This window comes from Bacillus sp. FSL R9-9530, assembly GCF_038008145.1.
Classification (GTDB): domain Bacteria; phylum Bacillota; class Bacilli; order Bacillales; family Bacillaceae_G; genus Bacillus_A; species Bacillus_A mycoides.
Genome location: NZ_JBBOYO010000002.1, coordinates 115,343 through 173,013, shown reverse-complemented (window position 1 = coordinate 173,013; position 57,671 = coordinate 115,343). Strand labels below are relative to the sequence as shown.

Annotated in this window: 52 protein-coding genes and 6 pseudogenes (2 of these 58 running past the window's edge); 44 read left to right on the top strand and 14 right to left on the bottom strand. The window is 34.2% G+C overall.

Annotation, left to right across the window (positions count from 1 at the left end; genetic code table 11):
• The 6 genes from MKX66_RS28650 to MKX66_RS28625 all read left to right on the top strand — a co-directional run.
• Positions 1 to 948, top strand: partial view of a DUF6094 domain-containing protein gene (locus MKX66_RS28650; protein ID WP_341087884.1) — the 3' portion only. The gene continues 144 nt to the left of window position 1, outside the view; 948 of the gene's 1,092 nt are visible here — the last part of the coding sequence; its start codon lies beyond the left edge, outside the window; its stop codon occupies positions 946 to 948.
• Positions 949 to 963: 15 nt separating this feature from the next.
• Positions 964 to 1,191, top strand: coding sequence for a hypothetical protein (locus MKX66_RS28645; RefSeq protein WP_326996645.1), 228 nt, complete (start codon positions 964 to 966; stop codon positions 1,189 to 1,191).
• Between the two features lie 76 nt (positions 1,192 to 1,267).
• Complete coding sequence (locus MKX66_RS28640) at positions 1,268 to 4,558, top strand: helicase-related protein (protein ID WP_341087881.1); 3,291 nt, start codon at positions 1,268 to 1,270, stop codon at positions 4,556 to 4,558.
• Between the two features lie 16 nt (positions 4,559 to 4,574).
• On the top strand, positions 4,575 to 5,318 hold the full coding sequence (locus tag MKX66_RS28635) for a transposase (RefSeq protein ID WP_341087879.1): 744 nt from the start codon (positions 4,575 to 4,577) through the stop codon (positions 5,316 to 5,318).
• A 308-nt stretch (positions 5,319 to 5,626) separates the two neighbouring features.
• Entirely contained in the window at positions 5,627 to 6,256 is a 630-nt protein-coding gene (locus tag MKX66_RS28630; protein ID WP_341087877.1) for a hypothetical protein, read from the top strand.
• Positions 6,256 to 6,891, top strand: coding sequence for a hypothetical protein (locus MKX66_RS28625; RefSeq protein WP_341087876.1), 636 nt, complete (start codon positions 6,256 to 6,258; stop codon positions 6,889 to 6,891). The genes MKX66_RS28630 and MKX66_RS28625 overlap by 1 nt, the downstream gene beginning before the upstream one ends.
• Before the next feature lie 53 nt (positions 6,892 to 6,944).
• Here MKX66_RS28625 and MKX66_RS28620 read toward each other — a convergent pair whose 3' ends face one another.
• Both MKX66_RS28620 and MKX66_RS28615 read right to left on the bottom strand, forming a co-directional pair.
• Entirely contained in the window at positions 6,945 to 7,559 is a 615-nt protein-coding gene (locus tag MKX66_RS28620; RefSeq protein ID WP_341087875.1) for a hypothetical protein, read from the bottom strand.
• Positions 7,543 to 8,127, bottom strand: coding sequence for a hypothetical protein (locus MKX66_RS28615; RefSeq protein ID WP_341087873.1), 585 nt, complete (start codon positions 8,125 to 8,127; stop codon positions 7,543 to 7,545). Before MKX66_RS28615 ends, MKX66_RS28620 begins: the two co-directional genes overlap by 17 nt.
• A 125-nt stretch (positions 8,128 to 8,252) precedes the next feature.
• Here MKX66_RS28615 and MKX66_RS28610 point away from each other — a divergent pair, with 125 nt between their 5' ends.
• The 11 genes and pseudogenes from MKX66_RS28610 (at position 8,253) to MKX66_RS28560 (ending at position 21,079) form a co-directional block, all read left to right on the top strand.
• Positions 8,253 to 8,636 (top strand): hypothetical protein, encoded by a 384-nt coding sequence (locus MKX66_RS28610; protein WP_341087872.1) that lies wholly within the window; start codon positions 8,253 to 8,255, stop codon positions 8,634 to 8,636.
• A 16-nt stretch (positions 8,637 to 8,652) separates the two neighbouring features.
• The gene (locus MKX66_RS28605; protein WP_341087871.1) at positions 8,653 to 9,291 is read left to right on the top strand and encodes a nuclease-related domain-containing protein; all 639 of its coding nucleotides are present in this window, start codon (positions 8,653 to 8,655) and stop codon (positions 9,289 to 9,291) included.
• Between the two features lie 962 nt (positions 9,292 to 10,253).
• Positions 10,254 to 12,455, top strand: a complete 2,202-nt coding sequence (locus tag MKX66_RS28600; protein ID WP_341087869.1) for a phosphatidylinositol-specific phospholipase C domain-containing protein — start codon at positions 10,254 to 10,256, stop codon at positions 12,453 to 12,455.
• 284 nt (positions 12,456 to 12,739) lie between these two features.
• On the top strand, positions 12,740 to 15,574 hold the full coding sequence (locus MKX66_RS28595; RefSeq protein ID WP_341087868.1) for a binary toxin-like calcium binding domain-containing protein: 2,835 nt from the start codon (positions 12,740 to 12,742) through the stop codon (positions 15,572 to 15,574).
• Between the two features lie 261 nt (positions 15,575 to 15,835).
• Positions 15,836 to 17,050 (top strand): flagellin lysine-N-methylase, encoded by a 1,215-nt coding sequence (gene fliB, locus MKX66_RS28590; protein WP_341087867.1) that lies wholly within the window; start codon positions 15,836 to 15,838, stop codon positions 17,048 to 17,050.
• Between the two features lie 1,032 nt (positions 17,051 to 18,082).
• Positions 18,083 to 18,553, top strand: a pseudogene (locus MKX66_RS28585) (topoisomerase C-terminal repeat-containing protein); the annotation flags it as partial.
• Positions 18,554 to 18,971: 418 nt separating this feature from the next.
• Complete coding sequence (locus MKX66_RS28580) at positions 18,972 to 19,613, top strand: thermonuclease family protein (protein ID WP_341087865.1); 642 nt, start codon at positions 18,972 to 18,974, stop codon at positions 19,611 to 19,613.
• Positions 19,614 to 19,678: 65 nt separating this feature from the next.
• The gene (locus tag MKX66_RS28575) at positions 19,679 to 19,879 is read left to right on the top strand and encodes a hypothetical protein (RefSeq protein ID WP_341087863.1); all 201 of its coding nucleotides are present in this window, start codon (positions 19,679 to 19,681) and stop codon (positions 19,877 to 19,879) included.
• A 95-nt stretch (positions 19,880 to 19,974) separates the two neighbouring features.
• A pseudogene (locus MKX66_RS28570) lies at positions 19,975 to 20,248 on the top strand (hypothetical protein).
• Between the two features lie 33 nt (positions 20,249 to 20,281).
• The gene (locus MKX66_RS28565) at positions 20,282 to 20,692 is read left to right on the top strand and encodes a disulfide bond formation protein B (protein ID WP_341087862.1); all 411 of its coding nucleotides are present in this window, start codon (positions 20,282 to 20,284) and stop codon (positions 20,690 to 20,692) included.
• 93 nt (positions 20,693 to 20,785) lie between these two features.
• Complete coding sequence (locus MKX66_RS28560; RefSeq protein ID WP_341087860.1) at positions 20,786 to 21,079, top strand: ArsR/SmtB family transcription factor; 294 nt, start codon at positions 20,786 to 20,788, stop codon at positions 21,077 to 21,079.
• Between the two features lie 600 nt (positions 21,080 to 21,679).
• On the opposite strand, the gene MKX66_RS28555 is transcribed toward MKX66_RS28560, so the two are convergent.
• Together MKX66_RS28555 and MKX66_RS28550 are read right to left on the bottom strand one after the other, a co-directional pair.
• Positions 21,680 to 22,987, bottom strand: a complete 1,308-nt coding sequence (locus tag MKX66_RS28555; protein WP_341087859.1) for an APC family permease — start codon at positions 22,985 to 22,987, stop codon at positions 21,680 to 21,682.
• 280 nt (positions 22,988 to 23,267) lie between these two features.
• On the bottom strand, positions 23,268 to 23,714 hold the full coding sequence (locus tag MKX66_RS28550) for an Lrp/AsnC family transcriptional regulator (RefSeq protein ID WP_098190300.1): 447 nt from the start codon (positions 23,712 to 23,714) through the stop codon (positions 23,268 to 23,270).
• 136 nt (positions 23,715 to 23,850) lie between these two features.
• On the opposite strand from MKX66_RS28550, the gene MKX66_RS28545 reads away from it, so the two are divergent.
• From MKX66_RS28545 to MKX66_RS28485, 13 genes are all read left to right on the top strand, one after another.
• Complete coding sequence (locus MKX66_RS28545) at positions 23,851 to 24,531, top strand: winged helix-turn-helix domain-containing protein (protein WP_076855486.1); 681 nt, start codon at positions 23,851 to 23,853, stop codon at positions 24,529 to 24,531.
• A gap of 148 nt (positions 24,532 to 24,679) precedes the next feature.
• A complete protein-coding gene (locus tag MKX66_RS28540; protein ID WP_341087856.1) occupies positions 24,680 to 25,045 on the top strand; it encodes a cupin domain-containing protein in 366 nt (121 codons plus the stop codon).
• Positions 25,046 to 25,064: 19 nt separating this feature from the next.
• On the top strand, positions 25,065 to 26,729 hold the full coding sequence (locus MKX66_RS28535; protein WP_341087855.1) for a methionine--tRNA ligase: 1,665 nt from the start codon (positions 25,065 to 25,067) through the stop codon (positions 26,727 to 26,729).
• Positions 26,729 to 27,754: a branched-chain amino acid ABC transporter substrate-binding protein gene (locus tag MKX66_RS28530; RefSeq protein WP_341087854.1), complete on the top strand. Its 1,026-nt coding sequence runs from the start codon at positions 26,729 to 26,731 to the stop codon at positions 27,752 to 27,754. The genes MKX66_RS28535 and MKX66_RS28530 overlap by 1 nt, the downstream gene beginning before the upstream one ends.
• 24 nt (positions 27,755 to 27,778) lie before the next feature.
• On the top strand, positions 27,779 to 29,107 hold the full coding sequence (locus MKX66_RS28525; RefSeq protein ID WP_341087851.1) for a SidA/IucD/PvdA family monooxygenase: 1,329 nt from the start codon (positions 27,779 to 27,781) through the stop codon (positions 29,105 to 29,107).
• Between the two features lie 27 nt (positions 29,108 to 29,134).
• Complete coding sequence (locus tag MKX66_RS28520; RefSeq protein WP_341087849.1) at positions 29,135 to 30,301, top strand: NAD(P)/FAD-dependent oxidoreductase; 1,167 nt, start codon at positions 29,135 to 29,137, stop codon at positions 30,299 to 30,301.
• A 17-nt stretch (positions 30,302 to 30,318) separates the two neighbouring features.
• Positions 30,319 to 30,816 carry a GNAT family N-acetyltransferase gene (locus MKX66_RS28515; protein ID WP_341087847.1) on the top strand — a complete coding sequence of 166 codons (498 nt, stop codon included), beginning with the start codon at positions 30,319 to 30,321 and terminating at the stop codon, positions 30,814 to 30,816.
• An 8-nt stretch (positions 30,817 to 30,824) separates the two neighbouring features.
• On the top strand, positions 30,825 to 31,304 hold the full coding sequence (locus tag MKX66_RS28510; RefSeq protein ID WP_341087845.1) for a hypothetical protein: 480 nt from the start codon (positions 30,825 to 30,827) through the stop codon (positions 31,302 to 31,304).
• A 32-nt stretch (positions 31,305 to 31,336) separates the two neighbouring features.
• Positions 31,337 to 32,617, top strand: a complete 1,281-nt coding sequence (ectB, locus tag MKX66_RS28505) for a diaminobutyrate--2-oxoglutarate transaminase (RefSeq protein ID WP_341087842.1) — start codon at positions 31,337 to 31,339, stop codon at positions 32,615 to 32,617.
• A 121-nt stretch (positions 32,618 to 32,738) separates the two neighbouring features.
• Entirely contained in the window at positions 32,739 to 33,983 is a 1,245-nt protein-coding gene (locus tag MKX66_RS28500) for an ATP-grasp domain-containing protein (RefSeq protein WP_240587761.1), read from the top strand.
• Between the two features lies 1 nt (position 33,984).
• Complete coding sequence (locus tag MKX66_RS28495; RefSeq protein WP_341087837.1) at positions 33,985 to 35,139, top strand: MFS transporter; 1,155 nt, start codon at positions 33,985 to 33,987, stop codon at positions 35,137 to 35,139.
• 175 nt (positions 35,140 to 35,314) lie between these two features.
• Positions 35,315 to 35,983 carry a serine O-acetyltransferase gene (gene cysE, locus MKX66_RS28490; RefSeq protein ID WP_341087834.1) on the top strand — a complete coding sequence of 223 codons (669 nt, stop codon included), beginning with the start codon at positions 35,315 to 35,317 and terminating at the stop codon, positions 35,981 to 35,983.
• Between the two features lie 12 nt (positions 35,984 to 35,995).
• A complete protein-coding gene (locus MKX66_RS28485; protein ID WP_341087832.1) occupies positions 35,996 to 36,646 on the top strand; it encodes a hypothetical protein in 651 nt (216 codons plus the stop codon).
• 243 nt (positions 36,647 to 36,889) lie between these two features.
• Here MKX66_RS28485 and MKX66_RS28480 read toward each other — a convergent pair whose 3' ends face one another.
• Positions 36,890 to 37,087: a response regulator gene (locus MKX66_RS28480; RefSeq protein WP_341087831.1), complete on the bottom strand. Its 198-nt coding sequence runs from the start codon at positions 37,085 to 37,087 to the stop codon at positions 36,890 to 36,892.
• Positions 37,088 to 37,177: 90 nt separating this feature from the next.
• Between MKX66_RS28480 and MKX66_RS28475 the strand changes: the two are divergent.
• Positions 37,178 to 37,333: pseudogene (locus MKX66_RS28475) on the top strand (ArsR/SmtB family transcription factor); the annotation flags it as partial.
• Positions 37,334 to 37,392: 59 nt separating this feature from the next.
• Here the strand turns inward: MKX66_RS28475 and MKX66_RS28470 are convergent.
• Both MKX66_RS28470 and MKX66_RS28465 read right to left on the bottom strand, forming a co-directional pair.
• The gene (locus tag MKX66_RS28470; protein ID WP_016095068.1) at positions 37,393 to 37,554 is read right to left on the bottom strand and encodes a hypothetical protein; all 162 of its coding nucleotides are present in this window, start codon (positions 37,552 to 37,554) and stop codon (positions 37,393 to 37,395) included.
• A complete protein-coding gene (locus MKX66_RS28465; RefSeq protein WP_341087828.1) occupies positions 37,554 to 38,669 on the bottom strand; it encodes a response regulator aspartate phosphatase in 1,116 nt (371 codons plus the stop codon). Before MKX66_RS28465 ends, MKX66_RS28470 begins: the two co-directional genes overlap by 1 nt.
• A 231-nt stretch (positions 38,670 to 38,900) precedes the next feature.
• Here MKX66_RS28465 and MKX66_RS28460 point away from each other — a divergent pair, with 231 nt between their 5' ends.
• The 3 genes from MKX66_RS28460 to MKX66_RS28450 are packed head-to-tail and all read left to right on the top strand — an operon-like array spanning position 38,901 to position 40,009.
• Positions 38,901 to 39,350: a helix-turn-helix domain-containing protein gene (locus MKX66_RS28460; RefSeq protein WP_326996668.1), complete on the top strand. Its 450-nt coding sequence runs from the start codon at positions 38,901 to 38,903 to the stop codon at positions 39,348 to 39,350.
• 30 nt (positions 39,351 to 39,380) lie between these two features.
• Positions 39,381 to 39,698 (top strand): transposase, encoded by a 318-nt coding sequence (locus tag MKX66_RS28455; protein WP_341087827.1) that lies wholly within the window; start codon positions 39,381 to 39,383, stop codon positions 39,696 to 39,698.
• Entirely contained in the window at positions 39,695 to 40,009 is a 315-nt protein-coding gene (locus MKX66_RS28450) for a hypothetical protein (protein WP_326996670.1), read from the top strand. Before MKX66_RS28455 ends, MKX66_RS28450 begins: the two co-directional genes overlap by 4 nt.
• Positions 40,010 to 40,091: 82 nt before the next feature.
• On the opposite strand, the gene map is transcribed toward MKX66_RS28450, so the two are convergent.
• Positions 40,092 to 40,832 (bottom strand): type I methionyl aminopeptidase, encoded by a 741-nt coding sequence (gene map / locus MKX66_RS28445; RefSeq protein ID WP_341087825.1) that lies wholly within the window; start codon positions 40,830 to 40,832, stop codon positions 40,092 to 40,094.
• Between the two features lie 382 nt (positions 40,833 to 41,214).
• Between map and MKX66_RS28440 the strand changes: the two genes are divergently transcribed.
• Together MKX66_RS28440 and MKX66_RS28435 are read left to right on the top strand one after the other, a co-directional pair.
• On the top strand, positions 41,215 to 41,745 hold the full coding sequence (locus MKX66_RS28440; protein WP_326996672.1) for a hypothetical protein: 531 nt from the start codon (positions 41,215 to 41,217) through the stop codon (positions 41,743 to 41,745).
• Between the two features lie 153 nt (positions 41,746 to 41,898).
• Positions 41,899 to 42,354 carry a hypothetical protein gene (locus tag MKX66_RS28435; protein WP_326996673.1) on the top strand — a complete coding sequence of 152 codons (456 nt, stop codon included), beginning with the start codon at positions 41,899 to 41,901 and terminating at the stop codon, positions 42,352 to 42,354.
• Between the two features lie 295 nt (positions 42,355 to 42,649).
• Here MKX66_RS28435 and MKX66_RS28430 read toward each other — a convergent pair whose 3' ends face one another.
• Positions 42,650 to 44,077 carry a serine hydrolase domain-containing protein gene (locus tag MKX66_RS28430; RefSeq protein WP_341087821.1) on the bottom strand — a complete coding sequence of 476 codons (1,428 nt, stop codon included), beginning with the start codon at positions 44,075 to 44,077 and terminating at the stop codon, positions 42,650 to 42,652.
• A gap of 617 nt (positions 44,078 to 44,694) precedes the next feature.
• Here MKX66_RS28430 and MKX66_RS28425 point away from each other — a divergent pair.
• Positions 44,695 to 45,108, top strand: coding sequence for a hypothetical protein (locus tag MKX66_RS28425; RefSeq protein ID WP_341087818.1), 414 nt, complete (start codon positions 44,695 to 44,697; stop codon positions 45,106 to 45,108).
• Positions 45,109 to 45,528: 420 nt separating this feature from the next.
• On the opposite strand, the gene hfq is transcribed toward MKX66_RS28425, so the two are convergent.
• The 3 genes from hfq to MKX66_RS28410 form a co-directional block, all read right to left on the bottom strand.
• On the bottom strand, positions 45,529 to 45,714 hold the full coding sequence (gene hfq, locus MKX66_RS28420) for an RNA chaperone Hfq (RefSeq protein ID WP_341087816.1): 186 nt from the start codon (positions 45,712 to 45,714) through the stop codon (positions 45,529 to 45,531).
• 228 nt (positions 45,715 to 45,942) lie between these two features.
• Positions 45,943 to 46,074 carry a Phr family secreted Rap phosphatase inhibitor gene (locus tag MKX66_RS28415; RefSeq protein ID WP_341087814.1) on the bottom strand — a complete coding sequence of 44 codons (132 nt, stop codon included), beginning with the start codon at positions 46,072 to 46,074 and terminating at the stop codon, positions 45,943 to 45,945.
• Positions 46,071 to 47,165 (bottom strand): Rap family tetratricopeptide repeat protein, encoded by a 1,095-nt coding sequence (locus MKX66_RS28410; RefSeq protein WP_341087813.1) that lies wholly within the window; start codon positions 47,163 to 47,165, stop codon positions 46,071 to 46,073. Before MKX66_RS28410 ends, MKX66_RS28415 begins: the two co-directional genes overlap by 4 nt.
• A gap of 460 nt (positions 47,166 to 47,625) precedes the next feature.
• Here MKX66_RS28410 and MKX66_RS28405 point away from each other — a divergent pair, with 460 nt between their 5' ends.
• From MKX66_RS28405 to MKX66_RS28395, 3 genes and pseudogenes are all read left to right on the top strand, one after another.
• Positions 47,626 to 48,333 carry an IS6 family transposase gene (locus MKX66_RS28405; RefSeq protein ID WP_341087812.1) on the top strand — a complete coding sequence of 236 codons (708 nt, stop codon included), beginning with the start codon at positions 47,626 to 47,628 and terminating at the stop codon, positions 48,331 to 48,333.
• Positions 48,334 to 48,396: 63 nt separating this feature from the next.
• Positions 48,397 to 49,635, top strand: a pseudogene (locus MKX66_RS28400) (methyl-accepting chemotaxis protein); the annotation flags it as partial.
• A 159-nt stretch (positions 49,636 to 49,794) separates the two neighbouring features.
• Complete coding sequence (locus tag MKX66_RS28395) at positions 49,795 to 49,995, top strand: alpha/beta-type small acid-soluble spore protein (protein ID WP_341088154.1); 201 nt, start codon at positions 49,795 to 49,797, stop codon at positions 49,993 to 49,995.
• Here MKX66_RS28395 and MKX66_RS28390 read toward each other — a convergent pair.
• Both MKX66_RS28390 and MKX66_RS28385 read right to left on the bottom strand, forming a co-directional pair.
• Positions 49,953 to 50,255 (bottom strand): annotated as a pseudogene (locus tag MKX66_RS28390) (helix-turn-helix domain-containing protein); the annotation flags it as partial. The gene MKX66_RS28395 and the pseudogene MKX66_RS28390 overlap by 43 nt on opposite strands.
• Before the next feature lie 348 nt (positions 50,256 to 50,603).
• A complete protein-coding gene (locus tag MKX66_RS28385) occupies positions 50,604 to 50,996 on the bottom strand; it encodes a hypothetical protein (protein ID WP_002090499.1) in 393 nt (130 codons plus the stop codon).
• Positions 50,997 to 52,009: 1,013 nt separating this feature from the next.
• Here MKX66_RS28385 and MKX66_RS28380 point away from each other — a divergent pair.
• From MKX66_RS28380 to MKX66_RS30955, 4 genes and pseudogenes are all read left to right on the top strand, one after another.
• A complete protein-coding gene (locus MKX66_RS28380; protein WP_341087811.1) occupies positions 52,010 to 53,179 on the top strand; it encodes a serine hydrolase domain-containing protein in 1,170 nt (389 codons plus the stop codon).
• Positions 53,180 to 53,945: 766 nt separating this feature from the next.
• Positions 53,946 to 55,112, top strand: coding sequence for a serine hydrolase domain-containing protein (locus MKX66_RS28375; protein WP_341087809.1), 1,167 nt, complete (start codon positions 53,946 to 53,948; stop codon positions 55,110 to 55,112).
• A 93-nt stretch (positions 55,113 to 55,205) separates the two neighbouring features.
• Positions 55,206 to 57,290, top strand: coding sequence for a serine hydrolase domain-containing protein (locus MKX66_RS28370; protein ID WP_341087808.1), 2,085 nt, complete (start codon positions 55,206 to 55,208; stop codon positions 57,288 to 57,290).
• Between the two features lie 222 nt (positions 57,291 to 57,512).
• A pseudogene (locus tag MKX66_RS30955) lies at positions 57,513 to 57,671 on the top strand (hypothetical protein) (its annotated part continues 51 nt past the right edge of the window); the annotation flags it as partial.

Genomic DNA, 57,671 nt, shown 5'->3' with positions numbered 1-57,671 from the left:
AGTTTTGCAGACGAGGTAAAGCAAGTTGGAATACAACTTGATACATATGGCGTGGAACTAGATGCAAATCGATATGGCAAAGCAAAAGAGCAATTAGATGTAGTGGTACGCTCGGGCTTTGAAAGTATGATGATTAGTCATGACTATTTTCCGCTTATTTTTTTAAATCCTCCTTATAATACGGAGCTTCGTACAGAAAATACAAAATCAGAGAAAATGGAGTACAACTTCCTAAAGCGTGCTCACCATTATTTACAAGAAGGTGGCGTTATGGTGTATGTCATTCCATACGATCGTTTTGCTCGAGATGAAATTAGCTACTTCTTAGCTAAGAATTACGAGGAGATCGGATTAATGCGTTTTGGTGATGAAAATAAAGAATTTGAGCAATTCAAGCAATGTGTTTTTATCGGCCGTAAACGTGCAAATACGAAAAATGATATATACTTTAACGATCGGTTCACTAATTTCTGTGAGAATATGTCAGAGTTGACTTTTGTTAAAGAACATGTGAGCACATTAGCTCAAATGGTCAATGCAAAAAGTTGGGAAATACCTGAATTGTGTCATCAAAATAAACTTATTTTTACATCACGAGTGGATTATAAAAGTGCTTACGAAGGTGTTGGGAAATCAGAGGGTATCACAACATTTAAGAAGCGTTTAAATAGAGGAACTGGGTACTCGCTTCAATGTGAGAAGACAGCTGCTGAAAGCGCAAAGATGCCAATTGCTTCCGGACAATTAGGACTATTGCTGATAACAGGTGTGGCAGACGGTTTGCTTGGTGAAGGAAATACACTCCATGCTGTTCGTGGATCTGAAAATGTGTTTTTTGAAACTTCATTCGAGCAATTGGAAAAAACAACGAAAGAAGTTGTTTTACAAAAACGTCGCGCTAAATTTATCATCGCAACGCCAAATGGTGAAGTCAAAGAACTTGTCTAGGAAAGGAAGAAGGCTATGTCTGTACTATTAGGAATAGGAGCATTATATATTGCTTGGGAGTTTAGTAATCGTGTGCTCCGAATCGCTATTGTTCTAACGGTAGTTTGCCTTTGTGCATCTCAGATCAGTACAGGTACGCATTTGGGAGTGTTAGAACAGTTTTCACTATTCCAAGGTGTAGACGATATTTTACATGCGGCTGAGCAGTCATTACCAGAGTGGAAACAGTTTGTAGATTTTTAAACAACAAATTAAATGAGTAGGACATGAAACGTATCGAATATGATGCGTTTTTTATTTTTAGGAGGGAACAAATATTATGATAAACGAAATGATTCAACAACATACATTTGACCAGGAACAAACACCAGCAATGTTGCAATTGGAGACAGCCACTGCTTCACATTCGGCTTTCTGTTTTGCTATGGCAGTAAATCGTCATCACCAAATCCAATTTGCAGTATTAGGTGCGAATGACAGTACATTAAAGTCATTCCGAGCAGCCATATCAATTGGGACTCGTCGCTTGTATTTTGGAGAGGGACAAAAAGAAGAATTACATTATGTGTTAGGTAAAAAAATGAATGTGATCTCGACAGGAAAATTTGAGTTTATAAATACACAAACAGCAAATAGAAAAAAGGCAATTATTGCGTTTTCTAAAGAATTAGAAGAAAAGTATATTGTTGCAATTGACGAAGCACCAGAAATGCAAGTAAGAGACTTCTTAATGGATCCTCCGTACGGCTTGCCGATTTTAGAAGAGTGGGCGAAGCCAATTTATGAGGAGATGCTAACAAGGAATCTATTACAACCATTAGAGGTGTATTTCGATAAGAATGAATTTTCTTCTCTATCTATTGCACAAGTCGTACTAAAAGAAGAGGATTGTAAAGAGTTTTTATCAGAAATGATCCGGTCTGGAAAATGTCAATTCCCGCAAGAGGGTACAGGTGAAAAAATCAATGAAGTAAATGATTTAAATGAATACCTATTGGAATATTCGCCTGTCATGCTCGATAAGGTAACAAAATTAGATGAGCCTTTACATCAACCGATGAAAGATCAGGCATTATCTCATTTTGATACATACCAAAGACCGTTATTCCCTGTACAAGCACATGTAGCAACAGGTGCAGCAAAAGCATTACAAGTACAAAAAGGAATTATTATACAGGGTGAAATGTCCGTGGGCAAAAGCGCGATCATGACAGCTGCAGTAGACGGATATTTTCATTTAAAAGGACAAAAAGGGTACCGTACATGCGTTTTTGTTCCACCAACTCTTACGGAGAAGTGGGCAAAAGAAGAAATACGACACTTAATACCAGACGCAGAGATACATCTTATTAAACGCACAGAGGATCTGATTCGAATTCATCAATCTTGGATTCAGGCTGGAAGACCAAAACCAGAAAAACCAACCTTCTTTGTTATTAGTTTTACAACAATGCGAGGGGACTCTATTAAACAGATGCCATTACCTTATAAGCAAATACCACTTTCCAAGAAATCAGAGGAAGAGGTGCAAAGATATTATAAGAATGGATACTACTGTCCAGATTGTGGTGCTAAGTTACGTAAAAAAACTTCTTCTATTATGGTTCAACAAGCTAATGGCGATCAGAAAGAAGTTTGCCAGTATAAAGATTTTACAGGAAGTGACTTAGATTCGAAAACAAATAAAAACAGTGCCTGTGCTGATTGCAATTCGAATATTTGGAGTCCAAAAGTAAAAATGAAATATTCAAGTTTTAAAGACTGGACGAAATATGAAAATAAATTAGTACAAGCAATAAAAGAAGGAAATAAATCTTTGCAAAAACAACTAGAGTTAGAGAATCGTGTGAAACCATATGATGCGAAACAAACAGGGCGAGCATATCGAAAGGTAGCAACTGTTGAGTATATTCGTAGGAAAATGAAACACTTCTTTGATGCTCTTATCGCTGATGAGATACATGAGCTGAAAAGTGAAACTGCACAAGGAACTGCCCTGGGAAGTTTAGTTAAAGTTTGTAAGAAATTTGTAGGTGGAACAGGAACTCTTTTCGGAGGAAAAGCGAGTGATGTGTTCTATACGTTATGGCGCTTATATCCTTCCAAGATGGTGAAGAGTGGGTTTGAATATAGTTCTTTAATGGATTGGAATGAGACTTACGGAAACATCGAGAGAACATATTACCATGATGGTGAAGTTGTATCCAATGTAGCTTCGCGTGGTGCACAAGGAATGCTAGATAAAACTAAAGTAGTACCTGGTATTTCACCGTATGTGTTTACCCAATTTTTAATGGATACAACAATAAATGTACGTTTAAAAGATGTATGGCCAAATCCAGTTGAGCTAATCAATGTACCTACGATTCTTGTTGATATGTCTGAAGAGCAAAAACAAGCCTATGAGCATATGAAAGAGTTATTTGAAAAAGCAATTGAGGCAGCGAAAGGTACACCAGATGTCGGCAAATTGTGGCTTTCTTATATTCGTACAGGAAATGCATACCCAGATAACATGAATCGTTATCCTAACTATTACTTAGATGGGAATGAAAAAAATATTGTTTGGTCTAATGCAGAATATAGATTCGATGAGGATTGTATGCAGCCGAAGGAGAAGAAATTGCAAGAAATATTGCATACTGAAATCTCTGAAGGTCGTCCAACTATCATTTATGTATCTGATACAGGATCTACAGTGAAAGAGCGAGACATTCAGCCTCGTTTACAGAAGGTTGCAGAGCAAGTACCTGGTGCGAAAGTAGCTATTCTCCGTACCAATACAGTTACTCCGCCAAAACGTAGTGAATGGCTAAAAGAGCAAGTTAATAACGGTGTAAATGTTATCATCTGTTCACAAGAACTTGTGAAAGTTGGCCTCGATTTGCTTGCAACACCGACGCTAATTTTCTATCAATTATCATTCAGCTTATTTACGTTAAACCAGGCTGCAAGAAGACATTGGCGCATTGGTCAAACAAAGCAATGTAGAACGTTCTATCTTGCTTACAGAGAAACCTTCCAACAGCAGATGGCACAATTAATTGCTCAAAAGAACAAGGCTGCTGAAGCAATGAATGGTGATGCGACAAGTGATGGTTTAAATGCAATGCTTGGTGATACAGGGGATCTACAGACTCTATTAATTCAAAACATTAAGAGTGGAAATCAATTAAAAGGTTCAACAGAAGAATGGACAAAAGCAGCATCAGAAGAATCGAAACGAGTTCTTGCAAATATCGGTAATGTGATTACACCTGTGTTTGAATCGATTGAAATTCAATTTACGAACTGGGTGGAAAAATTACCAGGAACAATGGATGTTGCATTTATGAAAGATGCCCAATTTGTACAAAAGGCTGTTGAATGTATTCAACAAGGGAAAGTACCTGGTGTTCAAGTGAAGAAACGTGAACTTGAAATAGATGGGGAAGTAGAAGGTATCATTCGTACATTAACAACGCTGAATACAGATAAGCGTATGCTGGTTCAAAAACAAGATATTGCATTCTGGGATGAAGTGATTGTTGAAGTAGATACTGCTAAAAAGAATGGGAAGCGAAAAAGCAAAGTGATCGAGGGTCAGTTTGAGTTCGATTTATTTGCATAACTGAGAGGGGAAAATCATGTTTACAACGATTTTTATCGCTTTATTTTGTTATATGTTTTTTGTGGTTCGAAAAGTCAGAAAAAACATGCTAATAGAAGAAGCAAAGAAAAAAGAAATAGAACAGGCACCGGTGGAACGTCCCGTTTATTGGTGCCCGAGAGAAAACAGACCAATTGGTAGAGAACAAGAGCGTGTTACTGCTCCTACGAAGGAAATCACCTTAGAAAAAGATGTAGCAAGTATTTACGATTTAGTTGCTACATCGGTTCAAAAGAATCTGTGTGAAGAAGCGAGTAACAAATTAGAACAGGAAATTGAAGCTGTAGAAGAAGTGGAGTATGTTGAAGATTTTCACCATACTCCTGCTTCTGAAGCAGTATATGATATCCCATTCCCGAGTGATGAGGACATACCGTTTCCAAGTGATATGGATACACCAGAGGGATTTGTAGGGTATGAAGATACATTTCCAGAACTAGAACAGTTGCCGGTTCCACCAGAAACAGAACATATACTTCCTGTTCAACAAGGAGTATCAGAAGCGCAGGATGGGAATGTGGTAAAGTGGACCGCAAAAGTGATAGAACGAGAACAAGGACTGACACGTGTGATGAATATGTCTAATAGGAAGCGCTATTGGATACATACAGAGGGAGAGATATTACCAGAAAATAAACTATTGTATATAGAATTAGAGGTCGATTCAACTTATTCCTATACATTAGTTGGGTGGAGTGATAGACAACTAGGGAGTATATAAATCTATTTCCTAGTTGGTATTTTCTTAGTTATATAGCATTAAACACACTAGGTTCTCACTCATTTGTACAAGGACAAAATATTTTTTTGTTTTTGTACAAATGAGTGGGACGGAATGATTCACCATATAAGGATATTCGACTATAATGAGACATTGTAAGTCATTGCAATATCAAAATATTTTAAGGTTAAAATGATTATTGATCTTAGAATAGGAGCTTCGAGAACTCTATTTAACATTACAATGCTTCATATACATGAGATTGTATTTAAGACTATTATATTAAAATTATTGGAGGCTGATGATATATGACTATAGATCATATGAGTAACAATGTAGTAAAAAAATTAGAACAGACGGTGCGCTACGAAAAGAAACAAGTAAAGGTATTGCGTGTAAGTAAAAGTAGTTCAAATATACACGCTTACATGATTTTCCCGGAATTCTCAGAGGTTAAAATTTCAAATACCGAACTGGATGAATATATAGAAAACCTATCAACAAGCGTGAAGTATGTCATTGATCGCAAGTTGAGTCAACAAAAAATTGAAAAACAAAATCACTCTTTCATTATGACGTGTGCAGTCGAGGAAGATGGTGTGTTAGATGATGAAACCATTCATTTTAATACGACGTATGTCAAGCCACCAACGATTGCGAATAAGGTATTTAAGCTAGTGTGTGGCTTAGGAAATCGTCTAAATAGCTTAAAAGAGCTACATATCACAGTATTAAATAATAATATTAATCGAATTGAAATTGAATTTTACAATGAAAATGAAACATATGTGGTAGTAGAGAAAGAAGAAATTGCGAATGCAATTATGGGGGCATATACAAAAGCGAACATTTATTATTCAGCAGACCTCTATTATGTTGCGGAAGGAACTGAAATCAAATTAAAGAGCATTAAACCGAAATTAGCGGGGGATATGTAATGAAACAAGAAAAAGGGATGATTGGTGTCTTATGTACACTCCTCTTAACGGTCTTATTACTTATACCATTACAAGCAGCACATGCATCTGTAAAAATGGACTTTAATGAATTAAAAGGGAATGATGTTTCGTCATCCTTTAAAGAGGGATTAAACAATCGAACCAAAACACCAGAGAAGGATGATTCATTCGGTTCATCATTAATACAAAAAATTGAGGGTATGTATGCACCGGCCTTTAAAGTAGGGGTAAACATCTTTTCTATCTCTTTCGTATTAGGCGTTATTGTCATGGTTATGGCATTAATTACGAAGAATGGTCAATGGATGAAGTGGGCGACAGGGAGTATGATCTTTTCATTCGTTAGTATGATGGCGATGAGACTAAGTGTGTACTTTTTATTCAGTTCCGATGTAGTTTCGTTTATGAACATCTTTACGGATTTTTTAGACCTGTTTAAATCAACAGCACTTATTTTTACACCATTTATGTTAATTGCAGGTATTCGTTTACGAAAAATCCATGAGAGTACGAAACAACCTGAGTATTATCGTTGGTCCAATCGTGTCATAACGGGATCTTGTTTACTTTGTATGTTAGCCGTACTCGCTCCATGGCTATTTGCGAATATGTAAAGAAACACATATAAGAGGAATGAAAAAGGTACTGAATCTATATTCAGTACCTTTTATCTACCCATATGATTTCTTCGTTCGTATTCTTCAAATACTTCCGGTGATATAGGGGATAATAAGCCACTTAGATATACAGCTGTATATAAAAAGTATTGTTCATCTTTTGTTTGAACTGTAAGAGTGCCGTGTTCCTCGTTATTGGGGATAATTCGTTCAATTTTCAGTTGTTTTTTGTCGCAAATAATTGCCTTGATTTTATAGACGTTATGTATTGGTAATCTTTCGATATACAGACAACTACGCTCTAATAGATAGAAAATGAGTGCCATTTGTAGAATGAACACAAATTGTAGTAGAGCTGGTATGCCTGCAAAACAGACAAGGAAAATAGAAACTAAAATAATATTTAACTTCGAAAACCATTTCTCGAATTGCTTCATAGAAAGAATACTTTTTTTCGTTTGAAAGACTTGGAATCTTGTTATGAGGAACAGGATCGTAAAGATTCCTTCATAAATAAGCCAAGTATGCCATTCCGACTTAGAAAGATCTAGTACTAAGTATATGATGCCGGTAAAGATAAGGATTGGTACCAGATGTACCAGGCTAAATAATATCGTATGTTCTAACATTCTTTTCTTGTAGATGTGATTAGTAATTGAATCCAAGTTTCTTAACTCCTTCTGCAATTTTCATGATGACACCACCAATAAGTAGATGGTATTCGCCTATTCCTTTTTCGTTTACATACCAGCACATATAGTGCCTAATACCTTCTTTTGCTCCATGATCATGTAAAGGGAAAGGAGATGCGTATTTTTCAGATGACATATTATTATCACCGAAAGGAACCTGTCCTGCAAGAGCAAAACGTTTCTTTGCATCATTTACAATCCAACAACCATAATCTGCTGTTCCATACCATAATGCTTCTTTATGAATAGGATCAATAGAAGGTTGTGCTGGATAATTTTCAGCCAGTATTTGTGCTTTTTCTTCACGAAGTCGTTGATGAATATGTGAATTCAATGGATCTTCCGTTCCGATTTCATAGGTTTCCTCAAAATTCCCACACTCATAAGGGATGAGAGGATTATTTGAATCAGATGCTAATAATAGACTGCAAGAATTCGATTTTGAAAGATAGTATACACAGTCTTTGCAGGTGAAAAGGTTTGAAAAAGCTGAATCTGTTTCTTGTTCTGTTACCGTATTATCTACTACAAGTTTTAACATGTCTATCACAATCCTTTTTAGGCTAGTTCGTAAATTAATATAGACGTATCATATCATGCTTATAATTAAATGTAAATATTTTCCAAATAAAAATAACCTTATTTATTTTGAAAGGACTGTTTGTTTTGAAAAGAAATCGAGAATATATCGCTTTGCGAAATTCCATTTTGGTAGGTTGGTTGCTCACAATTATCGTTATGGGCCTGTCAGTCTATTTTTCTTCCATTGTGTATTTATTAATCGGATGTTTCATTTTGTCGCTTAAATATGGATTAATGGGCACCATAAAGAATGTGGAAAAACGTTTACCAACCTGGGCTAACTTTGGTGTCATTGAAAAGCCAGTGAATCGAAGGGTGACAAGACCCTTTCAATTTCGGGGTGGGCTCATTGTTTCTTTAGCATTAGGATTTGTAGAGATGGTGATAAAAGGCTTATGTATCTCATATTTTATTTTAGGATTAGAAACGTATGTATATCGTTTGATACGCAAAAACGCAAGAGTGTGAAAAGGAGGTTTTTATTATGAAAATATTGATATTCGAATTAATTCTCATTGCGATTCTGATTCCATTGAATATTGTTGTAAAAAAACATGTACCTAAATGGAAAGGGAAAGCTGGAGAAAAACTGGTGAAACGTATATTAAGTAAATTAGATCCTGAAAGTTATTATGAGCTACATGATGTGACGGTTCATACGGAGTATGGTGATACAACGCAAATTGACCATATTGTTATCGCGGAAACAGGTGTATTTGTCATAGAGACGAAGAACTACGAGGGCTGGATCTATGGGAATGAGAAAGCAGCAAGATGGACACAAGGTATTTTTAGAAAAAAACACTCCTTCCAAAATCCGTTTAGACAAAACTATAAACATACGAAAGCAATTGAATGGGTGATGGAAAAACAGCTGCCATGTATCTCTATTGTAGCGTTTCATCCGAAATGCAATCTAAAAAAAGTTAATGTACATTCAAAAGATAAACATATCTTATATTATAACGATCTAAAAAAAAGTATTGAGTCATATACCGACGTGCAACTAACAAAAGACGAGGCCCTGCATATCTATCAAACTATCTTGCAAACAAACATTACGGATAAGGATATTGAAAAGAAACATGTGAAGTATTTACAGAATAAGTTCGCTAAACAATAAGAAATGGAGTAGGTTACATGATTCCTTATATCATTGGATTTCTTATAATTTCTGTAGTTGCTATTCGTCTTAACATGAAGTATTACAAGCTTAGAGGGAATCCGAGAGATTTTGTAATGAAAAAAAAAGAGTAGAAGATTTCTGATAAAATGTTTTAAAGTCCATTTCAATTGAAATGGACTTTAGTATTCGCATAAGGGGATACCACCACATCGCTATCAAGCTAAGAAATGTAAATACGCCCAAAACGAGAAAATTTACATTTTATTGTATTGGGAAATTTTTCGACAAAATAACATCAAAAACCTCTGATATTTGATTGTCCCCAAAATAATCGGTTTTGGGATACTAATTTACAATGATTCAAAAGGTCTATGTGTTTATGAAGTACTGCAAAATGTTATCTCGAACTTTTTGACACATTGTTTTTCATAGAAATCACACCACAACAAAAGGTGTACCTTTATAAACACTTTTAAAGTATTGCGATCTCAACTCTCTTCGGACTACACATATTTGTAATAAATCATAAAACGAGCAACGATTAGAAGAATAAGGTGCCACTCTGAGATTCACTTGTAAACAATGGGAATCAATAATTTTTAGATAGATTTATGAATGACTTAAATATTTTTCTCAATAAATATTATGGATGAATCTGTTAAAATTCGGATTATCAATGATTGGAGAGTAATAAACATAACTGGTAGGGATGTTGCGTTTGATGATGCATTAAAAGATACGAGGTTTCAAGGATTTGTACTATTAGCTGCAAAGGTAGCGGGAACCTATTACGAGATGTATTTAATAGAATTCGATTTAAAAACAGGAACAAACATAACACTACACCCGCTAAGTTGTATCATCTTTCGTATTTGTAAAAATACAAGTGTATTCTCAGGCTATTTTGTACTAATGTATCTTATTACAAATGTGCATGAGAAGCAAAAATGGAGGATAAAATGGAAAAAAAACCTAAAGCTCTTATTCCAAATGCTTCAGATGCTGAAAGAGAAAATACTCCTGATAATTTTGGAGACAGAACCGGTTACAGTTATGAAGTAAGTTTGAATTATCAAAATACAGGTTGGATGAGTACGTTGAAAGGTGATACACCTTTAAGTCGATTATCTATCCCTGGTACACATAACTCAATGTCACGACATGGTGGTGGTGGTCTTTATCCGGATGATTATATCAAAACGCAAAGAATGGATTTACAGATACAATTGAATTCGGGCGCTCGTTATCTAGATATTCGTTTGCGAAAAGAATCCAATACCCTTTTTACAGCGTACCACGGATCGGTGAATCAACATGCAGCTTTTGGAGGAGATATTTTAAATACCGTCAAAGCATTCTTACAAGCCCATCCTGGAGAAACAGTATTGATGCGAGTCAAAAATGAGTGTAATGGACCAGGTACAGGAAGATGTACGGATGTAGAAACTAGCAAAACGTGGGCACAAATTTTTGAAGATAATTATTATAATAATCCTGATTATCGTGATTATTTTTGGAAAGGTGCCTCAAATAATCCGACACTAAATGAAGTAAGAGGTAAGATTGTAGTACTGTCACAGTTCCCTACAGGTGGAAAACGTTTAGGAATCCCTTACGGTACATTGGATATACAAGATCATTATGAAGTTGATGATGATCACTATCCAATGTATGACAAATGGAATAGAGTAAAAGCTCATCTTGAGAAAGCAAGTGCAAATTCCGGCAATTCTATTTTTCTAAATCATTTAAGCGGTAACGGTGCGTGGAAATTTATCACACAAGGAGCATCACCTTATTTTGTAGCAAGTGGACAAGCAAGTACACAAACTGGAATATCTCCCAAACGACTCACCCCTATCATAGAAGGTGTACCGGTCGATTTTGGGAACGCCTATCCGGATTATCCAAGAGTGTACTATGCAGAGTATGGTAAAAATCTTATTCATTATGAAGGAACAAATAATCTTACTGTGCAACGGATAAAAAAAGGAGGCATTCAGCATACAGGAATTATAGCTGCAGATTTCCCTGGCGGTGGATTAATGGATAGTGTTATTCAACTCAATAACAAACATCGTTCTAGTGATATTCACCACATTGGTTTGAATGCACAAAAAAAGGTGGAAGTTGGCTTTACTGGTAATTACTTATCCAACATATATGTCATCACTAAAAATGGAGAATACATTGCACACTACGATAAAGGAACCGCTTACTATTCCTATCTAAGTAAGACAGACTATGGCCATCTATTAACACATGATGATGGATATAGTCTTTTCACAGGAGATAAAATAGCTGTTTGGTTAGACATTAACGGAAATAGAACCTTACTACGGGAATTTACAGTGAATATTGATGAAAATAATCTAGAAGAAGTAAGAATACATGATGGTAAATATAGTATTGTATCTGCTTTAAATAATAGTAGCGAAGTGGCTATGGAAAAAACAACGCCAAATGATATGTACAATGTAGTTTTATGGGGTCATTCAAACGGAGAACTGAATGGTCAATGGAATTTTGTATATGACTCCCATAAAAAAGCATATCTAATTAAAAATAATTGGAAAACAAATGCAGTGCTAGCTTCTTGGTCTGCGCACGGGATCAACGTGTATGCTATACCTTGGAGTGGGAGTTTCGGTAATGAGGTATACTGGATTCTAAAACGAGCAGGGAGTGGATATCTGTATCTAGAAAATAAAGCAAGTGGAACGGTATTAGACGTAACTGGTGGAGGAACTGGAAATGGCACTAATGTTAATGTATGGGGACGCGTTCCAGGTGCAATGAATCAAAAATTCAAGATAAAACAACCATCTGCAAGAGAGACCCATATTGCAACGATTGTATCAGAACCAAGACCCCAATCAGGACAAAAAAATCGATCAAGTGGAAATTTCAGAATTCAGAATCTACCAGCGGGTACAAGGGGAATCAAATGGGTTGTAGAAACAGACGGATTCGATCAACCTACAAATGTTTCGATTAACGTAATGCGAGATGTAACCGCGGGTTCAGATCCTGTAATTTGGAGTAATGTAAAACATGGCACGATTCATATACAACATATCGCTACAGGTTTTAACTATTATATTGCAAATCCAAGCGGTGCTACGAAAAACTTCACTGTAAAAGTATATGCGATTTTGTAAGATGAATTTTCATATCGAACATTTATAGAGCTATAATCCCAATCACATAGTGAAAGTGTGGGTTGTACGAATGGTTATGTTAACCGCTGTATATTCTATGTAAGATATACAGCGGTTTTTTACATTTCTACTTTTCATTTACGAAATTGATTGTGGGATTAGGTCTCTTAATCCATAAGCTCCTTTTAAATTTCTCAATACATATTAACAGAAATATTAATTCCAAAAAATACAAAAATAGTATGATATGTATGTAATTCATTTCGATTAAAAGGGGATGTAAAATGCAAAATACCGTTTCTTCAAAAGTCGATCAGATGACTGTCATTGGATTAGTTGGTTTTTACTTTAAAGACACTGCTTTTAAAGATTTAATGTTCATCCAGGTGGGTGAAAAAAATAATTTGATGGATAAATCGAGAATAAACACAGTTTCCCAACAGACTCATTCCGTACGTTGGATGGGAAACTTGATACCACCTGAAACAGGTAAATATAAACTTTCTACATCACTTAATACTAATGTAATTATGCAAATTAATGGCGAAACGGTCATTAATCAATCTAGTATAGAAAGATCTCTCCAACTAGAAAAAGATAAAGTATATGAAATCAAAATCGAGTATCGTGATACATCAGATACATTAGATACATTACCAGATTTGCAACTTTTTTGGTCAGTGGGTGATGCAAAACAAGAACAAATTCCAGAGCAATATATACTTTCTCCAAACTTCTCTGAAAAATTAAATTTACGTGCTGAAAAAGAAACTCAGTCTTTCTTCCCAGATTATAATTTGTTTGATAGACAACAAGAAAATGGACAAAAACAAGAGGTATCTGTACCTGTAGACTCAGATAAAGATGGTATTCCAGATGAATGGGAAGAAAAAGGATATACATTTAAGGACAACCAAATCGTAGCATGGAATGACTCTTTTAGTGCACTAGGTTATAAAAAGTACGTATCCAATTCCAGGAAAGCAAGAACAGCTGCAGATCCGTATACCGACTTTGAAAAAGTAACAGGACATATGCCAGAAGCAACGAAAGACGAAGCGCGAGACCCATTAGTAGCTGCCTATCCATCTGTTGGCGTCGGTATGGAAAAGCTTCATTTTTCTAGAAATGAGACGGTGACGGAGGGACAGGCTGATACAATATCCAAAACTGTCACAAAAACCGATTCAACCACAAACAGTGTCGAGTTTGGTGGATCACTCGGTTTTACAGAGAAAGGATTTTCTTTTTCATTTTCACCGAAGTACAGTCATTCATGGACCAGCAGTACAGCCGTTGCAGACACAGAAGGTACAACATGGTCTTCACAAATTGCATATAACCCATCAGAAAGAGCGTATTTAAATGCGAATGTTCGCTATCATAATAGTGGGACAGCACCGATTTATGATTTAAAACCGACAACAAATTTTGTGTTCCAAAATTCAGGCGATTCCATCGCCACGATAACAGCTGGATCGAATCAAATTGGAAATAGCTTAGGGCCAGGCGCTACCTATCCGCAAAAAGGACAGGCCCCGATTTCATTAGATAGAGCAAATGAAACGGGTATAGTGAAAATTGGAATTTCCGATACACAATTAAATCAATTGCAAGATGGATCAGAAGTATTAGGCTTAGAAACCACACAAAATAGAGGGCAATTTGGAAAATTAGATGAAAATGGTACTCCAGTATTTGGTGGAGAATGGGATCCAATTCGAACAAATGTTGATGCAGTCTCAGGATCCTTAGTATTAAACCTTGGTACAGGGAAAGATAGTTTGGAACGAAGAGTAACTGCCAAAAATATGAATGATCCTGAAGATAAAACACCTGAAATCACAATTAAAGAAGCGATTAAAAAAGCGTTTAATGCCAATGAAAAAGATGGCAGATTATACTATACTGATGCAGATAAAAAGGATATATTCATTGATGAACCTGCGATTAATTTAATTACGGACGAAAATACAAAAAAAGAACTTGAAAGTCAATTAAGTCAAATGCCAGGTAAAACAATCTATGATGCAAAATGGAAACGCGGAATGAAGATTACACTCCATGTACCGACAGCGTATTATGATTTTGAAAATGGTTCACAAGGTTGGTATCACATAGCAACAGCATCAGATGGCGGACATTCAGGTAAGAGTTATGGAAGAATGGAAACCAGAGGTTGGGTAAGCTTACCTGCATTAAAACCCTATACAAGCTATACGGCACGTGCCTATGTCAGAACAGCATCCGCAACGGGTAGCAATGATGTGAACTTCTTTGTAGGTAATGAAGCTGGTGGTGGACAAGGTATAAGTGTCAAGGGAAAGGTGAACGGAAACCAATGGAAACTAGTAGAAGCTTCTTTCAATACAGGTCCAAATCCCGAATATTTTAGATCGATAGGTTTTCTAAACACCGGAAATGCCAATCTTCATTTTGACGATGTATCTGTAACAGAATGGAAACCAACTGAAAACATTGAAAAGGCTCATAGAGTGAAAGAGTGGACTGCGTATTATGATAGCTCTACAGGAAAACAGAGAGTAAGTGATGTGAAGTTCTCTAAATTCCCAAAGAAAAAAGTTCGATACCAACTACTATTTAATGATAACACTTGGGGACCTATATTACCTGATTCAAGTGTGGTAGACAAAGATGGCGTAAGAACCGTAAACTTTGGATCGGGTAGTGCAGCGCCAGGGGCAGATCAGAAAATTTCAATATTTGCAGTTGACGAAAAAAATGAACATCTTAAAGTGAAAGTTGCTGAGCGTGAACCGAGTGAAGACGAAGATCAAATCATTAAGAACGCACATCAATTTAATTCATGGACAAGTGTACAAATACCAACTCAACCCCAACCAACAGTAGTGGGTAGTGGTATGTATATAAATATACTAGATCCAAGTATATTGGGTAAAATTAAATCTTATAAATTTAATGGAGGCCTGTTGGATGGACTAACATTCGATAAGCCGCCAGGGAGCGGTGCTTTTTATTTTAAATGGTACAACAAACACACTGATCCGTATATATACCGCCTTAAGACTGTTTCAGTGTCCGCCATTTTGCATAACGGAAAAGAAATTCGTCTGTTTTCTAAACAATATATAAATTGACCTAATTTCGATAAACAATCCAAAAATATACAACTGTATTCGGGATGTATATAACACCTGCCCAGGCACTCACATTGTAGTGCCTGGGTAGTGTAATTTGAAACCGTTTATTTCTTGTGTGAAATAATTTTTCAATGAGATGAATATATTTTTTTCTAAAGTGAATAAAATGAACTGATGGTCACATGAACAAACGGCGTACGCACAGGTTATATCATACTACCATTCATATATACGTTTATGAAGGAAGGAGCTTCCATTATGAAACAAAAAGTCTGGGTTGCTAATTATTTAACAACATTTTCTTGTATTGGTTCTGCATGTGAAGATACTTGCTGTAAGGGGAATTGGAATGTTTCTGTTGACAAAGAGCAGTATGAATACTATAAACAGTTAGATGCCAAAAATCAGTCGCAATTTTTCCAATCTGGGATTAAAAAGAACGCACAACCTAGTTCAGAAAAAAACTATGCAACAATTCCATTGCATGCACAAAGTGGTTGCTCATTTTTGACAACGGAGAGTTTATGTTCTATTCATCAACAATATGGACCAGAGTTACTTAGTCATACATGTAGAAATTACCCTCGTCAAACAGAAAAAATAAATGAGCAATTTTATCAAACTGGACACTTATCGTGTCCTGAAATTGCGAGATTATCGTTACTATCAAATAAAACGATTCATTGGAAAATGTCTACTAATCAAATACATAATGGCCCCCTATTTAGGGAATCCCAATCGAATGAAAAGTATTATAAAAGAGTTCATGATATACTAACTACTCTTATACAGCAACGTTCTTTTTCTTTGCAGGAACGTCTTTGGTTAATCGGGGCATTTCTTATCGAACTATCGAATATGTCTGATATATATGGAAAATCAAAAGCGATTTCACTTGCTTTCAAGCGCACACAAAAAGCACAAAAGCATGCATCGAATCACATCCAAGATGCTCCAAATTCATTCCTAATGCAGATGATCATACAGACGATTTACAAAATGAAACAAGATTCTCGCTGTTCGGTCCGGTTCAAAGAATGCTTAGATTGGTGTATACAGGGATTCGAGCTGTATGAAAATGTACAGGTTCATGACAATATAATCAGAACGTATCAAAAGAAATATGAGACATATTACCAGCTGTTTTTCAAAAACTATGCACACATATTAGAAAATTATTGTCTCTATTCGTTTCAACGTCAGCTATTCCCATATGAGCTAAAAGATGTACCTTCTCAATATATTTTATACCTTGTTGAGTTTGCACTTTTAAAGTATATATTAATTGGAATTTCCGCTTCCCCATCAGGTTTAACAGAAAATACAGCAATTCAAGTATTTCAATCGTATTCAAAAATTTTTCATCACAATGAGTCTTGTTATGATGACTATATTGGGACAATGTATGAACAATTCTATTCCATGTATCCAGGAAGATTTACGGAGTGTACATCAATTTTATTGAGTGAATAACGTGTATGTCTTATATTTAAAACAATCTCGCCATGATGATTTTTACAAAAAACTTATATCCAGGATGTACATGGGGTACAGCCGAGATACGTGTAAAAATAGGTTATAGTGATACATTTTTTACCAAACTCTATTTTCCCGTGATATTTGCAACATAAATGTTCCCTCGTGTTACAGTTTAGTCTCTTACCGATGTGGTATAATATGGTTAATTTTGTTTGTAAAAAGGGGAGATGTTTAATGGGAGTTTTTACAGCATTGTTAGCAACTAGCTCTATTTTATTATTAGCTTGGGTTGTAGGTGAAAGAGAAAAACAAAATCAACAATGATATTTTATATTTATGGATAATTATAATTGTTAAAAAAGCTAGTATTGATCTAGCTTTTTCTTTTTTTTGTTTACAGTTTTTTTATCTCTTTATTTATCATCTTTTGAATGTATACTTTTCTAGTTATTTTTGAGAAAAACGGGTGAATTATGATAAAGTCGATAAAATCAGAGATTTGAAAGGAAACTAATATTCAAAAGTTTACTTTCATGAAAAAAGTGAAAAATAAGTTAAACTCCCAAGTTTCATATTAATCTTGGGAGTTTAACTTATTTTTGAATAAATCGAGGTTTACTAAAAAATATAGCAAGTACAAAAAATAAACTTGCAAATAAAATTGCTAATGATGTTTTATTTAGCAAAGGTAATATTATTACTGAGAGAGCTGATAAAATAAAGAAAAATTTCATCAAGTGTATCAACCTCCTAAAGTATTTTAATTATTTCATTAAAAATCAGTAATGTAAATATTCGAATGTAAATTATTATCTATTAGTTTACTTTCGTAGTAATAGAGGCATTATCCAATACAGCAACCAACATTGTTAATCAGCATCAACAATCAATACTTACTATCGTTCATTTACTTTTACATCAATCATGTGGGACGACTACACCTAGGTATGAGCATACAACATAGTTATCCTATACTTCTAAGCCATCTACACAAGTATGTAAGCATCGTCACTCTCCCACTAATAAAACGGATGTAATTTTATGTTTCCAGCTAAAATTAAAGGTAAGAAATTATCGGATAGTCAGATTAAGAAGCTATTAAATAGTAATGTAACAGACTTCATTAATGGTTTTAGTGGGGAAAAAAGAGAATTCACAGCTGCCATTCGATTAAAGCCAGACTTTAGTATTTGTTTTGAATTTCCAACTGCAGAGGATCGTACGGTAGGTAAATGTCCATTATGCCAGGGGAGAGTTATTATAGGGAAAACAAACTATCTATGCGAACAATACAAAAAGGGTTGTGATTTCATCGTTTCAGGTATGATACTTGAAAAAAGAATCACAACAAGTCAGATCAAGAAGTTATTAGAAAAGAATATGACGGATATAATCCAAGGCTTTATATCGAAAAAAACGGGGAAATCGTTTGGTGCAAAATTAACATATGACTCTGCACAGAAGAGAATAACCTTTGTATATGAGAAGAAGAAATAATATTATAAAATCCTAAATTTCATATATAAAATTAATAAGAATTATGATATGATGAAAGTAACAAAATACTTCTAAATCTACCTGCAAAAGGACACACCTACGCATACATATGCCATAGGTGTGTCCTTTTTTCGTTGTCTATAAATTCCTAAAAAAAGAGAGGGGGAAGGTATATTGTGTACGAGTGAAATACCAACTACAAATGTATCTTTTGAGAATGTGGAGAGTCATAAGCGTAATAAGGGGAATGAAATATCAGTATGTCCCAAATGTAAAAAGCAATCATTCAGGGCTACGTTTAACGAACATCCAAAGTGGGTTCGTTTTTGCTTGTGTTGTGATTATAAAGAAGTTAATCCAGCATATAGTCCATTTGTATATTAAGTAGAGTGATACTAATAGGAAAGGATACTACGGTATGAAACCATGGATTAAGATTGCTTGTATAACATCATTAGTCTTTCAAATTACAGCATGTAGCAGTTCAACACAAACAAATGATTCGAGACCTGCACAAACGGCCCAGAAAGCAATCCAGCAGAATGTAGAAGGAAAGAGTAATGTTGATATTCCGGAAGCATACAGGGACAAATTAAAAGGATTAGAAACGGGTAAAGGAAAAGTAATACATGTAAAAGACAGAGATACAGTAGATGTAAAAGTAAACGGGAAGAAGCAGACGGTAAGGTTACTATTATTAGACACCCCTGAATCTGTTTCTCGAAAGATTCCGCCACAAAAGATGGGTAAAGAAGCATCTTCTTTTCTAAAGAAACAAATAAAAGGAAAAGATGTAACCCTGGTATATGATCATGGACAAAAAGAAGACAAGTATGGCAGAAAATTAGCGTATTTATTTTGCGAGGGAATACATGTAAATGAATTAATGGTCAAATCAGGATACGGAATTGTAGCTTATATTACTAAACCGAACACTACGCTGCTTCCACAAATGTTAGATGCAGAAAAGAAAGCAAAATCATCTAAAAGTGGAGTGTGGAGTATCAAAGGTTTTGTGGATGAAAAGAAACGTCATTATAACAGAAATGATGCAACTTAACGCATATTACTCACGCAAAGGAAGAATACTAATACTTTGAAATTTAAATACGGAGGTTTTTAGGTGTGAAAGAGAATAAAAGAAACATGATCTTATCGCTTGTTATTTCGATTATCTTTATATTTTCAAGCGTGATGCGTTTCAGTAGTAACGAATACATCTATGTGATTTCAAAAATTGGTGCTGCAGCAGGTGTAATAAATATTGTATTGATGAGTATTTTTCTGTATTTTCAAAGCAAAAAAATGAGGTATTCATTGAATTAAACTGTAAATGAGAAAGTTTTCCTTACTCATACAAAAAGAGAGTAGTAAGGAAAACTGCGAAGGAGCTGGAATAGATGAGTTAGGTAACGGGATTCTTGAAATTCGTTTTAGCGAAAGAAAAACGATACGTATATTTGGCTGTATCAGAAAAAAGAAACAAACGTGTAAACACGCACATTTTATATAAATTTGGTCCAATGGAAAAAGCATTGGAAACCATGTACGAAATGCGGGATGATTTCGAGAATAGTTTCCCGGTAGAGTTAAAAGAAAAAAGGATATGACTGGGGAGATATTAACGATTGGATACTTTCCATCGAGACAGGATTCTCAAAACATGGAAATAAGCTAATAACATACGAACGCTAAGTAGAGCAGAACATTAAATGAGGTGAATGAAGAATGGCGTTAATTCGAAAGTATCACATTGCAATTGCTTGGACGATAGCTACTAGTGCAATGCTTATAAGCTTGGTTTTTAGTGAATGGATGAAACTTCCCCCATGTGATTTGTGCTGGTATCAAAGGATGGCCATGTATCCCTTAGTGTTGATATTAGGTGTTGGTATGTATAGAAAAGACCCACTGGTAAGTACATATGCATTCCCATTTGCACTTTGTGGTTTATTGCTAGCTGTTTATCAAATAACGATTCAAACCTTCCCTGCGAGTGAGATGAAAATATGTTCTGTAGGAGTTTCTTGTACGGAAGATCGCTTAAATTTATTTGGTTTCATCTCAATACCTATGCTATCATTTGTTGGATTTTTAGCTATTATAGTATTTTTATATATAAAACCGGATAGTAAGTAGTAGTCAAACAGAACGATACGTATGAACTCAATAAATTTAAATACAAACAAGTTTATTCAAAATAAAATAAAAAACATTAAGGAGATAACAAAAATGACAACAATGCAACTAAATAAAGAAATGAACAGAATTCCAGAGGCGGATGTAGAATTACTAAAGATCATGGCTCACCCAGTTAGGCTACAAATTGTAAAAGAGTTAGAGCATCATAAGGTTTGCAATGTAACACAATTAACGGAGCTATTAGACGTACCACAATCTACCGTATCTCAGCATTTATCTAAAATGCGTGGAAGGATTCTTCGTTCGGAAAGAAGAGGGTTGGAGATGTATTACCATATTGTGAATTCTAAAGCATGCAAAATTGTTAGTGTGCTAGGTCTATAGAATAAGAGATAAAAGAAATAATAGGTCATTAATTAGATTAAAAGTATGAAAAATTAGGGTTTCATAAAATTTGTAATGTAATACAATTAACAAAATTACTAGATATTATTTATCATAAAAACCAAATTATTGAGTTAAGGAAAGTGTAGGAGGATAGACAGCAAATCGTTGACTTGACTTCCATTCAAAGATGCCATTTTAAATGAAGTTTAGAGTTTTACACGATTTTATTGTTATATTTTTTAGGGGAATGAAGAATGTCTTTTTCTGAAATTGAACAACTGCAATTTTAAACCCGTTCTAAATTTAGAACGGGTTTAGGCTTGTTTACACTTTTGAAATTAAGTAACTTTTCTTTTTTTAATATATATTAAATTATTTTTTTAGATTATTAATTTTATTGAAATGGAGCAATATTCAAAAAAAGAACTTACACGATACATTAATTAAAATCATGAAACTTATAAGGCTATAGTGGTAGTACTCATTTATAAAAAATTATTGCTCTAACTATTTCGTGGAAGTAATATTTCCATGTTTTATGAGATTTAATTACTGAATTTTTCCTGTTATTCATAAATGTCCCTCCATTAAAATAATTTAAAAATCATATTTTTCTGCTGAAATTTGCATTTCTTTTTTATCTCTCCAGGATATATAAATAATGCATGTAATCAATAATAAAATAGGTAGTGTAATTGAAGTGCCGATAAAAGGATATGCGATCATGCATAAGAAGCAAGAGATAGCTGCTGAGATTTTCCCTAGTTTTGATGAAATTAATTTGATACCAGAAGCAGTTCCTATAACATAAGTTGCAATTGCTAATGAATTAGGAATGAACACCAATTTTTCTAAACTTATATTGAAAAGATAACTAAAAGCTAATCCTGCAATCGCAATCCCTCCAACAAGTATTACAGCACGTTTTGGAGTTGAGCGCTCTTCATCATAGTTATCTAACCATTGTGGAGCAGTTTTGTTATGAGCTAAAGAGTACCCTAAGCGGCTTATACTCGCTATAAAAGCGTTAATGGTGCCTAGACAGATAGTAAAGGCTAAAATTCCTATGATCCATGCCCCATTAGTACCCATTACCTTTTTTATAACTGCAGCTAAAGATGCATTATTGATAGATTGAGCAGCTTCACTTGTTCCGAGAATATAAGACTGAGTACCAATTACTGATAAAGCAATCCCAATGTAAATAATTCCAGTTATAATAATAGCTCCCCATGTTGACATTAATATATTTCTTTTTTGAGGGCTTTTAAACTCCGGAGCAAGACTAGATATTGCCTCCCAGCCAAAAAATGACCAAAATATTAACATCATAGATTTACCAATAGGAACAATGCTTTCTTTACTTAAAGACCAGGTTAACGACTCAAGCTTAATATAAGGAATGGAAAGTATGATTGTACTTACTAATATAAAAAATGTGAGACTTGCAATTATCAGTTGAAGTTTACTACTAGTATGTAATCCGAAATAATTTCCTAAAATAGCGATAATTAATAATAACAGCGCGATTAAGTAGGAGGAAAAATAGGGTAAATTAAAGGCGTAAGATATATAAACTCCACCAGTTAATGAAACTATAATCTGCCCGAAACTTCCGGCAACAAAGAAAAACCAACCAGAAATTACACCGACGTATCGACCGAAAGCGTTTGTCGCAAAGGTTGAAATCCCTCCAGCACTTGGGTATTGAATGGATAAAAAGGCGAAAGTACAAGCAAGGGGGATACTCAGTATCACCATAATAATCCAAGGTATAATCGCATTCGGTCCTGCTATTCCTCCCGTAATACCAGGTAATATTAATATGCCAGATCCTAGCACAGCTCCGACATACAATGAAATGCCTTTTGAAGTTGATATTGTTTGATTCCCTTCATTTTTCATATTATTCCCTCCTCTTTGTTACATTATAGTATGTGTTTGTTAAAAAATCTATTCATTATTGAAAGTATATAAGTTATATTGTATTATTTTAGTAGGTGAAACGTAAAAAATAACTGCTTTAGTTTATTTTCAGAAAAGACAGATTAATGTTTTTCAACTTTTAATTACCAAAAATACACAGTCGTAAAGAAGGTTATTCAGTTTAAAATGGTACAATATGTAATGTAAATATGGAAAAAGGACTTCATTTTTATATGAAATCCTTTTAGAATTGAAATATTTAGTTTGTTGTTTCATCGGGGAGCAATAATCTATCTTGAATTGGGGAGGATAAAACAACTGAAGTATTTAGTTGAGCGAAAGGTATTAGACGATCAATTAATTCTCTGACACGTTTCATATTAGGGACAATAGCTTTCATGATATAACTACTTTGACCTGTTATTCTATGACACTCAACAATGTCGTATTCATCTTGTATCAATTCTTCAAATTTATGGCATTCTACTTTAACATTATTTACCTCAATCATCACGATAATTTCTTTACCTATTGCTTCCGGTGATATTTTTGTAGTAAAACCCTGAATTACATTGTTTTCTTGTAATTTTTTGATTCTTTCATTTATTGCTGGTCTACTTAAATTTAATTCTTTAGAAAGCTGTAGTACGGTCATACGACCATCAATTTGTAAAAATTCAATTATTTTTCTGTCTATTTTATCCAATTTGAACCAACCCCTCATTAAAATATGCTGAGTAATAATTTAAAACCCAATTTCGTTCAATTATCATAACACATAAAAAAAAATATCCAAATCTATTAATAATAATTTAATTTTATAACTGGAAAGGATTTTAAAAATGAACCTATTAATAATCAGTAAAAATAATGAGAATTTCAAAAGTGCACACAAATTACTTAATGTTCATGAAAATGAGATTTTATATGGAAGAGAAGCAAGAGATGCTGAATTATATTGTGGGAGAAAATTTTTAGATGGTGTAATCTTTGATCTACCTTATCCTACAAATGAGGAAATGGATTTTTGTGTAAAGTATAAAAGTAAAACACCTAAGACTAAAATAATGATTTTGGTGCTAGAAATATCACAAAATATGAAAGCTTCTCTTATAAAATCTGGCTGTGATGTTTTCGTGGTAGACCCTCCATCAGTATATATAGAAAAGTTATCGACTTTTAGTGAATTAATAGGAACCTCTAAAGAAATGAAACATGAAAAAATTATTATTGATAATGGAATTATTTTTGATGTGAAAGGGTGGAAAATTATAAAAAATGGAAAGTCGATTTCTCTTCCAGAAAAAGAATATAGATTATTTTCTCTATTTGCAGAGAACAAAGAAAGGATTTTTACAACTGAAGAGTTATTAAATAATGTTTGGGATGAAAGAACAGAAAAAGAACGGGTTAGACAGTATATAAGTAAAATCAGAAAAAAAATTGGGGATGATGGAAAAAATCCTAAGTTATTAATACATGAAAATGGTGCTGGATATTATTTGAAAACTAATAAAAGTTAATGAGGTTAATTTTTTTAAAAGAAGAACTTCTACTAAAAATACACGCACAATACACGATGATTACATAGTTTTTATAGTTTTGCAGTGATAAATTAAAAATGAAAGATATGTTAATAAATAGAATATAAGTAAAAAGGAGGTAATTATTATGCATGTAAAAACATTAGATAGAGAAAATCTAAAGTTTGAGTACGATCTTTATGCACAAAGAAATTTTCCATGGAAAGATGTTGTAGATCCACCTTTTGGCGGAGCATGGTGTGTATTGCAACCAGGACAAACTTCAGCCCCACATAATCATGACGAAAAAGAAGTTTTTATTATTGTAAAAGGAAAAGGGTTAGCGCGAGGAGATGAAAAAACTAGAGAAGTAATTACGGGAGATGTTATATATTTCACTCCATTTACAGAACACTGTATTACGAATATTGGTGAAGAACCGTTAGAGTTTGTCAGTCTTTGGTGGGATGGGCAACCGCAAAATAATGAAAATGAAATGGAATATCAAATTTGAATAATGAGGAGAGAAGTAAATGGATAAAAAAAAATATTTAGTAACAGCAGCCCCTCCAACTTCAAATGGTAACTTGCATATTGGCCATTTAGCTGGTCCATTTTTAGGGGCAGATGTTTTCTCAAGAATTCAACGCATGTTAGAAAATGATGTTCTTTATATATCCTACGGTGATGATTATCAAGATTATGTTGAAAGAAAGGCTTTAGAAACTAATAAAACACCAGAAGATATTTCTACATTTTATACGAACGAGATGAAAGAAACGCTTAGGATAGCTCATATGTTACCAGATCATTTTCCAGGATCAAAAGATATCCCAATGCATCCTCAAGTAATGCAAGAAATCTTTTTAGATTTATATAAAAATAATCAAATTCAATTTATGAATGTCACTACTTTTTATTGCAAAAAGTGCGAAAAATTCGAATACGAGGCTTATGCAAGAGGAAATTGTCATTATTGTGGTAGTCCTTCGGACGCAAACTATTGCGAAAGTTGCGGACAACCTCAAGAGGCAGGTATGTTATTGGATGCGAAATGTCACACTTGTAAAAATGAATTGAACTTATACATAGAAGATAGAGCATATTTTCCTCTATCACAACATAAAGAGGCCTTAGAAAAATATTATGAACACAAAAATTGGCGCCCTGACGCAAAAGAACTTTGCGAAAAGATTTTAGATAACAAAATTGATGCACCTGTTACTCGAAAATCAAAATGGGGTATAAAAGTACCTTTAGAAAATAGAGAAGACCATATATTAGACACTTGGTATGGCGGTCCTGCTGGATACATTAGTGCCACGATGGACTGGTCTTCATTGCAACCCGATAAAGATAAATGGAAGGAATATTGGCAATCTGAAGATACAAAATGGATTGCTTTTGTAGGGTATGATTGCACTTTTTCACATGGAGTTTTTTATCCAGCTATGCTAAAAGCACATGGGAAATATAATGCTCCTGATACAGTTGTGACAAATAAATTTTATGGTTTAGATGGTGAAAAAATTTCAACTAGTCGCAATCATGCTATTTGGGGTAATGATATTTTTAATTTAGTAAACTCTGATGCGGTACGATTATATCTTGCTTCAACTGCACCAGAAAGCACAGAGATGAATTTTAATTTGGATGATTTCAAACAATTCGTAAATGAGGATTTAGCTGATGCGTGGAATAATTGGTTACAAAGTTTATTTAATGAGGCGGCAAGTTTAGGAATTACATCAATAGATTCAATCTTCGATAATCCTGCTACTAATTTAGAAAAAAAGGCAATCAATTGCCTTGAGCAAATATCAGTTTATTATGACGCAGAAAATTTCTCGTTACAAAAAATTACTAGCTTAATTTTAGAACTAGCTAGAGAAGCTATGGATAGCTACTGGCGCTTTGATAGAACTGTTCATGAATCTAATTTAGCAATGATTAAAGAAAATTTGAAGGTAGTTAGATTGTTGGCTGTTATTGCATCGCCTATAATGACAGAGTTTTCAGTTAAAGTAATGGATATTCTTGGAGAGAAAAATATTGAGGAAAGAAAAATCTACCTTTGGACAGATTTAAAGAATAAAACTCAGATATTACCGAAAAAACCCTTAGAACCATTCTTTGCAAAAGTACCACAAGGTGTGTTTGAGAAATTATCAGCATACAAAAAGGGAGTTGTTAAATAGTGGTAGTAGATGCAATTAAATTTGGTGCAGCGGGTGCATTAAGTGGCATAAGAACTGCGCAAACTCCACAATTCTACAACGGTGTAAAAATCGCGGTGGACCACTGGAATTTAAACAATTCAGTCAAAGCAGAAGTGGTTTGGGGTGATGATCAAGCAAAAGCAGAAATCGCTCCTGAAGTAGCACGTGATTTCCTATCTCAAAAAGTAGAAGGCGTAGTTGGTCATTTTAGTAGTATTTGCGCATTAAAGGCATCGCCAATTTATATGGAAAAAAATGTTCCATTAATTCTTCCAGCTGCTACAAATTCGATGCTTACAAAGCAAAAAAATGTTTTTAGAATGTGCGCAACTGATGACGAATCTAGTAAATTAATTGCAAACGTAGCTATAAACATTATAAAAGCTAATCGAATAGCTTTTATAAGTGATAGCAGCTTTTATGGTATGAACCACATTGAATCAATATATAAAGAAACGATAAAAATTAAAAAAATTGATGCTATGGTTATGCACTGGAAAGAACATAATGACGTGATAACTTTAGTTGAACAAATATTGGGATTTAATCCTAATTTAATAATATTTTCAGGAAGATGCCACGATGCAGTGCATTTTATGAATTCGTTTAGAAAAAATATGAGAGAAATGTCATTTGTTTTTGGAGATGATGTCATAGTAAAAGAATTTACTGATAATGTGAATAGCACAGAAGGGAATATTTGGGCTGTTGGGCCATCACCAATTCCTTTAAACGATACATCTATCCAATTTATAGCTGAATATGAATCTATAGTAGGATCAAGGCCTGGATTCTATGCAGCGTCTACTTATGCATCTGTTCAATTACTTTTACAATCTATTATGAAAAATAGATTGGAGAACGTAGACTTACTGGATGTAATAGCTGAAAACGAGTTTGAAACCATAATTGGGAATGTAAAATTCGATTCAAACCATGAACTAAAAAATCAACCAATATCATTATGGAGTTTAAAAAATGAAATTTTTGTACCAATTAAATAAAAAATTATGTTGGAGGTAAGAAAAATGATAAATTATTCAGAAGAAATTTACGATCTAATTGGAATTGGGTTTGGACCAGCAGGAATTGCACTTGGAGTGGCAATTGATGATCACAATGAAGGCTTAAATGAAGAAAAATCAATAAAAGCATTATTTTTAGAAAAAGCAAACGATTCAACATGGCAGGGAAATATGCTTTTACCTAGAGCTCATATACAGCATCATTTCTTTCGCGATCTTGTAACTCCATATAATCCTAGAAGTAAATATACTTTTGCCAATTATTTGAAAGAGAAAGGACGTTTATTTCAATTTGGTTTACTAGGTTTAACACCTGGACGCATTGAATGGAATGATTATATTTCTTGGGTTGCACAACAATTAAATCAATACGTTACATATCAACAAAACGTAATTGAAATCAACCCTATAAAAGATGCTGAAGGAAATATTGATTTGGTGGAAATAATTACAAAAGATGTTGTTTCTAACGAGGTTAAAAAGTTTAAGGCTAAAAACATCACAGTAAATACAGGTAGAACTCCATATATTCCAGAACAATACAAACCATTTATGGGGGAAAAAGTATTCCACCCACACTTTTTCAAAAAGAAAATTGAAAACTTTAAAGCAGAAGACAAACCAAATTTTGCAGTTATTGGTTCAGGCCAAAATGCTATTGAAGTTATTTTAAGTATCTCAAATAAATTCCCGGAAGCGGATGTATATTCTATTAATAGAAATTTAGGTTTTAAGACATATGATTTAGGGCAATTCAGTAATGAAGTCTATCATCCAGAATTTGTAGATTATTTTTATGGTCTTACAAAAGAAGAACGTCAAAAATTATTTGATGAACAAATGAAAGCAACTAATTATTCAGCTGTAGGTCCTCATGTAAGTACAGATTTATATTGGAAAGTGTATGAGCAAAGTATCGAAGGTATTAACAAAATACATGTGATGAGATGCCAAGAAATTCTCGATGTAAAAGATGTAGAGAATGGTTACGAATTACATTTAAAGGATAACTATACAAAAGAAGAGTTGTCTATCAATGTCGATGGTATCGTCGTTTGCACAGGGTTTACAGAAGAAAAAATTCCTAGACCACTAGATAGCATTTTAAATTACCTTGAATTACATAAGGATGGAGATATTGATATTTCAAGGGATTATGAAATTGCCACAACAAATCAGTTTAACGTTGGGGTATATGCAAATGGAATCACAGAACGTACTCACGGTATTAGTGATGCTACATCATTTAGCATGATGGCATTAAAAGCAAAACATATTTTTGATCATGTGCAAGAATCTAAAAAAGCTAATCAAGAATTATTACATGTATAAGTTACTCATACAATTTGAGGTGAACAGATGGAAATTAATACAGAAATAGTGATAATTGGTGGGGGAATAATTGGAGCTAGTATAGCTCACTACCTTACTGTATTTGGTCAAAAAGATGTCGTTTTGTGTGAACAAGATCGACCACCAGGCATTGGGGCAACTAAAATGTCTGGTGGACTAATTAGGATGAGCCATACACACAGTATTCAAGCAAAACTGGCATGGGAAAGTTATGAAACTTTTTCAAATTGGGAAGAGACTATAGGCGGAAGCTGTGGTTTTAATAAAACAGGTTTTGCTTTATTGGTTGGGGAAGAACGAAAAAATAACTTAGTGGAAAATACAAATGAATTAAACAAAATAGGTATACCAATAAATTTAATAAAGCCGCAAGAACTTCAAAAAATGCAGCCCAATGTATCCATGGAAGGGGTTTCTATAGTAGCACATGAACCCCTTAGTGGATATGGTAATCCAAATTTAGCGACTTTAGGATTTATTAATAAAGCAAAAAATAATGGGTTAAAGGTAATGGAAGGTACTAAAGTAACAGGTTTTAAAATGAAAAACTCCAAAATATGTGGTGTCACGACTAATATCGGGAATATAAATGCAGAGAAGGTTATTATTTGTAGTGGTGCTTGGACATCAAGATTTTTAGATTTAATCAATGTACCCTCTCCTATAAAATGGAAAAATATAGGTATAAATTTTTTTAGATGTGAAAATAATTTATCCACCACTTCTTTAATGACCTATATTGATGATGTTTATGGTTGTTATTTCCGACCACTTAACTCAAAAGAAATCTTGGTCGGTGTTTCATCGAATAATGGAAAACAAATGTATAGTGCTGAGAAAAATATGTTGGATATAGATGATGTTCAATTAGCCTATGAGACAATTAATAAACGTATATTTAACAATAAATTTAAGCCTTTAGGCGGTAGGTATGGATTTGATGCATATACGCCTGATAAACATCCTGTTATTGGAGATATCCAGGGAATAGATGGTATTTATATTGCTACTGGATTTAGCGGAGGGGGATTTAAAATCGCTCCTGCTATTGGGAAATCGGTAGCAAAAGAAATATTGGAAAGAACCGAGGATGCTTGTCTAAGCAAGCTTAGATTACATCGATTTGAAGAAGGTAATCTCATCGTTCCACAAAAAACATACACATATATGTAAAGTAAGGAGATGATCTTATGGGGAAAAATGTTAATATCGAAGTTTTTCAAGCTACACTTAATGATTTAGAAACAGTAACAGATCTTTTTGATAAATATAGAGTTTTTTATAAACAACTTTCGAACGTAGAACAGAGTCGTGATTTTTTAAAAGAGCGATTTGAAAAAGAAGATTCCGTTGTTTTTTTAGCTATATTTAAAGACGAAAATGGTAAACATACGGGTGCTGGATTTGTACAGTTATACCCTTCATTTTCTTCTGTATCAATGCAAAGGCTGTGGATCTTAAATGATTTATACGTGGATTCAAATTATAGAAAAAATGGTGTTGCCAAAGCTCTAATGGAGAAGGCTAAAGATTATTCTGTAAAAACAAAGGCAAAAGAATTAGTGTTACAGACAGCTGTAAATAACTATCCGGCACAGTCACTGTATGAATCTATAGGATATAAGAAAACAGAAGATGTTTATGAGTATACGTTTTCACTAAAACAAGAATATTCGCAGAACAAATAGTTTCTGGAATGCAGAAAATGATCAAATTTAGTGAGAAATATAAAAAAAGATGCGTTAAATTTTCTGAAGTTTGGGAACATGATGGCTGGTATTTTAAGGTGTATACAATTGCTCTTGATGATTCTAAAATCTCTCCTTCTTTAGTTAATATAGCTAAGCAAGAAACTATAAAAAAAATTAATGGAGTCACTTTAGAAAATACGGTTTATAAAATTGGTATTATCATTGTACATGAAGCGCGTGAAGCAGACTTTTTATTAATAAACTGGTGGTTTAACGAAAATATGTTGAGTTCTCATATATATTCTTGCCCTAAAGATAATTATGGCTTATTAGAGTATTTATCTCCAACAGGTGGCGGAATGTGTGTGTGGGAATTACAAGTATTATGGTTTGAAAAAAATGCATGGATTAATCATGTTTTATTAGAAGGAAGTGTAGCAAACTTCCATGCATACTTAAACTGTCGTTTTAATGGATGGATCTAAAATGTAACAATATATTTGAAAGGGTGTTAATCATGGAAGGTGTAAAAAATATATCCATAAAAACTTTTGACGAGTTAGAATCTCAAGTCAGAAGTTATAGTAGGAACTTTCCTACAGTTTTCAAAAGTTCCAAAGGATATAAACTAAGAGATATAGAAGATCGGGAGTATATTGACTTTTTCTCAGGTGCTGGAACGCTAAATTACGGTCATAATAACCCTCGTATGAAAAATGCTATTATTGATTATTTAAATAGTGATGGTATAGTACATAGCCTTGACATGGGAACAATGGCAAGAGGGCTATTTTTAGAGAAATTTAATGATATAATTCTCAGCCCAAGAAATTATGAATACAAGATTATGTTCCCTGGACCAACTGGAACGAACTCAGTAGAAAGCGCATTGAAGATTGCACGTAAAGTTACTGGGAGAACTAATGTTATTAGTTTTAGTAATGCTTTTCATGGAATGACACTTGGCTCGCTTTCCCTTACAGGTAATGCATCAAAACGTAAAGGTGCAGGGGTTCCTTTAAATAATGTTACTATAATGCCTTATGATCAGTATATTCAAGGGCAAGAGTCCATCCGTTATTTAGAAAAATTTCTTGAAGATACCGGAAGTGGAGTGGATTTACCTGCTGCAATTATTTTGGAAACCGTGCAAGGAGAAGGCGGACTGAACGTGGCGAGTTTTTCTTGGCTAAAAGAAATTGAGCGTCTTTGCAAAGAATATGGAATTCTTTTAATAGTAGATGATATCCAGGCGGGTTGTGGAAGAACAGGTACATTTTTTAGCTTTGAACCAGCTGAAATAAGACCAGATGTCATTTGTTTATCTAAGTCTATAGGTGGCTTTGGGCTACCAATGGCTTTAACGTTAATTAAGCCAGAACATGATAGATGGAGTCCAGGCGAACATAATGGAACTTTTAGAGGAAACAACCTTGCCTTTGTTGCTGCAATGGAAGGGTTAGAATACTGGAAAGATCAAAAATTCGCACTAGAACTAAGAGATAAAGCTGATTACATTGAAAAACATTTATCTCGTATAATTTCAGAATATCCTGAAATTAATGGTGTGTTAAAGGGAAGAGGCTTAATGCAAGGAATAGCTTGCTTAACTCCTAATTTAGCAAAAGAAATATCAAAAAAGGCGTTTGAAAAAGGTTTAATAATTGAGACATCTGGACCAAGTGATGAAGTTATAAAATTATTACCGCCTTTAATTATTGATATGGAAGGCATTACAGAAGGTATTTCAATTTTAGAGTCTAGTATAAAAGAATGTATTTTAAATTTAGAATTTTAAAATGATATAAACTTTACAAATAAAATCCTTTTCTTATTTAGTAAAGGATTTTATTTGTAAAGATAATAAACCATGTATGAGTAATGACGAAAAAATTACTTGAATAATAGGGGTGTTAATGATGAAAGAGTATATTTTATTATTAGGAGCAGACCAATTTTTAAGAGAACGTTCACTAGCTGGGGCTAAGTCTATAAGTCATTTACCCGTTTGGACAGCTGATTCAAATGCTAAGACTAAATATAATAGATATTTTGATAATTGTATTGAAGCAGATCCGCAAGATTCTATGAAATTGTTAAAGGTTATAAATGAATATAAAGAAAAAGGCTGGACACCTAGAGTAATTGTTCCTTTGAATGATTGGACTTTAAAGGCAGCTAACGAAGTGAATCAGCAATTGGGTTTAAGACATTTAAATTCAAATACAGTAAATTTAGCAAGGAATAAATTCGCGATGAAAAAGTCGTTTTTCGAGCATAGCGTAAATACCGCTCCTTTCCACTTAATTCAAGATGAAAGTGAGTTGCAATTGGCTGTAAATGATTTAGGACTTCCTGTTGTCATTAAACCTTATGATTTTGGAGGAAGTGCAGGGGTGTATTTAGCGCGTACTGAGAATGAAGCAATTCAGGCATTTAAAGAATCACAAAAAGTTTTAGAGGAATATGGTGAAATATTTGGGGTAGAAGGAGATAAATATTTAGTTGAAAAATATATAGATAGTAGAGATGAAGTTTCTGTAGAGGTAGTTTGTTTTGATAAACAGTACCAGGTATTAACTGTCACCGAAAAATATTTATCACCAGAGCCTTGGTTCTCAGAAATGGCCCATTTGGTTCCTAGTCATAGAGTAAATGATGAGGAATTGCGTGAGCTAGCATGTGAAGCTTGTAGGGCTTTAGATATTGAATTTGGATTAGCCCATGTAGAAATTAAAATAAAGGATAATGAATTTTGGGTAATTGAAGCTGCTGCAAGACCAGGGGGCGATGGGATTATGGATCAAATTGAAAGAGCATACGGAATTAATCCATACAGTCTACATGTTAGTTGCTATTTAAACGAAAATCCATTTATGCATATTGAAAAATTGGAGCCAACTCAAAGTGCAGCTATAGCATTCTTAAAGGCACCATCAGGTATTATTAAAGAAATTAAAAATACTGATAATTTACCTGAAGAAGTACATTCATTGGAAATACAAGCCCATGTTGGAAAAGTATCAGCTGACCCTATCTTCTGTCTTTCAAGAGAAGGAACCGTGGAGTATACATGGCAAAATTTATTCGAAACAAAAACTGATAAACCATTAGAGATGACAAAAGTATTATCTGAAGAAATTTTTGAAGTAGAGGAATGTTAGTATGTATTTATACGTTATATTATCAGGTTTATATAGATTCATATGCGGTGCTCTTTTATTAGCGATAAACTGGAAACTAGCGACTGATGGTAATGATAATTTCGGATCATTAGCAATGGCTACGATAGTTTCTTTTGTACCCGCAATATTTGTACCTATATTTGCAAAAAAAGCTTTAAATAAGTATGCTGGATCAAAAATAACAGGTGTAGGATTAATCGGAGTCGTTTTCTGTTGTTTATTATTGTCGAATTATTATCAAATTAATTCTAGTGTAGTTATGATAAATTTCGTTGCTTGGATTTTTTTCTTTCTACTAGAGTCAAGCTGGGAAATGTGGTTTGCTAATTTAGCAAAAAAATATAGTAAATTACAAGTAACTAGATTTAGTTCTATTTCTATGACAGTTAATCAGGTTGCGTTAATGATTGGACCAATTTGTGCTCCTTTTGTAATAAATAAACTAGGGTATAGTAATTTTTACGTTGTGGTTTCAGTAATATTTTTTGTTTTTGGTTTCATCGCATTTTTGCAAAAAGGAACCGTGGAAGAGATTGTAAAGTCTGATACTGTAAAATTGAAAACGTTTAACCCTTTACTTTTTTTATCTTTAGCATTAATTTGGCCAGTCTTGGGTGGAATAAATTTTATGCTTCCAGTTCAGGTTAGTATTCAAAATGGAAAAATGATGGATGTTGGAATTTTGGACGCTTTTATTAGTGTGGGAATGGTTTTAATAGGAATCTTTTTATCAACTATTAAAATAGCATCAGATATGTATAAAATTATACTGTCATGTATTAGTATAGTGATTGGTTTATTAATTTGGAATTTCATTAATTTAGGAATTATAGGTTTTGGCATTGCTTTAGCATTTTTAGGTTTTGGTTTTGGCGGATTAAGGATCATTACTAGAAGTGTTATGGCGAATAACTACACAAGTGCAGAGGTAGGGCTGATGGTTTCTAGAGCAAATGCTTGTGCTTTGCCTATTCTAGCGTGTGTATTGTTTATTTCAAGAATAAATATTTCTTATACATGGTTGAGCCCATTTATATTAGCTTTTTTAATGGCGGCATTTTTATTATTTGGAATAAAGTATGAACAAAATAAAAATGTTATAGCTTCAGAAAAGGAGAATGAAATTAACTGCTGATTATTCTAAAGGTAATTGCATTACTTATATGCAATTACAAAGGGAATAAGGATAAATAATTTAATTTTACTGATTGAATTTGTTTAATGTGAAAACTACTTAATGGATAATCTAAGTAGTTTTCATATTATGATTATTACATACTTCCAAAAGTGCTCTTAAAGGAAGGGGATATATGTTTAAAAAAATTAATGAAGACATTATGTGTGTGTTAAATTCTGATCCTGCAGTGAAAAATAAAATAGAAGTAATCCTTTGTTATTCAGGAGTACATGCAATTTGGCTATATCGGATTAGCCATTTTTTTTGGATGAAAAATTTTTTATTAACAGCTAGAATCATTTCACAGTTATCTAAATTCTTAACTGGTATAGAAATCCATCCAGGTGCTAAAATTGGAAGGAGATTGTTTATTGACCATGGAGTTGGTGTCGTTGTTGGGGAAACATGTGAAATTGGAAATGATGTGACATTATTTCAAGGCGTGACTCTAGGTGGTACAGGTAAAGAAAGTGGTAAAAGACATCCGAATATCGGAGACAATTGCATTATTTCTAGCGGGGCGAAAGTATTAGGTGCTATCAATATAGGTGAATATTCTAAAGTAGGGGCCGGTGCGGTCGTTTTGAAAGATGTTCCTAGCAATTCGACAGTTGTAGGAGTGCCAGGACAGATTGTTATTCATAATGGCAAAAGAACAAATAATTTACAACCTCAAAAATTGTTGGAAGAAATTTTAGATTCTAATAAATCTTTAAAGATGGAAATAGAAGATTTGAAAAAAGAAATACAAATTTTGAAAAGAGAAAAGACTGAAATATTAGTCACTTCAAATGAAAGTTGAGGAGATATAAAAATGTATAATAAAAGAATTATTAATTTGGAAATTCCTTCGTATAATGCTATAAATTTCTTAGAAATATACAGATTACCACAAGTTCATTTGAATCAGGCCCTTAATATAACTCAACATCTACAAAAATCCTTAAGCCTGCAAACGCTTAATCTTGAGTTCGATCAATTAAATGATTTAATTAGTGAAATTCCTGGAGGAAGTATTTTAAATACAATTAATCAAAGGGTAGAATATAGTGAGATTAATACTACCTGTGCAATAAATAATATCGTGGATATCGTTAAAAGTAATTGTGAGATGTTTAAAGATGATTTTTTATTACAATCTAAGCTAGAAAGTGTAATTTCAAACGTATTTTTAAATCTTGCTAATCAAGAAAAAAATTCTTATATATTTTATCATGAAAAATTATCTTATAAAACTAGTTATAGTTATCATGTTATTTTTGTAATAGATAACATGGAGTCCAGTTTAAATGTTTTTCCAATTTCATTTAATATTAATGTGGATTCCAGTTATGAAAGTCTAAATAAAAACTCAATTAATGATCTTCAATCTTATAATATTAAAATTAATGGAATAAATTTTGTGATAAGTAAAAATAATGAATCAGCAGAGATAATGGAAAGAGTAACGGAAAGTACCTTATAGATAATAAAATATTCTTTATAATAACTTGCTCTTTGTGTTCGATGGGTCTATAGAAAACTAGATAAATAAACAAAAGTCCTTACATTAATTAACGTGAGGACTTTTGTCTACTTATCAGCCATCAGTATATTGTACAATTTTATCCTTGCTAAGTGCTTTTTGAGTATCGGTTACATGCTAAATTAAAATATGAATGTAAATGCAGCTGTAATCCCAATTATGCTAAAAATTACTTTTTTCATTTTAAAGTCTTCTTCTCAAAGTTTTTTCTTCTATTCGATGGTTAAGATAAAAATAGTCACTTGCTTTTGAACGGTTATTTTCTTGATGGAATAAAATTGAAAATTTTTTAGCGTATGCTTGTACATATTTATGTAGGCCTTCTTTATCAAAATACGAGCTTCCTGTTTTAGCTTTCTTTTCTAATTCGCTAGCATTCACTTTTTGATTTAATTTTTCTAAGATTAGAAGGTGATAATCGTGCTCTTCATTTTTTAATTCTTTACAAATTTCTAATCCCTTACAATATAGTTAACGAAGTTATTAAATGTACCTCAATCTATCGCATCTCAGCACCTATCTAAAATGCGTGGAAAGATCCTTCGTTCAGAAAGAAAAGAATTGGAGATGTACTACTATATTGTCAATTCTAAAGCATGTCAGATTGTTAGTGTGCTAGGTTTATAGAAAAAGTATTAGATAGCAAAAGTCCTCACAATAAGTGAGGACTTTTAAATGCGCTTAGATTAAATTTGTTGTGGTGCACCACCATGGTCGCCGACACTATATGTAGGAGCAGGGTAATGTCCATGAGTAGCAAGTTGGTCTGTTTGAGAAAACTGAGTAATTCCCACCGTTAACGCCCCAATAAAAGCAATACCAGATAATAATAAAATAATTTTTTTCATTATTTTAACGCTCCTTTTTCGATGGATTTTCGTCTTGCTTGATAACAAATATGGAAATAGTCACTTACCTTTTTGTGGTTTTCTAATTTTCTACACATTGTAGCAAATAATTCAGCATATTCCACAACATAATCCCATAACTCTTCTTTCTCAAAGTACATAATTCCTTCTTGAATGATTTTTTCTAATTCTTCCAATGGAATATTTTCGTTTAAGCTATTTAAAATAGAGAAGTGATGCGTATATTCCTCGTTATTAATTCCTCTGCAGATCTGTAATCCCTTATCAATGAGTTGGCTGGCTGTCGATTGTTCTCCTAATTTATAATGTTCCTTAGCTTCTAGGAAGATAGCCTTAAAGTGCGTAGGCATTTTAGCTGTTACTTCTGAAAGATGACGAATAGCTAAAGTAGACATGTTTTGATCAGAATATAGCCAACCTATTGTACTTCTTACATATAACAAGGAATCTTCTTCCTTATTCTTTTTAAGTAAATCAATTGCAGAATTTAGATATTCTTCTGCTTGTTCGTACTGCTTTAAATAGATACAGCAGCCGCCTAGCAAGCTATTACAAAAGGCTACTTTCACTTCATAGCCTTCATGATTCGAAAAGATTTCTTTTGATTTATTTGCGTATTCAATTGAATTGAGCATGTTATAAGTATGGTGATAAAAAGTTGAGATTCTATAATAGAATTCAGCATGTTCAACTTCATCCGGTATATCTACTAGTATCTTTTCTGCCTGTTTATAATGTTCCTCCGCCATAGTATAATTTGCGATAAAAGTAGCATGCATGGCTTTGAAAAAGTGATAATAAAAGCGAAGAAATTGGTCTGTAGGCATATCATAATCGCTAATAGTATCAAAACTATTTTTTTGAATACTAAGGCTATCTGTTAAGACTGTGTAACGAAACTCAAGTAGTGAGTAATATAGTAACAAATTTTGATCCTGACAATCTTGATTCGGCTCAGTACTTAACTTACTGATTTTTTCATCGATTTCCTTTTTTAGATTGGTAGCTTTTAAAACTTGTTGAGATAACATAGATTGGTACCAGTCGTTCAATAGAGAGGTTAATTGCTCATTCCCCTTTACTAAAACACTCATTATATATTCCCCCATCTTATAGAAGTATCCTAATCCTATTTAATTAGTATCATCATAGCAAAATATCAGCATTATTTGAGTGATTTCGAGTTATTTTTCAATAAAATTCAGAAAAAATAGTTAATTTATATCGATTTTATAAGCTTTAATACTTAAACTTGTACCAATTCACGCAAACGTGATAAGATTAAGTTAATTAATTCACGCTTGCGTGAAAGGGGGGGTCTGAAAATGAAAGCCGAAAGAATTTTTGAGGGGATTAGTGAAGATGGATTATGGAATAAGGCTATATTTAAGGTGAAAAAAGGTATCTATTATTATGTATCTGAGAATAGTACGATTGAGGTAACTGGCCATGAATTTCTAGATGTAAGCAAATTAGAAGAAGTTCACCAGGGGGATGATCATAATTTGTTTGCTGTAAAAGGGGATGAAAGAGACATTTTACAGCAGTTAGAGATGGACGGTTTTGATTACAAAGATGTTGAATGGGATAGCCTCGATCTGTTGGATAATGAAATTCTAAGTAGTACGGATGCAATAGAAGAATGGGGAATTGATGCATCAACATTACGTAAAAGAATTAATGATTTTCCAAAAGGTTCAATTCGTAAAATTGGAACGACGTATGCTGTGACTCGATTTGGAATGCGCTGTGTCTTCGGTTCGAATAAGAAATAAGTAAAAATAAAATAGGGGAGGTAGCGATCAATGAAGAATCATACAAGGAATTCCAAAGGTCAATTAATACAAACCAATAAGAAATGGTCTCACCTAAAGCAAAAACAGCGTGAAACTATATCAAACTGGCTGAGAGAGGCTTATATAGAGAAGATTAAGGTTTATAACCGTAGATTAAAACCGAGAGAACATGAAGATGTTTTAGAGAAGGTAATGAGTAAAATCAATGATCGCGAAATTTGGATTCCGGATTACGAAGTCGAAAAGTATTACAAAGGAAAAATAAATAAATGGTATAACAAACACATTTCATTGGAAGAAAAAAATGATAAGGAGGAGAAAATATGAAACATAGTATCGGAAATGTGAGTACTTCATATATAATCCGCCTAATTTTAAATGATTTAGACACATTTATCACAGCAGGAAAAAGGGAATTTAATTTCTGCTCAGAATCTGGAATATCCTCTGTAGAGGAGCTAATTTCGGATTGGTTGAAATGGTTTAATGATTATCCGGAAGGTATATCACCAGACGAATTAAAAGAAATTGAAAGGGAATTAGGAGAATTGATGGGGAGTATGTCTATATGGTCCCATTATATTGGGGTAGCGTCAGGAAAATGCGGATTTACAACGTTAAGAAAAATTCAATATTAAAAAGCCTAATTTCTCAGCATAAAAATGAAAAATTAGGCTTTTCATTGCTCCATTAAAGCGCCCTATTGTGGTATTAGTGCTCTTACAATGTAGTGATAATCGGTCCTTCCTTGGTAAGGATAATCGTATGTTCGTATTGAGCCACAAAGCTTTTATCGGTTAGGCAGGTCCATCCATCTTCGGATTGGAAAACTTCCTCTTCAAATGTAGAGATCATAGGCTCAAAGGCAATTACCATTCCATCCTTTAAAATTTCGTCATCCCAGTGAGAGAAATAATTGAAAATGTGTTTTGGTTCTTCATGAATCGAACGCCCAACACCGTGTCCAGTAAGATTTTTTATGACTGTTAAGCCATGCTGTTTTGCTACATTGTGTGCAGCTTTTCCGAGCGCACTTTTTTTTGAACCTGGCTTTGCCTTCTTAAGCCCAGCATCGAATGCTTCTTTAGCAACGTCACATATTTTCTGTAAAATTGTCTCTCCTTCCCCTATTACAAAGGAAATTCCGGTATCTGCGAAATATCCGTTTTTTGAACCTGAAACATCAATATTTACAATATCCCCTTCTTGAATGGTCCGTCTCCCCGGAATCCCGTGCGCTACTTCTTCATTTATGCTAATGCACGTATATCCAGGAAAATCGTATTCACTTTTTGGGGCAGATTGAGCTCCTGCTTTTTCAAACATCTCTCTCGCAATTTCATCGAGTTCTTTTGTGGTAATTCCAGGTTTCGTACTATGGACTAATTCATCTCGAATCGCACCACAAATTTCACCAATTACTTTTAATCCATTAAAATCCTCTTCAGTCTTTGCAACCATTGTATATCCTCCCTTTTCAAAGTATTTTATGATTAGTATACCATTTAGTTTCTAGCAGGAACGGGGTTTTCTTCAACAATCTGGCCCTTTAATGGAGGAAGAAAACACTATTTGTTCTTTTCCGATAGCTTTCTATATAATGAGGTTCTGGATACATTTATAATTTCACAAATTTAACGTTGTTAAAAACAAGGGAATCGTCTTGAAAATGGGCTTAGCGTTGTAAATCCGCATTTTCCTGACGCTACCCCATTAGTGAAATAGAATTTCCGAAAGCTGCTATGAGTTTTATTGAAGAGGGGATACTTTGTTATAAAGTAGGAGCCTACAGATCATCGTATATCATGTCATATTTATTTTTTAAAATGTAGTAAAATCCGGAGTGTTAGAAAGTTCGCATACTCCTAATGGAATAACTGAGAACGAATGGAGAGAAAAAAAGAGACAAATTTCAAACGAAGATACTTGGGAAAATAAGGTGTTTGATTTAATTAATGAAGGGGGAACGCATAGTCGTTACTTTAAAATTAGCAAATCCAGAATCGCACAAATGGAATATTGGAGAGCGTTAAGGAATGACTGTGTACATTCTAAAGATAATTTAATTGCAGCTGCACACGTCGAATCTTTTTGGCTATTTGTACAATCCATTCTTCCTAAGTTAGTAATCAACGGCAGTAGGGATTTCTTATTAAAAGAACTTGAGGAGTATTTTGACAACGTTTATTTCAATAATCCTGATAAGGTTCAAGAAATTGTTAGAAGTATTCCTCACTTAGCTGAAAATAATAATCTTCCTGAGTTGTTTGTAGAAATACATAATCACTTTAAAGAAAATAGGAATTATCGGGTTGCTGACCCTACTGGAAAAGCTCGTGCATTTTGGAAAGCGATTAATTCAAGTGAGAATTAACTTATAAATGAAAGTTTTAATAGATTTTTAACGCATAGCAATGAAACTTTTGAAAAGTTCATAATGCTGTTCCCTGAAAGGTTTTTAAAATGTCACGCTGAAAATAGGTATATAATAAGTCATTTTATTAATAACCCGCTACCAGATTGGCTTATGTTCGATTATCCAAATGCAGTCAGCTTACTTTGTACATGTATAAGGAATGGCCTATTAGATTCTAAGAAGTCAAAAAAACTCGTTGCCTGTGTAAATTGTGATTTAAAAGGGCTGAGAGATGAAGAAATAATGTTACTGAAAAGCCAAGGCTTTTTTGACGACATAAAAGAATATATGATGAAAGGTTTACATAATGGGAATGCGTTTTCATATACAAAAATCAACGGTCAGTCTGTAGAGTTAGCTTATTTTGTGAAATATTGTTTAATGACTGACCATGAAGGTGAGAGATTTACTACTCTATTAAACAATACTCTAGTGGGCTTGGAAAACTCTTCCGTATTTAATGAATTAGAAGAAGTTTTAACTCAACACTCAGAGATCCTTGAATATATAAAAGAAGTGATTGCTAATAAAGGACAGGAATTATGTGATTTTTTCACAAGATTATAAAATGTAACCAAAAGACGGTGCCGGCAGATGGTACCGTCTTTTGGTTGTTGGTGCGCAGAAATAATAAATTTGTTTAATGCAAAATAAAGTCATTTAAAAAATAATATAGTTGTTTAAAAATCCTTATTCCACGAACGGAGCAGGTTAGTGGAAGCAATAGTAATTAGGTTTGACTTGGAAAATTGTCGATGATATTAAAAAAGACACCGAAGTGTCTTATGTTTTTCAAATTAAGCATACCGATAAATTGAAATTTAATTACTTAACATTATGCTTATCTTGGGAGCGAGGTATTTTATCGGTGAGTGTATACAAACCATGTAATGCTTGCTGTTAATAATGCTGACGAAATCAAAGCTGTAAGAACACTATATGTTTGCCAAATAAGTATCGTTGACCAATCGAAAGCACAGCACAGTATACCCTGGGCAATCGTAGCGATCAGGAAAATAACTGTTACGGTTATTCTCTTTTTTGTCATTGGCTGCCGCTCATTCGTTTTCCTTCTGCGTAATCCTAAGAGAAATAGCAAAACGGCCAATAGGCAAAGAATAATTGTGATAGACGACAAAATGATATCCAAAAGCTGTGTGCCGCTTATTTCATATGACTGAGTTAGATTGCCTTCTAATATATCTTTAACTTTTAGTACCATATTTATATTGGTATTTGCGCCGTTGCTCAGCAAGGAGACGGCTGTTCGTTCATTTAGCAGTATGACTACTTCGGTTCTGAAATTTGGATTGCCCCCAGTGTGTTCTATAGTCGTTTGTTCGGCGTTTACGGACCAGCCTGCCGCATAATACATACCGTTGACAGCCGAAACAGACATATCACCCCTATGTGATTTTTCGATAACCGTGTGAAATATTTCGGGTATGTCCTGCACGATACCCATCTGTATGCCCATCCAACGCGCCATATCTTTTGTATTAGAAATGATGTAGCCTGCGGGTTTATTCCCAGCATAATCCGGAGCTTTAAATGGAGTTGTCATAAAAAAGGAAGAACGGTAGCCCTGTGCCAACTGTCCAGTGGCTTGAGCATCTTCTTTATAAACATACGTCTGGTGAAGACCTAACGGCTGAAATACCTGTTCCTTCATAAAGTCTTCATAGCTTTGTCGCGACACAATCTCAATAACCAAACCCAATACATCATAATTAACGGTTCCATAGTTATACTGTTCACCGGGAGGGAACGCCAATTCAGCATCCACGAGCATTTCCACAGTCTTTTGCAACATATCCGGTGTATTGCCTTGTGGAATATTTTGAAGATGCCTAATATTTGTTAGACCACTGGTATGGTAAAGAAAGTTATTTAGTGTAAGACTTTGCATATCAACAGGTTTCCCTTGATACTTTAATGTAAACCAAGGTAAATATTTTTGGACAGGGTCAGTCATTGAGAGCAGCCCTTGCTCTTCCAACAGCATAATACCCATACCGGTAAAAGCTTTACTGACCGAGGCTAACTCATAGAGTGTATTTTCACTTGCAGACAACCCCTTTTCACGGTCTGCATACCCTGAAGAAAAGTAGAACACTTCATCATCAGCAAGTATTGAGATTGACATTCCCGGCACACCTGATATACGAGAGGCATCATCTAGCAACGCTTGTATTGCCGCAGATTTCGAATCTGACAACGCATAACTTTGTGTTGCGAATCCTGAGAATAATATAAATATCGTTAATACAAAAACAATAATCTTTTTCATAAACTCTCCTTTTTGAAAAATTATAAGAGAATAATATAAATAACCTACTTTACAACTACTAAACTAAATTTTAATTTATCTTTCTATTCACCTATATAATATCAAGTAATTGTGAAGAGTTACACTTAAACGAACAGATTCGTTAGTCAATAAGAAGTAAACAACTTTATTATTTATTTTTTAAGTATTATATAAACAGATGGATATAATTTGAAACAACTTTAAAGAGCCTTGCTACGTAGAATGTAGTAAGGCTCTTAGCTTTTATTAATCAAAATTCAATAACTTTATTATCATTATACAATTTGTAATAAAGATAGGTGTATACATCTATAACTTAGACTTGAACTAATTTATCCATTTTTCAAGTAAGGGGAATATCGAGATTATTTATGTGTATAGTGAGAATTAAGGTTTAGAATATTCTGTGTCAATATTATCAATTTACTATAGTTTACAATTATGTAAAAATAGAACTGATTATATTTTTCCGTAAATAGTATATTAAAAGCTATCTTAAGCGTAATGTGAGTATTTATAGTCTGCTTATAAACGGTGACTGGGGATTGTGATCAAGTACTGGTAGAACTTATCAAACGAAATGAGGTGACTGTAACTTGAGAGAAGTTGCGAAAATAGTACAAATGATACGTTTACAAGAGGAGCATTTTGGGTGTAATGCAAACGCAGAACAGTATTTTGCCAAGCAATGTAAAATAGAACGAGAGAGTATTAAATTAGAAAAAAATATAGTTGAAAAACGAACTCAAAAATTTCAAACGACAGAAGAAAAATGGGACACAAAATGTAAAAAAGCAGTACAATTATTTAATCAAGGAGAGGAATATCCAACTATTGCAAAAAAACTGAGATGCAATGTGAGTAGTTTGTATAGAGAACTTAAGAAACGGGGCGCATTACAAATACCAAAGCAGGTAGCAGCATCTAAATCATTAAAATCGCCCATAACATCAACACAAACAAAAAAAACGAATTTCGAACGATATAAAGAATATTATATGTACAAATAGAAGAATTCATGGCTATAAATCTATACTTGGTTCTTTAGTATTAACAAGCTCAGATTATAAAGGATACAATGAAAAAGTGCATATTTAGCAGCAAATCTTCTTACAGTATTTATAGAACATCTGCAAATGTTAAAATAAGAATAATTTGTCTAAAGTAAAAGAATCCCCATGTCATAAAGGATTCTTTTAGAAGAGTTAGAGAGCTGTTGTTACTTGTCTCATATTCATTTTACGTACAGTAGTAAGAATATTCAATCTAATTTTATGTTTCTCAATATATTTCGTTCGTTTTTATATTATAATATAGTTAATTCTTTTTATTTATGTATATTTCCTGGGGTGAATCCTTATTATAAGGATTCCTTTTTTATTTTTTAATCAATTAACATTATTCAAATTAGACTTTTAGATGGTATATATTTATAAAGATACTGTTGAAATAGCATGTTTATAAATGAATTGTTGCTTTCCGTGACTGGAGACAAGCACTGAAAATTTATCAACAGCGATAATGATTCCAGGTACTCTAACTCCGTTTATTAGAAATATTGTTACTACTCTTTGTTCCTCTATTAATTTTTTATAAAAGTTTTCTTGTGTATACATCAATAGTTTCATCCTCTCTTAAATATTCTAATCTTTTTGTGAATGTAAAAGGAATGGTGTAATTATAATATTTTTAAATATAGTAGATTTTTTAATTTTTATAAGGGGGATTCTTATAAAAAAATAAAAGTCCTCACAATGAAGTGAAGACCTTTGTTTATTTATCATCCGCCAGTATGGACGTGAGCATATTGTATGACTTTATCCTCGCCGAATTAAATTAAAACCTTAACCACCATGATTTCCGTGAGCATATTGAATAACATCAATAGCTTTCTGTGTTTCTGTAGGGGATTGGGCACCAAACATTAAAGTAAAAATAGTAATTAAACCAACTAAACCGAGAATTGTCTTTTTCATTTTAATGCCTCCTTCTCAATAGCTTTTTTTCCTGCTTGAGAACATGAATAGAAATAATGACTTGCTTTAACATGATTATTTTCTTTATAAAATGCAGTAGCAAGATATTCTTCGTATTCCTTAATGTATTCGAAAAGTTCTTGCTCTTTAAAATATAATACGCCTTCTAACACTGTCCTTTCAAGTGCTTCGGCAGGAAAATCTCCATTCATTGCATCTAAGATTTTAAAATGGTGAAGATATTCTATATTATCAACCTCTTCACAAATAGAATATCCTTTTGCTATGAGATCTTTTGCAACGGAGTGATTCCCTTCCTTCATGTGTTCCCTTGCCTCAATAAAAAGTGCTTTATAATTGTTAGGCATTTTTTGATTTACTTCTGCAAGATATCTAATAGCTAATGGCGAAAGGTTTTGAGTAGCATACATTAATCCTAAATTTTGACGCACCATTAAAATAAATTGCTCTTCGTCTATTTTTTGGAACATATCCATTGCCTTCGTGAAATATTCTTCGGCGAGTTCCCATTCTCTCAAATGAGTACAAGCTAAGCCTATAAGGTTATCACAAAATGCGACATTAATCTCATACCCAGTATGTTGAGCAAAGATTTCTCTTGCCTCTGATACTTTTTTATAAGATAAGAGCCCTTGATATATGTCATAATGGAAAGCTCCAACTTTATAATAAAATTCCGCTTTTTCCAATTCATCAGGAATGCAGTCTAAAAGTTTTTCTGCGTTTTCATAACTCTCTTTTGCGATTTGATATTCGCCAATAGTAGAGGTATGAATCCCTTTGAAAAAGTGATAATAATAAGCTAAGAAATTGTCTGTAGGCATATCAAAAGCCTCAACTTTGTCAAAACTGCTTTTTGAAACGCTTAAATTATCAATTACAAATTGATATCTAAAATCTAGTAGTGAGTAGTAGAGCATTAAATTCTGATCCTCTTCAATACTATGAATCTTAGAATCAATTATTTCTTTTAATTGATGAGCATTACCTATACGCCTTGAGCGGATTTCAAGATACCAATCGTTTAGTAGCTTTGTAATTTCATTGTTCCCCTTAGTTGAAACAATCATTATATATTCCCCCATCCTATAGAAGTCTGCTAATGTTATATATTACCATTATAGCAAACTAGCAACATCATTTGAGTAATTTCGATTTATTTTTCAACAAAATTCAGAAAATAAAATAAAATCATTTTAATGTGAATTACTTGATGCTGTTCCACCACTTCGCTATCAGATTATGATTAAGGTAAAGAAGGAACTAAATGGCTCCCTTTTTACCGTATAATAGAAGGAAAAGTAAGTTTAATGAATAATAGGGAGAAACTATCCATATGAACAATAATTTTCCGAATTACAAAAAAACTTTTGAAGCAACTCAAAGGAGATTAAAAAGCATAAAAAATATCTGTTCACGAAATAAAGGAATAGATGAAGGGTTCTGGTGCAAAAACTTTAAGGTAATTACAAGTAATCTCTAAAATTTGGACATACTGATACTATTACTCTAAAAAGGTGTGTGATCGGTATGGAAAAGAAAAATTGGTTCAAATGGAAGCACTATCAGCCTGATATTATCTTATTAACGGTAAGATGGTACCTACGTTACAACCTAAGTTTTCGTGATTTGGTGGAAATGATGGAGGAACGGGGTTTATCCATTTCTCATACAACGATTATGCGTTGGGTTCATCAGTATGGTCCTGAATTGGACAAACGGATCCGACGTTACCTCAAACAAATAAATGACTCTTGGAGAGTCGATGAAACATATATCAAAGTAAAAGGTCAATGGATATACCTGTATCGTGCTGTTGATTCGAACGGAAACACAATCGATTTTTGCCTAAGCAAAACAAGAGATCATAAGGCTGCAAAGCGCTTTTTCAAGAAAGCTTTGCGGTCTTTTCATGTTTCAAAGCCACGTGTGATAACAGTTGATAAGAATCCAGCTTATCCTATAGCAATTGAACAGTTGAAAAAAGAAAAAAGCATACCTAACGGTATGCGACTTAGACAACAAAAGTACTTGAATAACATAGTAGAACAAGATCATCGCTTTATAAAGAAGCGAATCCGTTCTACGCTAGGTTTTAAATCTTTTGACACAGCTACATCCATTATTTCTGGAGTAGAATCCATGCATATGATTAAAAAAGAACAGATTGCTTTACGGAACCAGTCTGTCCAAAATAAAAAAGAATTCATCCATCAATTGTTTGGACTTGCAACATAAGATACGATTCCGTTAGGAATATATGTGCTTTATTCTCTTTTGTTTTATTTTTGCACCAGAACCACAATTTTAGAGCCAATTACAGATGAAAATAAAAATATTATTGCAATTGTTGCAGCGGATTTGGACGCTTCTATTATTCCTATTACAAAGAAAAACTTTATGGTGCAAGGTTTGCTCTTTATTATAATTTCATTAACAATCGCAATTACGATTCAAATATTTATCTTACGCAATTCTCTATCACCCTTAAATGATTTACAGGAAGGGTTACGTAAAGTTGGAGAAGGGGATTTAAGTATTAAATTGAATGAAAGATCTGATGATATAGGGATAACTAATACTTATTTTAATAACACTATTGAAAAGTTTAATAGGATTATAGATAAAGTAAGGGAGACTGCTGAACAGGTTTCGACATCTTCACAGGAATTGTCCGCAAGTACAAAAGAGAATAGCATGGCATTTCAAGAGATTGCAAGTTCTATGACAGGATTAAAATTAGGAGCAGATTCTCATGAACATGTAGTGCAGAAATGTTTAGGAATTGTTCAAGAAATGGAAAGTAAGATGGAAGAAATTACAGGAACTACAAAACAAGTTGCGAAAGCTTCGGGAGACATGGAACAGTATTCTGTAGAAGGGAAAGATTTGATAAAGCAAATTGTTAATCAAATGAAAATAATCCGAGATACAGTTCAAGATGTTTCTTCTAGTATTTATGCATTAGAAGCACAATCTAAGGGAATTAGTGAAATTCTTACTGTAATTACAACCATTTCAAATCAAATGAATTTATTAGCTTTAAATGCTTCTACTGAAGCCTCATGTGCTGGAGAGATGGGTAAAGGATTTTCAGTTGTTGCGGATGAGGTACGTATATTAGCAGAAAAAAACGAGATATCTGCAAGGGATATAGCTAAATTAATTGGTGAAATCCAAGTTGAAGCAGAAGAGGCTGTAAGATCCATGCAAAAGAGTTCAAAAGAGGTTGAATCAGGAATAACACTTGTTGAAAATAGTGGTGCTTTCTTCGGGGAAATTTCAGAATCTGCACAATCTGTTACAAATCAAATTAAAGCGACTTCGAGTAATTCAAGTGATATTTTAAAAAATAGTCATTCCATTGTTCAAGTTGTAAACGAATTATCACATATTGCAAATACATATGAGAGTAGCAATGTTGAGATAAGGATAAAAGAGCAAGAAATGTATGTAAAAGATATTGCAGAGCTAGCAAATTCTTTAAATTGGCTCTCCAAAGAATTACAGGAGTTAATAGGAGGGTTCAAAATTAAGTAGGATAGAAGAAGGTGTAGGTATGACCTATACCTTTATTTATTCCCACATAAGGGATGAAAACTTAGATATATATGTAAAATAGTTAACAGAATAATTCTTTTGCATATTCTACTGGAGATAGAGCGTGATATTACCAATTTCAGTGGAGGTGTGTTAGAAATGCAAATTCGGGAAAATAATAATTCAAATGAAATCCTGATAGCAGCTGCAGCAAGTGCCATTGAGCAAATGAAATATGAAATTGCTCAGGAGTTTGGTGTTACACTTGGAGCGGATTCAACAGCACGAGCAAATAAATCAGTAGGCGGAGAGATTACGAAACGTGGGGCACTGTTTTGCTTTTTAAAAAAGCGTGTATAAGGATCCGCAAGGTTGCGAACAGACGACTGAATCGCAATACTATCCACTTCTTTGAGCCAAACAAACTCTTTCTTCATGGCAGGAAGTTTGGCAGAGCATGTACCATATGTCAAACCTTTCCCCGTCTCTTTGTATGCGTTATCCCATAGAGATAGGAAATGATTGAATACAAAACGAGAACAGCCAATCGTTTTATTAATTAGGGTTGCTTGTGCTTTATTTGGATAGATACGAAATTTATAAGCTTTATTAATCATCATTCATTTCACCTCCATTTCGGCATGTGTCTATTATATAACAAACATACATTCGATAGATAGTGAAGTAACAGTTTATGTATGTCGAACAATTAAGATGGCTTCCTGCCATCTCTTGTCTGAAGCCAATTCATCTCACCACCTACTCACTTCGCGTTCCTTGAGCAAGGAGTCTTCTTGGCTAAAATGATAAAGTTCATTAAGGTTGGTTTTTGCTCATCCCCTCGAAAAGGGGGAATAAGAAAAAAGCAAGCTTCCCTTTTAAGAAGATTTGCTTTTTTCTAAGCTATATTCATATTCTTTGACTCTTCTACATTTGCTATGGTAAGCGCTTTTATAAATACAACATATTTATTGATTAACAAAAATATAAAACCCTTTTTCCCATCGATCTTTGAGCCATTGCAATTCTTCTTTCATATTGGGAACGTATTCGTTTGTTCGTTCCATCAATTTATAGGTTTCCACTAGTTCCAAACATCGATTTGGACTAGTAAGAGAATGTATAAAGAGCATATCACGTTTTGTTACCGAACCAAAAGAGATCCCTTCACGGCTCACCGATAATAACTCTTGAATTTCCTCTTGATCCATATTTGTTTTCTTTAGGTAATTATTCATATCAATGAATGTAGTGTAACTCCATTTCATATTGTCATAATCATTTTCTTGTAGGAGCATTTCACGATAGGATTCCATATCATATATGAGGAAATTACGAATCGCGTCTATAGAAAATTGCATGTACCAAACTTCCTTTACTGTATAGGGTATGTGTGAGTTTTGAGATTCTTTTAAAAAAAGTATTCTCCTAATATGTAGGAAAATACTTTTTTACTTTACCATATATTTAAGTTCTTAGCTGGTTTTAAAACCTGGTAATCCCAAAACAGGAGAAACTTCATCGCTCCTCCTGTTTTGGGATTACGACCGTTATGCTCTGCAAGTTCCTGGACTTCGGATGCCCTCAAAAACCAAGTAACTGTACTTCTTCTCCATGTTGTAAAGATTTTGCGATTTGGTCCAATCCTATTTGTATCGCTGAAAACGCATCTTTTATGTTAAGTTTGTTTCTTGTTTAATGAGTTCCATTTTTCATCTTTCATACCTATATATTCAGCAAGATTTCAGTAATCATTATAACGTATTTGCTATATGTAAAACGAGTTTCTTGCATTATCATATTTATACTAGAGAAAGTTATGCTGTCTTCAAAAAAATCAATCAATATTTTTAAAAAATCAGAGAATGATTTATATCTGATGTACTGACAGGCGTGTTGTTTTTTGGGTATATCTTCAATGTTCTTAATATAGCTACTTTACTTGTTTTATTAATAATTTGTATTTTGAAATTCAAGGATGATATTGATGTACATTTGCGTAAGTGAATAGTTTTCTGTTGAGTTTATAATAGGTGAAAAAAACGATCAATAGTTGGGGGACGGAAAGGCTTCGAATTTACATTCTTTCTCAATACATATTATGGATAAATAAAGTAAAATATGGGTTGGGGTTATGTCTCATGTTGTGTTAATCCTAACAATAACTAAGGGTACATAATATGCTTTCATACCTTTGAATGATTTTGTTATAGGAGGGATGGAGATTTAAATGGCTCAAATTGTTGGTATTGATAGATACCTTTGTACTGGGGCTTTAATCTATATGCGTGAGGGCCTTTCCCTAAGTCTTGTCAGGAAGTAAGGAACAATAAGCAAACACTGATATAATATGAATAGAGAAGAGGAATGCCTTATGAAAATACGTAGTCAAATTACATGTGCAAGTCTGGCCCTTTTAATAGCTGGAAGTTCCCTGTTATATACAACACCAACCTCAATTGTAAAAGCAGAGCCCACTCAAAATGTATCTAGTTCGTTACAAACAAATACTCAACGAGATCGTACTTCCGTCAAGCAAGCAATGCGGGATACATTGCAACTTGGATACCCGGGGATACTTGCTAAAACTTCTGAGGGTGGAAAAAAGTGGGGGTATGCCGCTGGAATAGCGGATCTGAGAACCAAGAAACCAATGAAAACAGATTTTCGCTTTCGCATTGGGAGTGTGACGAAGACGTTCACCGCAACAGTTGTACTTCAATTAGCTGGAGAGAATCGCCTGAATCTAGACGACTACATCGAAGACTGGTTGCCTGGTGTCATTCAAGGAAATGGATATGATGGTAACCAGATTACTATCCGGCAGATATTGAACCATACAAGTGGTATCGCTGAATACTCAAGGTCAAAAGACGCTGATTTTACGGATACAAAAAAATCGTATATGGCTGAAGAGTTAGTGAAGATGGGGGTTTCTCTGCCTCCAGACTTTGCCCCAGGAGATGGCTGGTCTTATTCAAACACAGGATACGTATTACTGGGCATTCTTATTGAAAAAGTAACCAGAAACAGCTATGCGGAAGAGATTGAAAATCGGATTATTGAGCCACTTGAATTGTCGAATACATTCCTACCAGGCAATTCAAGTGTTATTCCAGGCACTAACCATGCCCGTGGATATGTCCAACCAGACGGAGCAAGTGAGCTAAAAGACGTTACTTATTATAACCCAAGTGCAGGTAGCTCTGCTGGAGATATGATTTCTACTGCTGACGACTTAAACAAATTCTTCTCTTACTTGCTCGGTGGCAAATTACTGAAGGAACAGCAACTAAAACAAATGCTTACTACAGTTCCTACAGGAAAAGAAGGAATCGATGGATATGGTCTTGGAATCTATGAAACTAAGCTTCCAAGCGGTGTCTCGATATGGGGACACACCGGTGGCATTCTAGGGTTTACAACTCTTGTTGGAGGTAAACTTGGAGGCAAGCATACGTTGGTCGTCAATTGGAATAGTTTGGGTAGAACTGACAGCCCTAATCCTTTTAAAAATATTTTACTTGCTGAATTTAGCAAGTAGGAAAAAAGGAAAAATTCATTGTAGTTTTCATAGTTAAAAATATACTTTTCTGGTTCAAAAGCCCCAACTTATTTTCAAGAAACATTTGGGGCTTTTTTGTTTTGGTGGCGTTTATTTTTCTTAAGCTGATGGATATGGAGTATCTGCCCTAAGTTAAATAAATTTTGACTTAAAAACAAGTGATTTTAACAACGTTAGGAGTGTTTCATGCAGCACAATGTCATTTGTGTTGTATTGCAAGAAGAAAAATTACATTAGAAAAGAGCCAGAATTCATCCTGTTAAGGGTAAATCGACTCTTAATATTTAAAAGGATGGAAAAAGAAACACAGAAGTAAAAAACCTCTGTGTTTCTTTTTGATTAATATATTTACTGAACTTTTCGGCACAGATGCTCCTTCTATCCTATTATAAAAGCGATTTTGAAAGTAAGTAATTTGTAAGAAATGGGTAAGAAAAAAGAAATTTTCATTGTGTATGATAAAAATATAAAGAGGCGTGAAAGGCGGTACAGATATGACTTATATATGAAAAACAGACCAGTAACAAGACTGTTTCAACGAAAAGAAGTAATTTATGTGGTTAACATATATGTGGAAAAAGAGGGATTTACCCAGGACAGAATGGCGTTTGTAAAAATAATAATTATGAAGATGATTACGAATTCAATGTTGACTTTTTTTCATTTGTGGAGATGGTAGCTGTGTGGTTAATACGAAATAGCAAGAAACCACCTATACAATATGAATAGAGGAGAGGAATGCCCTATGAAAACACGTAGTCAAATTACATTTGCAAGTCTGGCCCTTTTAATAGCTGGAAGTTCTCTGTTATACACAACGCCAACCTTAATTGTAAAAGCAGAACCTACTCAAAGTGTATCTAGTTCGGTACAAACAAGTACTCAACGAGATCGTAATTCTGTCAAGCAAGCAATGCGGGATACATTGCAACTTGGATTCCCGGGGATACTTGCTAAAACTTCTGAGGGTGGAAAAACATGGAGTTATGCCGCTGGGGTAGCAAATTTGAGTAGCAAGAAACCAATGAAAACAGATTTTCGCTTTCGCATTGGTAGCGTGACGAAGACGTTCACGGCAACAGTTGTACTTCAATTAGCCGAAGAGAACCGCTTGAATCTAGACGACTCTATTGAAAAATGGTTGCCTGGTGTCATTCAAGGAAACGGGTATGATGATAAACAGATTACTATCCGGCAAGTATTGAACCACACAAGTGGTATCGCTGAATACACAAGGTCAAAAAGTTTTAATCTTATGGATACAAAAAAATCGTATAGGGCTGAAGAATTAGTAAAGATGGGGATTTCGATGCCCCCAGATTTTGCTCCAGGAAAGAGCTGGTCTTATTCAAATACAGGATACGTATTACTAGGGATCCTTATTGAAACAGTAACCGGGAACAGCTATGCGGAAGAGATTGAAAATCGGATTATTGAACCGCTTGAATTATTGAATACATTCTTACCTGGCAATTCAAGCGTGATTCCAGGAACCAAGCATGCCCGTGGATATATCCAACTAGACGGAGCAAGTGAGCCAAAAGATGTTACGTATTATAATCCAAGTATGGGGAGCTCGGCTGGAGATATGATTTCTACTGCTGATGATTTAAACAAATTCTTCTCTTACTTACTTGGAGGTAAATTAATAAAAGAACAGCAACTAAAACAAATGCTTACTACAGTTCCAACAGGAGAAGCTGCACTTGGCAGATATGGTCTTGGAATCTATGAAACTAAGCTTCCAAACGGTGTCTCAATATGGGGACACGGAGGTAGCATTCCAGGGTTTGTTACTTTTGCTGGAGGTACACTTGGAGGCAAGCATACATTAGCTGTCAATTTGAACAGCCTTAATGCTGATAGTCCTGATCCTTTTAAAAATATTTTACTTGCTGAATTTAGCAAGTAGGCCAAAAGGAAGAACGGATAAATTTTATCATATTTTCATAGTTAAACAAACAAATGATGAAATTGATCACTTATCTAAGGAGGCAATTCCCTCATGAAAAATAAACTAACTGGTGTATTAGCCGCTACATTAGCGCTAACTATGATTCTACCAACAGGGGCGAAAGCATTTTCTGATAGTAAGACTACAGTTGTATCTAACGTAGAAGTAGCTAGACAAGAGCTGAAGAAGATTGCAGCAGAGAAGGCTGCGCTACTCACGAAGTCCCATGGGACGACTAGCGTGCAGTATGCGTTAATTGATAATGGCAAGCTTACTTTGTCGGGGCAGGCTGGAAAGAACGATATGGAAGGGGAACAGCCACTAACCAAAGATACTCTATACGGGATTGGTTCAGTCAGTAAAATGTATGCAACAGCGGCTGTAATGAAATTGGTCGACGAAGGAAAAGTCGATTTGGATGCTCCTGTGGTTAACTATGTTCCTGATTTTAAGATGAAAGATGGGCGGTACAAAAGCATTACCCCGCGTATGTTGTTGAATCATTCCTCCGGCTTGCAAGGTTCCACGTTAAGTAATGCATTTTTATTTAACGATAATGATACCTATTCCCATGATTTCTTGTTGCAGCAATTGTCCAACCAGAGCCTGAAAGCAGAACCTGGCGCGTTCTCGGTATACTGCAACGATGGTTTTACGCTGGCCGAAATTTTGGTGGAAAGAGTCAGCGGTATGAGCTTTACCGAATTTCTACATCAACGGTTTACAGAACCCTTAAAGATGAATCATACAAAAACGCCGCAGGACAAATGGAGAGACGAAAAGCGGGCTGGACTTTATTTTCCGGCGTACCAAGGGCAGCTTCCAATTGAATCGGTGAATGTGATTGGTACGGGAGGGGTCTCTTCCACGGCAGAAGATATGGTACGATTCTCACAATTATTTATGGGACAGGGAAAAGGGATCCTCTCTGATAAGGTAGTCAAGGCGATGGAGCAAGAGGAATATAAAAAAGGAATGTGGCCGGGGGATGGAGATAATATTTTTAACTATGGTCTTGGCTGGGATAGTGTGAAACTATACCCATTCAGTGAATATGGGATAAAAGGCTTGGCTAAGGGCGGCGACACGGCACTGCAACATGCTATACTGGTCGTGCTTCCGGAACAGAAAATGGCAGCGGCTGTGTTGTCATCCGGTGGACGAAGCTCTACAAATCAACTGCTGGCAACTGAATTGCTGCTCGCCGTGCTTAAAGAGAAGGGGACAATTAAGAACATCAAGCCGAACAAATCTTTTGGCAAGCCGGTCAAGGTCAAGATGCCTCAAGACGTGGCAAAGAAAGCGGGCTTTTATGGCAATAGCGAAACTCATTTCAAAATTGAAATTACGAAGAATGGAGAACTGTTCTTACCATCTAATCGAGAAGAAAAATATGTATATACTGTGGATGGAAGCTTTATTAATGAGAAGGGTACTTCTAAGCTCAACTTTGTCACCGAGAAGAATGGAAGAACTTATTTGAGGGAGAGCACATATAAATCGACACCAGACTTAGGGCAAGGTACGATGACTCACTATTTAGCCGAGAAACTAGAAGACAATGTGCTATCGAAGAAAACCGCTGCCGCATGGGCGAAGCGGGAAGGTGTCAAGTTCTATCTCGTGAATGAGAAATTTAGTTCTATTGAATATCTCGTACAACCGAAACTTATTACCACACAAATTACTCGTAAGGAAGGCCTGGCGGGCTATTGGGAGGGCAGAAAAATTACAGGTCCGAACACCGCGGCGCATCAGCTCCAGATCCCCGTGATGAATGGCCGTGATACGACGGAAACGCATTTCTATACAGAAGGCGGCAATGAATATATGGAAATGGCCGGGTTGTTATACGTAAGTGGAAACAACGTAAAACCACTTGATGCTGGCCAATCATTCAAAGTTACGCTGCAAGCAAATGGGCATGCTAAATGGTTTACGATCCCGCAAGCGGCAGCAGGAAAAAGGATGACCGTGACATTGCCATCGCAGGGTGCGTTCGCGGTGTATGATGAGAATGGAGTATGCGTCAACTTTACCATCGTGAGCGGCAATAACAAAGTAAAACTGCCGAAGAATGGAACGGTTGTAATTGCTGGGGCACCGAACTCAGAATTTGCAATTACGTTGAACTAGCTACAATTCAAGATGGAATTCAACAAAACCAGTACGACATAGGAACGGTGTTTTGCTGGTTTTGTTTATATTTACGTATTATCTTTAAGAAGAGAATTTCAACGAATAATATCACGCTCAAACTCTGTAAAAACAGCTATCATACCAAATCAGGGCAATCATCATTTACTCCATTAATCTTCTTGATGTAAATACGTTCGCAGCCGGTATTATGATGTACAAGCCCTATACGATACAGGAATTATCCGAGGTGTTTCAGCTACTAAGTTTACGCCATATGGCACACTCACACGTCAACAGGCTGCACTTATGTTAGAACGAACTCTAGAATATCTAGGTGTAGAAAAAGAGTCAAATATAGGGCCCTACCACATCGCTATC

Coding starts and splice junctions, on each gene's coding strand:
- MKX66_RS28385 (WP_002090499.1), bottom strand. CDS start 50,996: ATGCAATTTTCTATAGACGCGATTCGTAATTTCCTCATATATGATATG.
- MKX66_RS28555 (WP_341087859.1), bottom strand. CDS start 22,987: ATGAAAAATGAAGGGAATCAAACAATATCAACTTCAAAAGGCATTTCA.
- MKX66_RS28635 (WP_341087879.1), top strand. CDS start 4,575: ATGTTTACAACGATTTTTATCGCTTTATTTTGTTATATGTTTTTTGTG.
- MKX66_RS28395 (WP_341088154.1), top strand. CDS start 49,795: ATGCAAATTCGGGAAAATAATAATTCAAATGAAATCCTGATAGCAGCT.
- MKX66_RS28430 (WP_341087821.1), bottom strand. CDS start 44,077: ATGAAAAAGATTATTGTTTTTGTATTAACGATATTTATATTATTCTCA.
- MKX66_RS28500 (WP_240587761.1), top strand. CDS start 32,739: ATGAAAGAGTATATTTTATTATTAGGAGCAGACCAATTTTTAAGAGAA.
- MKX66_RS28495 (WP_341087837.1), top strand. CDS start 33,985: ATGTATTTATACGTTATATTATCAGGTTTATATAGATTCATATGCGGT.
- MKX66_RS28640 (WP_341087881.1), top strand. CDS start 1,268: ATGATAAACGAAATGATTCAACAACATACATTTGACCAGGAACAAACA.
- MKX66_RS28600 (WP_341087869.1), top strand. CDS start 10,254: ATGGAAAAAAAACCTAAAGCTCTTATTCCAAATGCTTCAGATGCTGAA.
- MKX66_RS28535 (WP_341087855.1), top strand. CDS start 25,065: ATGGATAAAAAAAAATATTTAGTAACAGCAGCCCCTCCAACTTCAAAT.
- MKX66_RS28595 (WP_341087868.1), top strand. CDS start 12,740: ATGCAAAATACCGTTTCTTCAAAAGTCGATCAGATGACTGTCATTGGA.
- MKX66_RS28645 (WP_326996645.1), top strand. CDS start 964: ATGTCTGTACTATTAGGAATAGGAGCATTATATATTGCTTGGGAGTTT.
- MKX66_RS28580 (WP_341087865.1), top strand. CDS start 18,972: ATGAAACCATGGATTAAGATTGCTTGTATAACATCATTAGTCTTTCAA.
- cysE (WP_341087834.1), top strand. CDS start 35,315: ATGTTTAAAAAAATTAATGAAGACATTATGTGTGTGTTAAATTCTGAT.
- MKX66_RS28510 (WP_341087845.1), top strand. CDS start 30,825: ATGCAGAAAATGATCAAATTTAGTGAGAAATATAAAAAAAGATGCGTT.
- MKX66_RS28435 (WP_326996673.1), top strand. CDS start 41,899: ATGTTCGATTATCCAAATGCAGTCAGCTTACTTTGTACATGTATAAGG.
- MKX66_RS28450 (WP_326996670.1), top strand. CDS start 39,695: ATGAAACATAGTATCGGAAATGTGAGTACTTCATATATAATCCGCCTA.
- MKX66_RS28625 (WP_341087876.1), top strand. CDS start 6,256: ATGAAACAAGAAAAAGGGATGATTGGTGTCTTATGTACACTCCTCTTA.
- MKX66_RS28630 (WP_341087877.1), top strand. CDS start 5,627: ATGACTATAGATCATATGAGTAACAATGTAGTAAAAAAATTAGAACAG.
- MKX66_RS28455 (WP_341087827.1), top strand. CDS start 39,381: ATGAAGAATCATACAAGGAATTCCAAAGGTCAATTAATACAAACCAAT.
- MKX66_RS28370 (WP_341087808.1), top strand. CDS start 55,206: ATGAAAAATAAACTAACTGGTGTATTAGCCGCTACATTAGCGCTAACT.
- MKX66_RS28565 (WP_341087862.1), top strand. CDS start 20,282: ATGGCGTTAATTCGAAAGTATCACATTGCAATTGCTTGGACGATAGCT.
- MKX66_RS28405 (WP_341087812.1), top strand. CDS start 47,626: ATGGAAAAGAAAAATTGGTTCAAATGGAAGCACTATCAGCCTGATATT.
- MKX66_RS28380 (WP_341087811.1), top strand. CDS start 52,010: ATGAAAATACGTAGTCAAATTACATGTGCAAGTCTGGCCCTTTTAATA.
- hfq (WP_341087816.1), bottom strand. CDS start 45,714: ATGTATACACAAGAAAACTTTTATAAAAAATTAATAGAGGAACAAAGA.
- MKX66_RS28560 (WP_341087860.1), top strand. CDS start 20,786: ATGACAACAATGCAACTAAATAAAGAAATGAACAGAATTCCAGAGGCG.
- fliB (WP_341087867.1), top strand. CDS start 15,836: ATGAAACAAAAAGTCTGGGTTGCTAATTATTTAACAACATTTTCTTGT.
- MKX66_RS28470 (WP_016095068.1), bottom strand. CDS start 37,554: ATGAAAAAAATTATTTTATTATTATCTGGTATTGCTTTTATTGGGGCG.
- MKX66_RS28415 (WP_341087814.1), bottom strand. CDS start 46,074: ATGAAAAAGACAATTCTCGGTTTAGTTGGTTTAATTACTATTTTTACT.
- MKX66_RS28465 (WP_341087828.1), bottom strand. CDS start 38,669: ATGAGTGTTTTAGTAAAGGGGAATGAGCAATTAACCTCTCTATTGAAC.
- MKX66_RS28375 (WP_341087809.1), top strand. CDS start 53,946: ATGAAAACACGTAGTCAAATTACATTTGCAAGTCTGGCCCTTTTAATA.
- map (WP_341087825.1), bottom strand. CDS start 40,832: ATGGTTGCAAAGACTGAAGAGGATTTTAATGGATTAAAAGTAATTGGT.
- MKX66_RS28615 (WP_341087873.1), bottom strand. CDS start 8,127: ATGTTAAAACTTGTAGTAGATAATACGGTAACAGAACAAGAAACAGAT.
- MKX66_RS28605 (WP_341087871.1), top strand. CDS start 8,653: ATGAAAATATTGATATTCGAATTAATTCTCATTGCGATTCTGATTCCA.
- MKX66_RS28485 (WP_341087832.1), top strand. CDS start 35,996: ATGTATAATAAAAGAATTATTAATTTGGAAATTCCTTCGTATAATGCT.
- MKX66_RS28525 (WP_341087851.1), top strand. CDS start 27,779: ATGATAAATTATTCAGAAGAAATTTACGATCTAATTGGAATTGGGTTT.
- ectB (WP_341087842.1), top strand. CDS start 31,337: ATGGAAGGTGTAAAAAATATATCCATAAAAACTTTTGACGAGTTAGAA.
- MKX66_RS28410 (WP_341087813.1), bottom strand. CDS start 47,165: ATGATTGTTTCAACTAAGGGGAACAATGAAATTACAAAGCTACTAAAC.
- MKX66_RS28515 (WP_341087847.1), top strand. CDS start 30,319: ATGGGGAAAAATGTTAATATCGAAGTTTTTCAAGCTACACTTAATGAT.
- MKX66_RS28520 (WP_341087849.1), top strand. CDS start 29,135: ATGGAAATTAATACAGAAATAGTGATAATTGGTGGGGGAATAATTGGA.
- MKX66_RS28460 (WP_326996668.1), top strand. CDS start 38,901: ATGAAAGCCGAAAGAATTTTTGAGGGGATTAGTGAAGATGGATTATGG.
- MKX66_RS28540 (WP_341087856.1), top strand. CDS start 24,680: ATGCATGTAAAAACATTAGATAGAGAAAATCTAAAGTTTGAGTACGAT.
- MKX66_RS28545 (WP_076855486.1), top strand. CDS start 23,851: ATGAACCTATTAATAATCAGTAAAAATAATGAGAATTTCAAAAGTGCA.